The 57,671-nt window shown below is 29.2% G+C and carries 56 protein-coding genes and 2 other annotated features (1 of these 58 running past the window's edge); of the genes, 12 read left to right on the top strand and 44 right to left on the bottom strand.

Annotated elements, in window-relative coordinates; all coding sequences use genetic code 11:
* Both hisC and leuA read right to left on the bottom strand, forming a co-directional pair.
* Positions 1–814 carry the 5' portion of a histidinol-phosphate transaminase gene (gene hisC, locus CLCHR_RS10405; RefSeq protein ID WP_079439650.1) on the bottom strand. The gene continues 251 nt to the left of window position 1, outside the view, so the window shows 814 of its 1,065 coding nt (coding positions 1–814); it begins with the start codon at positions 812–814; its stop codon lies beyond the left edge, outside the window.
* A 248-nt stretch (positions 815–1,062) separates the two neighbouring features.
* Entirely contained in the window at positions 1,063–2,733 is a 1,671-nt protein-coding gene (gene leuA / locus CLCHR_RS10400; RefSeq protein ID WP_079439649.1) for a 2-isopropylmalate synthase, read from the bottom strand.
* Between the two features lie 322 nt (positions 2,734–3,055).
* Here leuA and CLCHR_RS10395 point away from each other — a divergent pair, with 322 nt between their 5' ends.
* Complete coding sequence (locus CLCHR_RS10395) at positions 3,056–3,679, top strand: manganese efflux pump (protein WP_079439648.1); 624 nt, start codon at positions 3,056–3,058, stop codon at positions 3,677–3,679.
* 105 nt (positions 3,680–3,784) lie between these two features.
* Here the strand turns inward: CLCHR_RS10395 and CLCHR_RS10390 are convergent, their stop codons facing one another.
* The 12 genes from CLCHR_RS10390 to CLCHR_RS10335 form a co-directional block, all read right to left on the bottom strand.
* Positions 3,785–5,272 carry an ABC transporter permease gene (locus tag CLCHR_RS10390; protein WP_079439647.1) on the bottom strand — a complete coding sequence of 496 codons (1,488 nt, stop codon included), beginning with the start codon at positions 5,270–5,272 and terminating at the stop codon, positions 3,785–3,787.
* A complete protein-coding gene (locus tag CLCHR_RS10385) occupies positions 5,263–6,000 on the bottom strand; it encodes an ABC transporter ATP-binding protein (RefSeq protein ID WP_079439646.1) in 738 nt (245 codons plus the stop codon). Before CLCHR_RS10385 ends, CLCHR_RS10390 begins: the two co-directional genes overlap by 10 nt.
* Positions 6,001–6,012: 12 nt before the next feature.
* Positions 6,013–7,500: an HlyD family secretion protein gene (locus CLCHR_RS10380; protein ID WP_079439645.1), complete on the bottom strand. Its 1,488-nt coding sequence runs from the start codon at positions 7,498–7,500 to the stop codon at positions 6,013–6,015.
* A 1-nt stretch (position 7,501) separates the two neighbouring features.
* The gene (locus CLCHR_RS10375; protein WP_079439644.1) at positions 7,502–8,656 is read right to left on the bottom strand and encodes a TolC family protein; all 1,155 of its coding nucleotides are present in this window, start codon (positions 8,654–8,656) and stop codon (positions 7,502–7,504) included.
* Between the two features lie 206 nt (positions 8,657–8,862).
* Positions 8,863–9,561, bottom strand: coding sequence for a response regulator transcription factor (locus CLCHR_RS10370; RefSeq protein WP_079439643.1), 699 nt, complete (start codon positions 9,559–9,561; stop codon positions 8,863–8,865).
* Between the two features lie 100 nt (positions 9,562–9,661).
* Positions 9,662–11,131, bottom strand: coding sequence for a sensor histidine kinase (locus CLCHR_RS10365; protein WP_079439642.1), 1,470 nt, complete (start codon positions 11,129–11,131; stop codon positions 9,662–9,664).
* The gene (locus tag CLCHR_RS10360) at positions 11,128–11,457 is read right to left on the bottom strand and encodes a hypothetical protein (RefSeq protein ID WP_079439641.1); all 330 of its coding nucleotides are present in this window, start codon (positions 11,455–11,457) and stop codon (positions 11,128–11,130) included. Before CLCHR_RS10360 ends, CLCHR_RS10365 begins: the two co-directional genes overlap by 4 nt.
* 129 nt (positions 11,458–11,586) lie before the next feature.
* The gene (locus CLCHR_RS10355) at positions 11,587–12,444 is read right to left on the bottom strand and encodes a pseudouridine synthase (protein ID WP_079439640.1); all 858 of its coding nucleotides are present in this window, start codon (positions 12,442–12,444) and stop codon (positions 11,587–11,589) included.
* A 41-nt stretch (positions 12,445–12,485) separates the two neighbouring features.
* Positions 12,486–13,241, bottom strand: a complete 756-nt coding sequence (locus CLCHR_RS10350; RefSeq protein WP_079439639.1) for a YdcF family protein — start codon at positions 13,239–13,241, stop codon at positions 12,486–12,488.
* Positions 13,242–13,363: 122 nt separating this feature from the next.
* On the bottom strand, positions 13,364–14,248 hold the full coding sequence (gene hslO, locus CLCHR_RS10345; RefSeq protein ID WP_079439638.1) for an Hsp33 family molecular chaperone HslO: 885 nt from the start codon (positions 14,246–14,248) through the stop codon (positions 13,364–13,366).
* A 25-nt stretch (positions 14,249–14,273) separates the two neighbouring features.
* The gene (locus CLCHR_RS10340) at positions 14,274–15,011 is read right to left on the bottom strand and encodes a class I SAM-dependent DNA methyltransferase (protein WP_079439637.1); all 738 of its coding nucleotides are present in this window, start codon (positions 15,009–15,011) and stop codon (positions 14,274–14,276) included.
* A gap of 94 nt (positions 15,012–15,105) precedes the next feature.
* Positions 15,106–15,330 carry an alpha/beta-type small acid-soluble spore protein gene (locus CLCHR_RS10335; RefSeq protein ID WP_079439636.1) on the bottom strand — a complete coding sequence of 75 codons (225 nt, stop codon included), beginning with the start codon at positions 15,328–15,330 and terminating at the stop codon, positions 15,106–15,108.
* Positions 15,331–15,760: 430 nt separating this feature from the next.
* Between CLCHR_RS10335 and CLCHR_RS10330 the strand changes: the two genes are divergently transcribed.
* The 3 genes from CLCHR_RS10330 to dapB are packed head-to-tail and all read left to right on the top strand — an operon-like array spanning position 15,761 to position 18,426.
* Entirely contained in the window at positions 15,761–16,753 is a 993-nt protein-coding gene (locus CLCHR_RS10330) for an aspartate-semialdehyde dehydrogenase (protein ID WP_079439635.1), read from the top strand.
* 29 nt (positions 16,754–16,782) lie between these two features.
* On the top strand, positions 16,783–17,661 hold the full coding sequence (dapA, locus tag CLCHR_RS10325) for a 4-hydroxy-tetrahydrodipicolinate synthase (RefSeq protein WP_079439634.1): 879 nt from the start codon (positions 16,783–16,785) through the stop codon (positions 17,659–17,661).
* Positions 17,662–17,670: 9 nt separating this feature from the next.
* Positions 17,671–18,426: a 4-hydroxy-tetrahydrodipicolinate reductase gene (gene dapB / locus CLCHR_RS10320; RefSeq protein ID WP_079439633.1), complete on the top strand. Its 756-nt coding sequence runs from the start codon at positions 17,671–17,673 to the stop codon at positions 18,424–18,426.
* Between the two features lie 221 nt (positions 18,427–18,647).
* Here the strand turns inward: dapB and CLCHR_RS10315 are convergent, their stop codons facing one another.
* Entirely contained in the window at positions 18,648–18,983 is a 336-nt protein-coding gene (locus CLCHR_RS10315; RefSeq protein ID WP_079439632.1) for a DUF6054 family protein, read from the bottom strand.
* Positions 18,984–19,272: 289 nt separating this feature from the next.
* Between CLCHR_RS10315 and CLCHR_RS10310 the strand changes: the two genes are divergently transcribed.
* On the top strand, positions 19,273–19,653 hold the full coding sequence (locus CLCHR_RS10310; protein ID WP_079439631.1) for an RrF2 family transcriptional regulator: 381 nt from the start codon (positions 19,273–19,275) through the stop codon (positions 19,651–19,653).
* A gap of 165 nt (positions 19,654–19,818) precedes the next feature.
* Entirely contained in the window at positions 19,819–20,448 is a 630-nt protein-coding gene (locus CLCHR_RS10305) for a class I SAM-dependent methyltransferase (protein WP_079439630.1), read from the top strand.
* A 319-nt stretch (positions 20,449–20,767) separates the two neighbouring features.
* Here the strand turns inward: CLCHR_RS10305 and CLCHR_RS10300 are convergent, their stop codons facing one another.
* The 4 genes from CLCHR_RS10300 to CLCHR_RS10285 all read right to left on the bottom strand — a co-directional run bounded on the left by CLCHR_RS10300 (position 20,768) and on the right by CLCHR_RS10285 (position 25,870).
* Positions 20,768–21,736, bottom strand: coding sequence for an alpha/beta fold hydrolase (locus CLCHR_RS10300; RefSeq protein WP_079439629.1), 969 nt, complete (start codon positions 21,734–21,736; stop codon positions 20,768–20,770).
* 49 nt (positions 21,737–21,785) lie between these two features.
* Entirely contained in the window at positions 21,786–22,220 is a 435-nt protein-coding gene (locus CLCHR_RS10295) for an alpha/beta fold hydrolase (RefSeq protein ID WP_079439628.1), read from the bottom strand.
* A gap of 92 nt (positions 22,221–22,312) precedes the next feature.
* Positions 22,313–24,220 carry a threonine--tRNA ligase gene (thrS, locus tag CLCHR_RS10290; RefSeq protein ID WP_079439627.1) on the bottom strand — a complete coding sequence of 636 codons (1,908 nt, stop codon included), beginning with the start codon at positions 24,218–24,220 and terminating at the stop codon, positions 22,313–22,315.
* Positions 24,221–24,307: 87 nt separating this feature from the next.
* Positions 24,308–24,540: a binding site (T-box leader), on the bottom strand.
* 337 nt (positions 24,541–24,877) lie between these two features.
* Positions 24,878–25,870 carry a hypothetical protein gene (locus CLCHR_RS10285; protein WP_079439626.1) on the bottom strand — a complete coding sequence of 331 codons (993 nt, stop codon included), beginning with the start codon at positions 25,868–25,870 and terminating at the stop codon, positions 24,878–24,880.
* Between the two features lie 338 nt (positions 25,871–26,208).
* Between CLCHR_RS10285 and CLCHR_RS10280 the strand changes: the two genes are divergently transcribed.
* The gene (locus tag CLCHR_RS10280; RefSeq protein WP_079439625.1) at positions 26,209–27,048 is read left to right on the top strand and encodes a nitroreductase family protein; all 840 of its coding nucleotides are present in this window, start codon (positions 26,209–26,211) and stop codon (positions 27,046–27,048) included.
* Positions 27,049–27,239: 191 nt separating this feature from the next.
* Here the strand turns inward: CLCHR_RS10280 and CLCHR_RS25185 are convergent, their stop codons facing one another.
* The 4 genes from CLCHR_RS25185 to CLCHR_RS10265 form a co-directional block, all read right to left on the bottom strand.
* Positions 27,240–27,527 (bottom strand): hypothetical protein, encoded by a 288-nt coding sequence (locus CLCHR_RS25185; RefSeq protein ID WP_242966012.1) that lies wholly within the window; start codon positions 27,525–27,527, stop codon positions 27,240–27,242.
* The gene (locus CLCHR_RS25180) at positions 27,494–27,808 is read right to left on the bottom strand and encodes a TetR/AcrR family transcriptional regulator (protein ID WP_242966011.1); all 315 of its coding nucleotides are present in this window, start codon (positions 27,806–27,808) and stop codon (positions 27,494–27,496) included. The genes CLCHR_RS25185 and CLCHR_RS25180 overlap by 34 nt, the downstream gene beginning before the upstream one ends.
* Before the next feature lie 249 nt (positions 27,809–28,057).
* Positions 28,058–28,375 carry a pyrimidine/purine nucleoside phosphorylase gene (gene ppnP / locus CLCHR_RS10270; protein ID WP_079439624.1) on the bottom strand — a complete coding sequence of 106 codons (318 nt, stop codon included), beginning with the start codon at positions 28,373–28,375 and terminating at the stop codon, positions 28,058–28,060.
* 80 nt (positions 28,376–28,455) lie between these two features.
* Positions 28,456–29,601, bottom strand: coding sequence for a pyridoxal phosphate-dependent aminotransferase (locus CLCHR_RS10265; RefSeq protein ID WP_079439623.1), 1,146 nt, complete (start codon positions 29,599–29,601; stop codon positions 28,456–28,458).
* A 158-nt stretch (positions 29,602–29,759) separates the two neighbouring features.
* On the opposite strand from CLCHR_RS10265, the gene dapD reads away from it, so the two are divergent.
* Positions 29,760–30,470, top strand: coding sequence for a 2,3,4,5-tetrahydropyridine-2,6-dicarboxylate N-acetyltransferase (gene dapD, locus CLCHR_RS10260; protein ID WP_079439622.1), 711 nt, complete (start codon positions 29,760–29,762; stop codon positions 30,468–30,470).
* A gap of 143 nt (positions 30,471–30,613) precedes the next feature.
* Here dapD and CLCHR_RS10255 read toward each other — a convergent pair whose 3' ends face one another.
* Together CLCHR_RS10255 and CLCHR_RS10250 are read right to left on the bottom strand one after the other, a co-directional pair.
* Positions 30,614–31,264, bottom strand: coding sequence for a single-stranded DNA-binding protein (locus tag CLCHR_RS10255; protein WP_079439621.1), 651 nt, complete (start codon positions 31,262–31,264; stop codon positions 30,614–30,616).
* Positions 31,265–31,496: 232 nt separating this feature from the next.
* Positions 31,497–32,261, bottom strand: a complete 765-nt coding sequence (locus tag CLCHR_RS10250; RefSeq protein WP_079439620.1) for a polysaccharide deacetylase family protein — start codon at positions 32,259–32,261, stop codon at positions 31,497–31,499.
* Positions 32,262–32,432: 171 nt separating this feature from the next.
* Here CLCHR_RS10250 and CLCHR_RS10245 point away from each other — a divergent pair, with 171 nt between their 5' ends.
* Positions 32,433–32,957, top strand: coding sequence for a DUF4364 family protein (locus CLCHR_RS10245; protein WP_079439619.1), 525 nt, complete (start codon positions 32,433–32,435; stop codon positions 32,955–32,957).
* Here CLCHR_RS10245 and CLCHR_RS10240 read toward each other — a convergent pair.
* Entirely contained in the window at positions 32,943–33,854 is a 912-nt protein-coding gene (locus CLCHR_RS10240) for a YncE family protein (protein WP_079439618.1), read from the bottom strand. The two genes, CLCHR_RS10245 and CLCHR_RS10240, sit on opposite strands and share 15 nt — an antisense overlap.
* Before the next feature lie 178 nt (positions 33,855–34,032).
* Here CLCHR_RS10240 and CLCHR_RS10235 point away from each other — a divergent pair, with 178 nt between their 5' ends.
* Positions 34,033–34,284 (top strand): TIGR03905 family TSCPD domain-containing protein, encoded by a 252-nt coding sequence (locus tag CLCHR_RS10235; protein ID WP_079439617.1) that lies wholly within the window; start codon positions 34,033–34,035, stop codon positions 34,282–34,284.
* Positions 34,285–34,510: 226 nt separating this feature from the next.
* On the opposite strand, the gene CLCHR_RS10230 is transcribed toward CLCHR_RS10235, so the two are convergent.
* From CLCHR_RS10230 to CLCHR_RS10205, 6 genes are all read right to left on the bottom strand, one after another.
* Positions 34,511–36,493, bottom strand: coding sequence for an HIRAN domain-containing protein (locus tag CLCHR_RS10230; protein ID WP_079439616.1), 1,983 nt, complete (start codon positions 36,491–36,493; stop codon positions 34,511–34,513).
* 68 nt (positions 36,494–36,561) lie between these two features.
* Entirely contained in the window at positions 36,562–37,869 is a 1,308-nt protein-coding gene (locus CLCHR_RS10225) for a bifunctional folylpolyglutamate synthase/dihydrofolate synthase (RefSeq protein WP_079439615.1), read from the bottom strand.
* Positions 37,870–38,063: 194 nt separating this feature from the next.
* Positions 38,064–38,903 carry a TerC/Alx family metal homeostasis membrane protein gene (locus CLCHR_RS10220; RefSeq protein WP_079439614.1) on the bottom strand — a complete coding sequence of 280 codons (840 nt, stop codon included), beginning with the start codon at positions 38,901–38,903 and terminating at the stop codon, positions 38,064–38,066.
* A 207-nt stretch (positions 38,904–39,110) separates the two neighbouring features.
* Positions 39,111–41,756: a valine--tRNA ligase gene (locus tag CLCHR_RS10215; protein WP_079439613.1), complete on the bottom strand. Its 2,646-nt coding sequence runs from the start codon at positions 41,754–41,756 to the stop codon at positions 39,111–39,113.
* 243 nt (positions 41,757–41,999) lie between these two features.
* Positions 42,000–42,298 (bottom strand) — a binding site (T-box leader).
* 109 nt (positions 42,299–42,407) lie between these two features.
* Positions 42,408–43,886, bottom strand: coding sequence for an Lsa family ABC-F type ribosomal protection protein (locus CLCHR_RS10210; protein ID WP_079439612.1), 1,479 nt, complete (start codon positions 43,884–43,886; stop codon positions 42,408–42,410).
* Positions 43,887–44,364: 478 nt separating this feature from the next.
* Complete coding sequence (locus CLCHR_RS10205) at positions 44,365–45,555, bottom strand: MalY/PatB family protein (RefSeq protein WP_079439611.1); 1,191 nt, start codon at positions 45,553–45,555, stop codon at positions 44,365–44,367.
* Positions 45,556–45,721: 166 nt separating this feature from the next.
* Here CLCHR_RS10205 and gloA2 point away from each other — a divergent pair, with 166 nt between their 5' ends.
* A complete protein-coding gene (gene gloA2, locus CLCHR_RS10200; RefSeq protein ID WP_079439610.1) occupies positions 45,722–46,102 on the top strand; it encodes an SMU1112c/YaeR family gloxylase I-like metalloprotein in 381 nt (126 codons plus the stop codon).
* A 109-nt stretch (positions 46,103–46,211) separates the two neighbouring features.
* Here the strand turns inward: gloA2 and CLCHR_RS10195 are convergent, their stop codons facing one another.
* The 11 genes from CLCHR_RS10195 to mntA all read right to left on the bottom strand — a co-directional run bounded on the left by CLCHR_RS10195 (position 46,212) and on the right by mntA (position 56,582).
* Positions 46,212–46,589: a phage holin family protein gene (locus tag CLCHR_RS10195; RefSeq protein WP_079439609.1), complete on the bottom strand. Its 378-nt coding sequence runs from the start codon at positions 46,587–46,589 to the stop codon at positions 46,212–46,214.
* Between the two features lie 99 nt (positions 46,590–46,688).
* A complete protein-coding gene (locus CLCHR_RS10190; protein WP_079439608.1) occupies positions 46,689–47,534 on the bottom strand; it encodes a metallophosphoesterase in 846 nt (281 codons plus the stop codon).
* A 175-nt stretch (positions 47,535–47,709) separates the two neighbouring features.
* Positions 47,710–48,909 (bottom strand): Mbeg1-like protein, encoded by a 1,200-nt coding sequence (locus CLCHR_RS10185; RefSeq protein WP_079439607.1) that lies wholly within the window; start codon positions 48,907–48,909, stop codon positions 47,710–47,712.
* Between the two features lie 263 nt (positions 48,910–49,172).
* Positions 49,173–50,171 carry an inorganic phosphate transporter gene (locus CLCHR_RS10180; protein ID WP_079439606.1) on the bottom strand — a complete coding sequence of 333 codons (999 nt, stop codon included), beginning with the start codon at positions 50,169–50,171 and terminating at the stop codon, positions 49,173–49,175.
* Positions 50,164–50,790 carry a DUF47 domain-containing protein gene (locus tag CLCHR_RS10175; protein ID WP_079439605.1) on the bottom strand — a complete coding sequence of 209 codons (627 nt, stop codon included), beginning with the start codon at positions 50,788–50,790 and terminating at the stop codon, positions 50,164–50,166. Before CLCHR_RS10175 ends, CLCHR_RS10180 begins: the two co-directional genes overlap by 8 nt.
* Before the next feature lie 543 nt (positions 50,791–51,333).
* Complete coding sequence (locus CLCHR_RS10170; protein ID WP_079439604.1) at positions 51,334–53,274, bottom strand: [FeFe] hydrogenase, group A; 1,941 nt, start codon at positions 53,272–53,274, stop codon at positions 51,334–51,336.
* 260 nt (positions 53,275–53,534) lie between these two features.
* Positions 53,535–54,197 (bottom strand): HAD family hydrolase, encoded by a 663-nt coding sequence (locus tag CLCHR_RS10165; protein WP_079439603.1) that lies wholly within the window; start codon positions 54,195–54,197, stop codon positions 53,535–53,537.
* Between the two features lie 143 nt (positions 54,198–54,340).
* Positions 54,341–55,012, bottom strand: coding sequence for a nitrite/sulfite reductase domain-containing protein (locus tag CLCHR_RS10160; protein WP_079439602.1), 672 nt, complete (start codon positions 55,010–55,012; stop codon positions 54,341–54,343).
* Between the two features lie 333 nt (positions 55,013–55,345).
* A complete protein-coding gene (locus tag CLCHR_RS10155) occupies positions 55,346–55,528 on the bottom strand; it encodes a DUF1858 domain-containing protein (protein ID WP_079439601.1) in 183 nt (60 codons plus the stop codon).
* A 206-nt stretch (positions 55,529–55,734) separates the two neighbouring features.
* Entirely contained in the window at positions 55,735–56,166 is a 432-nt protein-coding gene (locus CLCHR_RS10150; RefSeq protein WP_079439600.1) for a HepT-like ribonuclease domain-containing protein, read from the bottom strand.
* Positions 56,163–56,582: a type VII toxin-antitoxin system MntA family adenylyltransferase antitoxin gene (mntA, locus tag CLCHR_RS10145; RefSeq protein ID WP_079439599.1), complete on the bottom strand. Its 420-nt coding sequence runs from the start codon at positions 56,580–56,582 to the stop codon at positions 56,163–56,165. The genes CLCHR_RS10150 and mntA overlap by 4 nt, the downstream gene beginning before the upstream one ends.
* Positions 56,583–56,695: 113 nt before the next feature.
* Between mntA and CLCHR_RS25650 the strand changes: the two genes are divergently transcribed.
* A complete protein-coding gene (locus tag CLCHR_RS25650) occupies positions 56,696–56,794 on the top strand; it encodes a Spo0E family sporulation regulatory protein-aspartic acid phosphatase (RefSeq protein WP_079439666.1) in 99 nt (32 codons plus the stop codon).
* Between the two features lie 143 nt (positions 56,795–56,937).
* Here the strand turns inward: CLCHR_RS25650 and CLCHR_RS10135 are convergent, their stop codons facing one another.
* Positions 56,938–57,417: a rubrerythrin family protein gene (locus CLCHR_RS10135; protein WP_079439598.1), complete on the bottom strand. Its 480-nt coding sequence runs from the start codon at positions 57,415–57,417 to the stop codon at positions 56,938–56,940.
* Between the last annotated feature and the right edge of the window lie 254 nt (positions 57,418–57,671).

The following is a 57,671-nucleotide window of genomic DNA, read 5'->3' as shown; positions in this document are numbered from 1 at the left end:
TATTTATTATTTTCTTTGTTATTTCTTTAAAATATTCATTATCTTGAATTGCAGCTTTTGCACCTGCAAGTGCTACTCTATCAATCGTATATGAATTTATACTATTTTTAACTCTGTTTAATCCTTCAATTAAATCTTTATGCCCCAATGCAAATCCAACTCTAAGACCTGCTAGTGATCGTGATTTAGATAAAGTTTGAATAACTAAAAGATTTTCATAATCTTTTATAAACTTAACCATTGATTCTCCGCCAAAATCTACATACGCTTCGTCTATTATAACAACACTATCTTTGTTTGCTTCGACTAATTTTTTTAGTTCCTCTACAGCAATATATTTTCCTGTTGGTGCATTAGGATTTGGTATTATAACTCCACCATTTGGCTTTTTTAAAACATCTAGCGGTATATCAAAATTATCATCCAATTTTACTAACTCGTAATTTAAATCAAAAAGCTCTGCATAAACTACATAAAAAGAATAGCTTATATCAGGAAATAGGATTTTTCTATCCTTTGAAAAATAGGTCATAAATGTAAATGCTAGAACTTCATCGGATCCATTTCCAATAAATATTTGATCTTTATCCAAATCATAATAATTTGCTATTTCATTTATAAGATCACTACAAGTTGGATCTGGATAAAGTTTCAAGTCATCATTAACAGCAATTTTCATGGCCTCTATAACTTTATCAGATGGTGGGTATGGATTTTCATTTGTATTTAATTTTATGTACTTTTTATCCTTAGGCTGTTCCCCAGGCACATAAGGTTCTATTTCTTTAACTTTATCATTCCAATATTTACTCATTCACTTGCCCCCTAGTATAATTTGCTTTTTAGTATATTATACCTTAAATTTATTATATCTTCTATTCCTTAACTACTTTAAATATTATTTTCAATAATAAAAAGTATTACAACTGCCATGAATTTAATATTTATTTATGATATAAATATAGAATTCTTTAGATCTACATAAAAAATAACTGTCAACATGTTCCTGAACATACTTGACAGTTATTTTTTATACTGTAATTATTTATATCTCATAATAAATTACTTAGAATATAGACGATTAATTGCACTTATCATTGATTTAATTGATGCTCTGGTAATATTACTATCAACACCAACCCCAAAAGTCTTTATTCCTATATCGTTTCTTTCCATGTATACATAAGCTGCTGCTTTCGCTTCAGAACCAGTACTTAATGCATGCTCAGTATAATCAATAATTCTAACATTAATTAGGCTGCTGCCAGATAATGCTGATTTGAATGCATCAATTGGTCCATTTCCGATACCTTCTAACTCTTTAGATAGTCCATTATATACTATTGTAACATTAACTCTAGTATCTCCATTACTATTCTCATCAGAAATATCAGAAATTGTACACTTAACCAATTTGAAAGGTATTTCTAAATTTAAATATTCCCTTTCAAAAGCTTCCATAACTTCTACTGGAGATACTTCTCCTTTTCCCTCTGATATCCTTTGGATTATATCTGCAAATTCTTTCTGCATTGTTTTTGGAAGCTTAAATCCATAGCAATGATCCATAACAAATGCAATTCCACCTTTACCTGATTGACTGTTAATTCTAACTAAAGCTTCATATTCCCTACCTAGATCACTTGGATCAATTGGTAAATACGGTACTTGCCATATCTTATCATGTCTTTCTTCATATCTCTTCATACCTTTATTAATAGCATCTTGATGAGAACCTGAAAATGCCGTAAACACAAGATTTCCTGCATAAGGGTGTCTAACATGAACTGGTATTTTAACACACCTTTCATAAACTTCTATTATCTCATCAATATTTTCAAGGTTTAACTCAGGATTTACTCCATGAGAAAACATATTATATGCAATAGTTAAGATATCTACATTTCCTGTTCTTTCACCATTACCAAACAATGTTCCTTCAACTCTGTCAGCACCAGCGAGCATTGCAAGCTCTGCATCTCCAACTCCTGTTCCTCTATCGTTATGTGGATGAACACTTACAATAACTCTTTCTCTATCCTTAAAGTTTCTACACATCCATTCTATTTGATCTGCATATACGTTTGGAGTATCCATTTGCACTGTCGATGGAAGATTAATAATTACTTTGTTTTCCTTACTTGCTCCCCATGTATCCAAAACTGCATCACAAATCTCTGCTGCATATTCAACTTCTGTTCCTGTAAAACTTTCAGGAGAATATTCAAGTAATATTTCACCTTTAAAATCACTTGCATATTCTTTTACTAGTTTAGTTCCTTCTACTGCAATCTCTTTTATCTCATCCTTACTCATATTAAATACAACATCCCTTTGTAGTACTGACGTTGAATTATATATATGAACAATGGCTTTCTTAACATCCTTCAAAGCCTCAAAAGTTCTCTGTATTAGGTGCGGTCTAGCTTGTGTTAATACTTGTATAACAACATCATCTGGAATGTGTTTTTCATCAACTAGCTTTCTTAAAAAGTCATATTCTATTTGCGACGCTGAAGGAAATCCAATTTCGATTTCTTTAAATCCAAGTTTGACAAGAAGGTTAAAAAATTCTACTTTTTCCTCAACAGTCATAGGATTTATAAGTGATTGATTTCCATCCCTTAAATCAACGCTACACCAAATAGGTGCCTTTATAATTTCATTATCTGGCCATTTTCTGTCCTTTAATTTTATTGTTTCAAATCTTTTGTATTTTTTATAATTTAACATTTTTATATGCCCCCCAAATATATTTATTATAAATTTAGCTCCCAACTTATTTTAATTCAGATACAATATATCAAATATATCTCCGCCTTCATAATAAATACAATTTACTTATCTACTCTGCTTATTAACCCCAACCAAATTATCTCTTTATCTTTTTAAACATTAAAAGTATTTTACCACACGACTTATTATATGTAAATATTTCAAGCTATTTTCAAATAAACACTTAATTTTTTTGATATTTTCTTATAAAATTATCAATTTTTAACCTTTTTCATGTTCTTCGAATATAATATATTAAAATAATTTTTAGGAGTTCCATATGATTTTTTTATCACCATTTTTATTCTCTATTTCTTCTAATACTGACAATTTATCTGTAGCTTTATCTTATGGAATCAAAAAAATAAATTTGCCTAAATCAAGTATGATTTTGCTTTCAATCCTGACATCAATTAGTACATTTATTTCAATGTATATTGGTAGATTAATTCAACCTTTATTTGGTTTTCGATTAGATAATATATTTGGAGGAGTTCTTTTAAGTTTTATAGGCGTATCTTTCATTGTTGAATACATTAAAATCGTGCAAAATCGCTCTGGATATGATATTTCTTACTTCTATCAAAGTCCTTTTGAATATAAAAATATATTAGATAATCCTATAATTATTGATTCAGATAAATCTAATCATATTGATATTAAAAAATGTATACGTCTTTCTTTAGCTATTGCAATCAATAATTTTTGCACCTCTTTTGCTGCAAGTATTACTGGCATTAATATCCCTCTTAGCGTATTTTTCTACTTCACGATATCAATATTGATGATTTATTTAGGCTACTATTACAATAATACAAGTTTAGGCAAATACTTAAAAAATCATGCATATTTAATTTCTGGAATAATATTAATTGTTTTGGGAATATATGAATCAATTATATAGTTAAAATAAGTCATAGATAGATCAAAAATTTTAATCTATCTATGACTTATATAATTATCTAAGTTTATTTAGATAAAAGTACTACTTAAATTATTAATTTATTTATTATTCATATCTTAGTGCTTCAATTGGATCAAGTTCCGCTGCTTTCTTTGCAGGATAGTATCCAAAGAAAACACCAATAAACATTGAAAACGAGAAACTAATTAAGATAACTACAGGTGACACCGTTGTTGCATATCCCATAGTTTTTGAAGCTAGAGTTCCCGCTCCTAAACCAAGCAATATTCCTAATATACCACCAATGGAACATATTATAATAGATTCAACAATAAATTGCATTTTTATATGGCCGCTTTTTGCTCCAAGCGCTTTTCTAGTTCCTATTTCTCTTGTCCTTTCAGTAACAGATACAAGCATTATATTCATTACACCAATTCCACCGACTACAAGTGAAATTCCTGCAATAGCAGATATAGCCAAAGCAACTGTCGTCATCATTGATGTCATAGATTCAAGCATACTTTCCATATTACTTGCTTGAGCTTCAAACTTTGGATTCTTCACATAAAGCTTTGATAAATAATCAGATACCTCACTTGTAAATGTTTGAACATCAACACCATCCTTAGCTTTTATTTGGAATGTCTGATAATTTTTATTTGTTGATGTTTTCTTCGTAACAGTTACTGGAACATATAACTCAGTAGTTAGATTATCATCAGATGAAGTTCTATTACCACCTTGGGCTTTATATTTATAAACGCCAATAATTGTATATGTGTGAATTGCATTTGATGTATATACTTTTATGTTCTGGTTTATTGGATCTACATTGCTTCCAAAGATTTTTGTAACCAATTTATCAGAAACAACTGCTACATCTTTTGCTCCATCAATATCATTTTGTGAAATATATCTTCCTTCTGAAATTTCTATATTTTTAACATCTTTATATCCAATATTAGTACCTATTGTACTTATATTTGAATATGTTGTATCATTTTTCACTTTTCCAGAACTACCGTTTTCAGACACACTTAGAGAACTAATCTTATCACTAAAATTTTCTTCTAATTCATTTATCTGTTGCATAGTCATTAGATCTGTATCCTTTGTACTACTGCTTGACTTTCCTTGTCTACCAGAACCGCCAGGCATGCCACCGCCACTTGCTGCTCTCATGGCACCGCCTGCTGGTATACCACCACCACCTTGTGGTGCACCTCCGCCAGTCTGTCCGCCTTGTCGACTGCTTTGGTTTCCATTTTGTCCATTCTTTGAGTTATTACCACTTGTATTATTTGAGTTTGTTTCATTATTTTTATTATTACCTGTACTGCTATTCTTATTATTTGTACCGTTATAAGTTGAATTACTTGTTGAACTTCTTTCTTGGACATTAACCGTAATATTAGTAGCACCCATTGACGCCATATTACTTGTCAAAGAAGATGTCATAGCATTTCCCACCGAAACAACACCTATTACTGATGCTATTCCTATTATTATACCGAGCATTGTAAGTAATGCTCGCATTTTATTAGCTCTAAGGCCTGCTACTGCAAGCAATATATTCTCCTTTATAAACATAACTCTTCCTCTTCTCGGAATCTTCTATAATATTTTTTATTTTCTTCTTCTGCTACTATGTTACCATCTTTTAGAGTAATAATTCTTTGAGTCTCATCTGCAAGTTCGTTATTGTGGGTTATTAGTACTATTGTTTTTCCCTCTTTTTCATGAATTTTATGAAATAGATCCATAACCATCCTTCCCGTTGCAGAGTCAAGTGCTCCTGTTGGCTCATCTGCAAGTATTATGCTCGGATCATTAACAAGAGCTCTGGCAATCGCTACTCTTTGTTTTTGTCCACCTGAAAGTTCATTAGGTTGATGAGACATTCTATCTTTCATTCCAACAAGTTCCAGTAATTGTTCTGCACGCTCTTTTCTCTCTTTTTTGCCCATTCCAGAATAGAGCATTGGTAATTCAACATTTTTCAAAGCCGAACTTCTCGGTATTAAATTATAAGTTTGAAATACAAATCCTATTTGCTTATTTCTAACTTCTGATAATCCATTGTCTGATATTTCATCAATATTTGTTCCATCTAATACATAATTACCTGAGGTTGCTCTATCAAGTGCACCAATAATATTCATCAAAGTACTTTTACCAGACCCTGATGTTCCAATAATAGACACAAATTCGCCTTCCTGTACTGTAATATCAATACCTTTTAATATATTTAATTCATTAGGAGTTCCGACGTAAAAGCTTTTCTTAATATTTTTCATTTCAATTATATTTTTCCCCACAAAACTCACCTCCTATTTATTTGTTTTTCGATTATACCCTTCTGTATTAATTGTTATAATGTCACCAACATGGTAAGATGCTGGATCAGTAAGTATAAACATTCCATCCGAAAGATCTGAACCATCAATTTCAACATTAGTAGCTGATTCTATACCTTTTGTAACTGATATTTCTTTAACAACATATTGTTTGTCTTGTTGTACTGCTACATATACTACATCTTGTCCTTTACTCTTTGTTACAGCTCCATATGGTACTGAATATACATCTTCCTTTTCATCTGTGATAATATTTACTACAGAATTCATACCAACTTTAACCTTATCGTTATGATCAGTTAATTGCACTTTGACATTAAATGATACATCGCTACTTGTCGAATTACTTGTTGTACTTGTAGATGTACTTGATTTGCCGCCACTTGTACTGGTACTGCTTGTACTTGCACTTGCAGTACTAGAAACAGGTTCTACACTAACAACTTTTCCAGCGATAATATCACTTCCTGACGCATCTGTTGTTATTTCAACTCTTTGCCCAACTTTAACTTTTGCTACATCTGTTTCATCAACGCTTGCATTTACTATTAAATTGTCTAGATTCTGTATTACAAATAATGCTCCTGAAGCTTGTACTCCAACTACAGAATTAACATTAGTTACAGTTCCATCAACAGTCGCAACTACTTGAGCATCTTGTAATTTCTTTTTCTTATCTTCATATGAAAGTCTACTACTTTTATCATTAGCACTTGCTTGAGCAGATTCATATGATGTTTTAGCCTCAGCTAATGATTGTTCAGAATTAACCTTTGCAGCTTCTAATGCTACGGAAGCTTTATCGTAAGCACCTTTAGCATTTTCATAATTAGTTTGTGCCGTATTTAAATCTTCTTTTGAAATTTCACCATTCTGAAACATTACCTTATCATATTCATAAGTTCTGCTTTTACTCTCCATATCAAGTTTTGCGCTATCAACAGATTTTTCTGCATTTATAACATCACTTTGTAAATTATTATCATGTAAATATTTTAGGTTTTCATATTTCTGCTTTGCACTAGCTAGTGATAATTGATTTTTTTGTTCATTTGCAGCAAGAGTTTGTTCAGATTCAGAAAGCTGTTCTTGTAAAGTAGACGTATCTATTGTTGCAAGAACATCGCCTTTTTTTACAACATCACCAATTTCAACGTTAATTGAAGAAACATTATATTCTAAATTTGAATAAATATTTGTAGAGTCTCCACTTTTTATCGCCCCTGATGAACCAATTGATGATGATATATTAGTTTTTTTAAGCACCATATATTTAACATTGCTTTGGTTTGTATTTGTTTTAGCAAACTTGACCTTATATATGGTAACACCTAATATTATCACTAGCACTAATGAGATAATACTTATAATATTTTTTTTAGTAAGGAACCTTTTCTTCATTATTCCTTTTTCTTGTATTTCATTATTTCCTAAACTTTTCTTATCAAATAATAACTTCAATTTAGTAACCCTCTTTCATTTCAATATACTTTAGATACTTTAGATAGCATTCATTTCTCTTATTAATAAAATCTGCATTATCATTATCTAAAGTTAATTTAGCAGCATCCATATCATTTTTTGAAACAAAACCATAATCATATTTTGTTTGAGTTATTTCATATTCTACTTGCTTTTGATTAATTACATCATAGCTGCTTTTCACTGAATTATATGAAGTTATAAGATCATTATATTTTGATTTAAAACCTGTTTCTGTATCATTGATCAGTTTTTTTAGTTCCATATTTGCATTGTCAACTTGATAATCGTAAACATCAGTATCGTCATCTTTATCATCTAAATCACTAATTTCATCATTTTGCACTTGTATTTCAATATTATTATCAAGCATTTTTTTCAAATCATCTTCATAATTTATCTTTGATATAACTTGAAAGTCTTGAGTTATATCTGTATTAAATATCACTTTTTCTTCTGGACTAATTCCTAAAGTATTGCACAGTTTAATTCTATCAAGCTCTACAGTATCCTTTGACGAAGCCGCATCATTAGTAGATGTGTTTCCTTGTAATAGAGAAGTGTATTTATTTTTCGATATAAATCCACTGTCATATTGAATTTTATATATCTGATCTTTTCTTTCATTTTGGTTTTTGGTCTCTTCTAATATGTTTTTTTGGGATAAGTCATATAAATAAGTAATATATGCTTGTTGGGCTGAGTAAACTTGATCTTCTACACCCTTATCATAATTATTCCTAGCTGTCTTTAAGTCATTTTTATATGATTCATATTTATCCTTATATGAATCATACTCATCCTTAGCCTTTTTATAGGCTACAGTATCGTCATTACCATTAACATCCTTATAATCTTCTTGTTTAGGCTCAGTCTTTGATGTATAGCTAGATTTAGCATCATCATAATTTTCTTTAGCAATTTTCAGCTTATTATCTAGAATCTTAATATCCAAATTATTTTCTGTCATAATATCCCTTATATTTTCTAAAGATACTTTAATAGTGCTGTCGTCTAATGTTTCTGCTGAACTGGTGTTAGCTGAATCAGCATATACCTTCTGTGTATTGAATGCTGAAATGCAACTTGATGCTATCAAAGTCATTATTAGAAAACTAATCAATGTTTTTTTCAATCTTGTCTCCTCCTCAATTTGTCATTATAAAATTTTGAATTATAATTTATTCCATTATAGTTGAAAATTCTAACTTTCACGTAACACATATCTAAACAAAGTATAAACCTATGTTAAATTTATGTTAAATTTGTTTAAAAAAATACTTATAACTAGCTTTAGCGAAACTTCAAGCCATCTAGTCATAAGCATAATTATCAAATTGTTTATATGTTGAATCTGTATCCAGCTCCCCAGACTGTTTCTATATATTCAGGGTTACTACTGTCTAATTCAATTTTTTCTCTTATTCTATTAATATGCACAGTAACTGTAGAGCTATCTCCTAGAGATTCTTCTCCCCAAATTCTATCTAATAAAGTATCCTTTGAAAATACAATATTGGGATTTGAAGCTAAAAAAACTAATAACTCAAATTCTTTATTTGCAAATTTAACTTCTTCCTCCCCAACATAGACTCTTCTCGCTTTCAATAGTATCTTAATTCTTCCAATTATAATTGAGCTTTTATCATTATCATTACTCTTTTCAACTGTTGTTAAACGTTCATACCTTGAAATATGAGCGTTAACTCTTGCAACAAGCTCGCTAGGACTAAAAGGCTTTACTATATAATCATCTGCTCCAATTCCAAGTCCCTGTATCTTGTAAATTTCTTCTTTTTTTGCAGTAACTAATAATATTGGAATCTCCTTAACTTCCCTTATTTCTTGGCAAATCTTAAAACCATCTTTACCAGGCAGCATAACATCAAGGAGAATTAAGTCAAATTCTTTATTTAATGCAAGCTCTAATCCTTTATATCCATCTTGAGCTATCTCTGTTTTAAACCCTGTTATTTCAAGATAATCTCTTTCTAATTCTGCTATGCTTTCATCATCTTCTATAATTAATATTGTTTTCACTATAATCACTCCAATTATCCCTTTTATAAAGTCATAAATTTCCAATCATTACTTAATTCAAAATTGTGATATACGCTATATAATAAAATTGGCTTAAAAATTAATTATTCGAGCCAATTTTATTATAATTTTTAGGAAGTGTTATTTTGATAGTTAGTCCCTGCATGTTATATGCTGATATTTCACCATCATGTGCTTCAACAATGTGCTTTGCAATAGCTAGTCCCAGTCCACTTCCTTCATTGGGTTTTGTACGAGAAACATCCCCTCTATAAAAACTTGTAAATAGCTTTACAAGCTCCTCCTCCTGAACGCCTCTACCATTATCACTAATTTCTATTACAACAAAATCTTCTTTCTCACAAAGTCTAATTCTAATAAAAGCTTTATTTTCCGCTTTATATTTCATACTATTATCCAATATATTAAGGAGAACCCTATTCATTTCTTTTTGATCAAGTTTTACCATAATTGAATTATTACAATTACTTTCAAATATAATTTCTACATCTTTGCCGTAAAATTCATTTTTTGCACATTCGTAAAAATTTAAAAGATAATTTTTAATACTTATAATATCAAACTTAAATGGGAATCTTCCTGTATCTAATTTTGAAAATAGAAATAAACTATCTACTAGTGCATCCATATCACAAGCTTTAGTATAAATAGTATTTAGATATTTTCTTTGCCTTTCAGGAGTATTTGCTACTCCATCTCGTAATCCTTCCACATACCCCTTTATAGCTGTTAATGGAGTACGCAAATCATGAGAGATTCCTACTACTAACTGCTTCCTGTTCTCTTCATATTTGAGCTGCATTTCAATTGAATCTTTTAAACGTAATCTCATTTCATCAAAATCACTGCATACTTGTTTAAATTCATCATCACCACCATAATACATTTCAAAATCAAGATTTCCATTCTTAATTTGTTCAGCCCCATAGCTTAAAAGTTCAAGAGGCACTACTAACTTTTTATAAAGTTTACTAGATAAAATGGCATTTGTCACAGTAACAACAATAAAAGATATAATAAAAACTATTACTATATAACTAATTACAAACATAGACATTTCATTTTTCATGTCAAATTTTAAAGGTTTGTAAGAAGAATTAATAGCAATTATATTTACGATTTTATTATCCTTCTTAAAGCTATTTTTAACTAAAGATGTTGTATTCATCTCTAAAACTAAAGAATGGGATTGAAAAAGTATATCATCTCCAATTATTGAAATAGCTTCTTTATCTTTATCCGTGATATTTGAGGATATTATTTCTCCGTCATAAGTTATTATCAAATTATATCCTCTTGGTTTAAGAAATTTTTGTAAATCTTCAGGTAACTGTGCAAAATCATCTTTATCTTTAAAATTTTTCATATCCGGTCTCAAATTCCCTTGGATCAGATATGCATTAGGGTCTCGTTCTCTCTCACTTGCAAATTTATTTTCATAAGCCTTTGAAAATGGCACGCTCATTATTAAAGCGATGATAAGAACAATCACCACTGGAATTATCAGCATAAGTATATTCGATATTGTAAGCCTTTTTTTTATTCTCATAAAAATTCCTCAATCAACTTTTTGCTTACAACTAAGCTTGATAAATCGATTTTACTTGGATTCTCAAGCAAAGAGTATTCCTTTATCCATATATTCCCACCAACTATTTTGTTTTCTTGAATTACTTCTGTCGGATTTTCATCATAGACTTCCTCTAAATCCTTGCTTTTTGTAAGAACAACAATTCTTCTACATGGTTCTTCGGACTCATCATATATATTAAAAAAACTATTGTATGAATCAAAACTTTTAACTGAAGTTACAATCTTTAAAAACAAATTATATTTTCCTGCTGCATCTTTTGCGTTAATATAAACTTTATCCATTATTCTTCTCTCCCAATTCATTAATATGTTAAATTATCTCATAGGGTAGTATTGATTTCAATATGGATAATTCTATTATCTAGTATTTAAATAGTTATATTTTTCAAATGTTAACAAAGTTATTATTTGCTACTTAATTTCTTCTAAATTAATATTTAATTTTCTTTTTAAATCTTCTATTTCATCTTTACTAAGATATCTCCACTCTCCAACGTCTATATTCTCAATATTTATATTAAGAATTCTGATTCTCTCTAATTTTGTTACTTTAAATCCAAAAGCTCCACACATCTTCCTTATTTGTCTGTTTAGTCCTTGAGTTAATATTATTTTAAATGAATTACTACTTATTCTGTTAACTTTACATTCTCTTGTTCTAATAAAATCTTTTTTGTTTTTTACATTTATATCTTTTAAATTAACTGCATTTATATTCCCCAAATCATCTCTAGATAGTAACGTATTTTTATTAAATTCATCTTTACAAACCCCTAGATTATCACTTATTCTTCTAATTCCCGAACTTACATTACTTAAAATATCAACCCCTTGAGATAATTCAGCAATAAATTCATCATTAAAGTCTCTATCCACCTCAACTATATATTCTTTTTCATGCATGTTCTCACATTCTAGAAGTTCATTAGCAAGTTCACCATCATTCGTTAAAATAATAAGTCCTTGAGAATCTTTATCTAATCTGCCAACCGGAAATATATATTGTGGATATTTCATGAAATGAATTATATTATCTTTATCGTTATTTTCAGCTGTACAAGTTATTCCAACTGGCTTATTTAGTGCGATATACACCTTTTCTTTCATTAGGATAGGCCTGTCATCAAGCAAGATTTCATCTGCATCTTCTACCCATTGGCCTAAAACACATAATTTCCCATTTACCTTAACTCGTTTTTCTTCAATTAATTTATTCGTTTCCTTTCTTGAGCAAATTCCGTAATTACTAAATAATTTATTAATTCTCATTTTATAAGTTTATCCTCTCAATATGAATTACTCATTTATCATTAATCAAATAATATGCTTTTAACTATAGCAAATGCTTCCCTAGTATAAGTTATAGGGATTAAATACCAAACAGTTGAACTTGAATAGTTACTATAATATACAAATCCATTTTTTCTAGCTAAGATACTACTTCTCAATGCATGAAAATCAGTTGTAATAATCTTAACATTTATTTGATCCATGTTTTTTTTACTGTAACCTTCTATTTTTTCTTTTGAATACTTGAAATTTTCATTTGTATCTCTAGATTTATCTTCAATTATTATTTTTGACTTGTCTACTCCTTTTTCCTGCAAATACTTACTCATAGCATGGGATTCTGGTATATTTTCATCCGAACCTCTTCCACCGGATAATACTATAATTGCACTGTTATTATCTTTTAAATAATCCAATGCTGCATCTAACCTGCCTTTAAGTATTGTGCTTGGAGTTGTTTTATTAGCTAGCCCTGCACCCAATACAATAATATAATCTGATTTTCTATCATCATTCTTAGGATAAGTAATTATTGCAGCCTCTATTCCCAAAAAGAATATTAAACCAATGTACATAAGAATCTTTGCAATTTTTAAATACTTACTCCAAAAGATGCTATTTTGATTTTTTATTCTAAGAAAATGAAATAAAATCAATAAAATACCTAAGATTAAAATTGGGAAACTAAATGCGACTTTTGCATCACTAATAAGGTTAATAATAATTATGTATGAAATCAGAAATACACCTAATACTGCATCCAAATATTTTTTCATTGTTGCCTCCTGCTTAGAAATCGTTATACATACATTCATAAATAAATATGTACATTAAAATAGGGAATAAGTTAGCATTTGAACCATACAATCTTATTCCCTATTAATATGTTTATATTTTTTTATTTTTTACTATTATTTAATAATTCCCCTATTTCTTCATTGGTGAATTCATATTTTGTGTTACAGAAATTACAAACAATTTCTTCTGTCTTTTTATCATCATATATTTCTTGAAGGGTTTCTTTTCCTATGGAAATTAATGCTTTTTCTACTCTGTCTTTTGAACAATCGCATTTATACTCTGGATTAATTGAATCTAAAATTTTTAGATCCATATCTTCAAAAATATATTCTAATACTTCTTCAATAGACTTTCCTTCACTAATTAGTGAAGTTATTGGAGGAATTTCTTCTAATCTATATGTAATTACGTCTGCAAGAAGTTCATCTGCTCCTGGCATCATCTGCACAATAAATCCACCTGCTGCTTTTATAGATAAATCCCTATCAACTAATACACCAAGAGATACTGCAGATGGTGTTTGTTCTGATACAGTAAAATAATATGCAAAATCCTCAGCAATTTCTCCTGTTTGTATTGGCACTTGTCCTATATAAGGATCCTTAAGACCTAAATCTTTTATTACATATAAAAGACCATCAGTTCCAACAGCCCCTCCAACGTCCAATTTTCCTTTATCATTAAGAGGTCTATCAATATACGGATTACCTATAAAACCTTTTACAGATGCATCATTGTGACCTGTAACAGTTATTCCATTCACTTCACCATTTCCATTTATTTTTAATGTAATAACCTCTTTATCATTTTTCAGAGTAGTTCCCATTAGTGCTCCAGCCGTTAACATTCTTCCAAAAGCGGCCGCAGCTACCGGTGTACACTCATGTAATTTACTTCCCTCATTTACCAATTCAGTTGTAATTCCTGCAATTATTCTAACCATTCCATTTTTAGCAGTTGCCCTAACTATTTTATCTTGCATTGTTATTTCATCTCCTATTTATATATTATTTGCTTAAGACATAAAGTATTCTTTCACTATTTTCTTTAACTTCATTATTAGAGTATCCTTCAAATTTAGAAAGGACTTTAAATTTACACTCTTTCAAAATTTGCTCGATATAATGTTCAGTATATGCTCTTTCAAAATGTTCTTCTTCGAATTTTTCATATAAACCTGTTTCATTCCTAACAAAAAATGTTAAAAACATGTTTAATATATCTTCTTCAAAAGAATTCTCCCATGTATAAAAAATTTCTTCTGAACTATATGTATATATATTATTTCCAAGAACTGTAGATAATTTATAATATGAATTAACATCAAAAATAAACAATCCATTATCTTTTAAATGTTCATATACATTAGAAAAGTAGCTAAATAACTCTTCATCTTCAGTTATATAATTTGTGCTGTCAAGAACAGATGTTATAAGATCAAATTTCTTATTTAAATTTAACTCGCACATATCCTGACATATTACTTTAGCTTTAATCTTATTTCGTTTAAATTTATCAAAAGCTATGTTTAGCATATCATTTGATAAATCTACTGCATATATATTCTTAAAGAATTTAGCTACATTTATTGCAACATTACCTGTTCCACATGCTAAATCTAAATAGTCTTCAAAATATAAATTATTTTCATTGCACAATTCTATAATCTTTTCTGCAACTTTTTCATAATTAATATCTTCATATATTAATTCATCATATATATTTGCAAACTCTTTATATGCCATATAATTTATCACACCCTTAATAAAGTATACTAATTCATCTAGTATATTATATCGTAATTATTTACTTAGTCAAATTAGCCACTCTTTCCAGGTTTTATTTTGTATTCTTTTTCTTTCTTTTGGCCATAATTCCACCTATCCTTCCTGTTTCCACAGAGGATAAACCTCCCCATCCTTCACTTTTAACTTTATCAGTTAATCCTAGTTCCTCAGCTATTTCATATTTGATTTTTTCTCTCATCTTTTCATCTGCTGTTAACTCTTTATTAGCTTTAATTTTTGCTTTTATTATTTTTTTTACAGATTTGTTATTACTCATATTCAATCCCTACCATTCTTAGTAATTTTTATGCTTCTACAACTTTTTAGTTAATCTTTTGTTTTAAATAACATTTTCTCTTCACTAACTCAAACTTATCAGCTTAACTTAAAATTCACTTTAAGAGTCAAACTATATTAATTTATTATTTCCCTATGCTTTGGTACTATTCTTAATAAAAAGATTTCCTTTAAAATTTCTATATTTTAATTATTTTTAATTACAGATTCGGTATTACTATTCAATTTTATGGTATAAATATGCACAATCATGTGCTATTGACACCCATTTTGCCAATTAGTGGCATATTATTCAATTTTGAATAGTTTTTTTCAACTTATTTTGCTCATTCACTTGATATTTATTCAATATTTAACTATAGTATTTGTATATATAAAAATTATTATAAATAAATTTAGGAGGGATTATTGTGTATAATGTTGCAATAGTTGGGGCTACTGGAAATGTAGGAAGAAAGTTTTTAGAAATCTTAGAAGAAAGAAATTTTCCAGTAAATAATTTATATCTTTTCGCATCAAAAAGATCAGAAGGAATTACTTTACCATTTAAAGGAAAGGACTATGTGGTTGAAGAAACTTGTGAAAAGAATATAAAAAATAAAAAAATAGATTATGCACTATTTTCAGCAGGTGGAGAGGCTAGTAAAGTATTTGCACCTATTTTTGCACAGTATGGGGCTGTAGTAATTGATAATAGTAGTACTTGGAGAATGGATCCTGAGGTACCACTTGTAGTGCCTGAAGTTAATCCAGAAGATATTAAGCTTCATAAAGGAATAATTGCAAATCCAAATTGTTCAACAATTCAAGCAATGCCTATAATGAAAGCATTAAATGATAAATACGGAATTAAGAGAATAGTTTATTCTACATATCAAGCTGTATCTGGTGCTGGTGTCCAAGGTATCAAGGATTTAGAAGATGGCGTTAAAGGAATTGCACCTAAGAAATTCCCTTACCCAATAGCTGGTAATGTATTACCTCATATAGATGTTTTCTTAGAAGATGGCTATACTAAAGAAGAAGAAAAAATGATTAAAGAAACAAGAAAAATACTTCATGAGCCAAATTTAAGAGTAACTGCGACAACTGCTAGAGTTGCTGTACTTAATGCTCACAGTGAAAGTATCAATGTTGAACTTAATTCAGAATTTGATATAAAAGATATCTTTGAATTATTAGGAAACACTCAAGGTGTAACTGTATATGATAATGTTAAGGAATTAAAATATCCAACAGCTCTTGAAATGTCTGGTAAAGATGATGTTTACGTTGGAAGAATCAGAAGAGACTTCAGTGTAGATAACGGATTAAACTTATGGGTTGTTGCTGATAACATAAGAAAAGGAGCAGCTCTTAACGCTATTCAAATCGCAGAAATAATGATTAAAGACAACAAATAGTTTGTAGTAATTAAGTTGGAGGAATCTAAATGTCAATATTTCAAGGCTCAGCTGTAGCTATAGTTACCCCATTTGATGAAAATGGGGTCAATTATGAAAAACTAAGATCACTATTAGAATGGCACGTTCAAGAAGGAACTGATGCTATTGTAATTTGTGGTACTACAGGTGAAGCAACTACAATGACAGAAAAAGAGAAAAAAGAAACTATTAAATTTACAGTTGATGTAATAAATAAGAGGATACCTGTAATCGCAGGTACTGGATCGAATAACACTTCTTCTGCCATATCTATGAGCGAATATGCAGAAAGTGTTGGAGTTTCAGGACTTCTTGTTATTACTCCATATTATAATAAAACATCTCAAAATGGTTTAATAAAGCATTTTAAATCTATAAATGATGCAGTGAAAACTCCTATCGTACTATACAATGTACCAAGTAGGACAGGAGTTAATATTACTCCAGCTACTCTAGTTAAACTTGCTGAATTAAGTAATGTTGTTGCAATAAAAGAAGCTAGTGGAAACATTAGTCAAGTTGCACAAATGAAAGCATTATGCAGAGATACCATAGATATTTATTCTGGGAATGATGATCAAATCATTCCAATAATGTCTCTTGGTGGAATAGGAGTGATATCTGTTTTAGCTAATATAATGCCAAAAAAAGTTCATGATATAGCTTTAAATTGTTTAAATGGTAATTTTAAAAAAGCTTTGGATATTCAATTAGATACTTTATCTTTAGCTAATACTTTGTTTATAGAACCAAATCCAATCCCAGTTAAAACAGCCATGAATCTTATAGGACTAGATGTTGGTCCTTTAAGACTTCCTCTTTGTGAGATGGAACATCACAATGAAGAAATACTAAAAGCTGCTTTGATAGATAATAAATTGATGTAAGGTGATAAGATGATTAAAATAGTATTAAATGGTTGCTCAGGTAAAATGGGTAAGATGATTACAGAGTGCGCTGATAAATTTAAGAACTTAGAGATAGTTGCTGGAATTGATAAATTCCAAACTAATGCTCCGTATCCTATTCTTGAAAGCGTTCAAGATTTAAACATCGAATATGATGTTTTATTAGATTTTTCAAGAGCCGATGCTCTTCATAGTCTTTTAGAAATAACAGAAAAAACTAACAAACCATTAGTAATATGTTCAACTGGTTTTACACAAGAAGATTTAGCCCTAATAGATGAAAAGAGTAATACTCTTAAGCTATTTAGATCAGGCAACATGTCTTTTGGTATTAATTTAATTAATTCTCTTTTAAAGAAAGTAACTCCTCTACTCTATGGAAACTATGATATAGAAATAATAGAAAAGCATCATAATCAAAAAGTGGATGCTCCAAGTGGAACTGCAATTATGCTTGCTGATTCCATAAAAAACTCTATAGAAGATACAACAAAGTATATCTATGGAAGAGAAGGAAATTCCAAAAGAGAAGAAAATGAAATTGGTATACATGCAGTTAGAGGCGGCGGTATCATTGGAGACCACGATGTTATTTTTGCCGGAACTGGTGAAGTAATAGAATTAACTCATAAAGCAATTTCAAGAGAAGTTTTTGCAGTTGGTGCTCTAAAAGCATGTGAATATATGGCTTCTGTGACTAATCCAGGTTTATATGACATGAATGACGTTATAGGAATTGAATAAATTAGTTACTAACCAAAACAAATAACTGTATTCTTGTTTCTAGGAATTTAGATGGCTGATTCAATAATAATGACCATCTAAATTCCACTGAAACACACTACTCAATATATCACTTATTTTTAGTATCTAAGTATTTACATACCATCTCTGTCTATTATTAAATATTCTAATCTGCTATTTATTTTTACTACGAAGATTGTGACTGAATTGTTTAATACGTATTATACCATTCGTTCTACACTTTTTTCTACTATAGCCACCATATCACTTTCAGCTCCGAGACTGAAGTTAAAAAGAATACCTTGTCCTCCTCCAGAACCAATTGCAGAAACAAAAATATCCCTACCGTTCCCTACTACCGTTAGGCTTAGACTTGCTCTATTGCCATTTCTCATAAAATATTTATCATATACCCTAACTGCTACATTGGTATCTCCAGAAGTGTAGTTGCTTTTATCCACTAAATTCATAGTTATTCCACTACCAGCAATATCATTTTCTAAACGATAAAGTACTTTCTCAAATTGACCGCTAATAGTCTTTTCATACTTTGCCATAATGACTCCTCCATAATATTAGTTTAATATTTTACTACCATAATTAATTATAGCATATTTTAAAATATCACATTACTCAACTTTCAAAGAACATTTTTATAATTTACTGCACAAAATCTTCATTTCATGCACATTATCAGATCAATTGGTATATTTTAACAACGTTTAATAGATTATCATATGAAGTATATTTCCTTATCGCTAATAAGTATTGACTAAAAATATGAATAAGTGTATTATAGATAAATACAGTCTGTAATATCTTATTAATAGTACATGGAGGATTAGTATGAAATATACCAAAGCTACTAATTATGCATTACATATAGTTGCATATATGATTAAGTATGATAAAAGAGATAATTTAAGTTTGCAGCCTTTGGCAACCCATTTAAATATTGCGCCGAGTTATTTGTCAAAGATTCTAACACAGTTAGTAAAAGCTGATATAATTCAATCTACTCCTGGTGCAAATGGTGGTTATGTTTTACGTAAAAGCAAAGAAGATATTTCACTTTTAGATGTAATTAGGGCAACAGAAGGAAGTAGCCCTATGTTTACGTGTGAAATGGATGAAAATCATGAATGCAAAATCCAAAAAGCAATGGAAGAAGCAGAGAATATGATGGAAACTTATCTTAAAAATAAGAAACTATTTGAAATTATATAAAAACACCTTAATTTCATAAGTGTTCTTATACTTTAATTATAGATAAATACACTCTGTAATGTATTTGATTGAAGTATTTATATTTTGATTATAAATAGTTTATTACTAATGTTTAATCTAAAATATGATTTATACTAATAATAAAATTATAAAGGAGATGTTTATATGTCAGAATTCTGGGAAAAAAGTTTTGCAGAAAAACAAGCAATGTGGGGCTTTGAGCCATCAAGCACTGCAATTATAGTAGCAGATTACTTTGCTCAAAATAATCTAAAGGATATCTTAATACCAGGTATTGGATATGGAAGAAATGTAAAACCATTTATTGATAATAACATGGAGGTTACAGGAATCGAAATTTCTCAAACGGCAATTAATATAGCAAGGCAAAATGGAATTAATAATAAAATTTATCATGGATCAGTATCAGATATGCCTTTTGAAAATAAACTCTATGATGGTGTAGTTAGCTTTGCACTTATTCATTTGTTAAATGAATATGAAAGAAAAAAGTTTATTAATGATTGCTATAACCATTTAAAACCAGGTGGATATATGATTTTTACGGCTGTTTCAGAAAAAGCTCCAATGTATGGTAATGGTACGAAGCTTGCTGAAAATTATTATGAAACAACATATGGGGTAAAACTGTTTTTCTATAATTCTAAGTCAATACAGAAAGAGTTTGGAAATTATGGTCTTGTAGATTTTGTAGAGATTGATGACATATATAAGGATAATCCAGATAAACCTCCAGTAAACTTTTTAATGATAAAATGCAGAAAAAAGATATAAAGCTGATAAAGTTCTGAGATAAAATCATAGAATATAGATAAAACCTATTATAGGATAATCATATAAGAAAATAAAAAAATAGAACAAATGTTGTTCTATTTTTTTATTCTAAATCTATCCGCTAAATTATAATTTATCTTTAAATTAATCCTTATAACATATTTTTAAAACATCATACTACTCAATTCTCAAAGAACAAGCTTTATTTACCGTTCCCAATCTCAGCTTCACATTATTAGCCTAATTAGAATCATTACAACATGTCCAATTATATAAATAACGAGAAGTCATCTCTTACTTGTACAACTGATAATTGTATTTATTCAGCTATAAGTCCCTTTATTTTTTCGACTATATAATCAGTATTAGTCCAATGAATATAATGACTAGAATTATGCAATGTTTCCTGAGAACTATAGTTTGACCAATTTAATAGTTGTTGCTGAGTTTCTTCCCAACTTTCTCCACTATCGGAGGATATCATAACTAATGGAATATTATAAAGATGCCCATTCTCCACTACTTCCCTAGCATTTTCATTTATATTTTTAATATATTCTAAATTGCTTGTATTGCCCAGATATTTATAATACATAGCTATATCTATCTTCTTTATATCACCTGACAGCGCATTATAACGTAAATTCTCACCAAGCAAAGGGAGTTTAATGCCTAAATTTCCAAGTGCTCTTGCGATTCCTATTACTCTTAATCCAGCACTAAATCGATTTAATATATATGATTTTATCTCAGAGTCATTTGCATAAAATTCTGGACTTCCTCCATCTAGCAAAACAATTCCTTTAACTTCAGCAGGGTATTTTTGTGCAAAGCTGATTACTTCCAAAGAAGCCAACGAATGTCCCACTAATATATAAGGTGATGATTGTCCTGATTTTTCAAGCAGTTCATGTAGCTCCTCAGTTAATACATCGATTGTTCTAGGTACATCAGTTTTTTCACTCCATCCAAATCCTGCCTTGTCAAAACTTATCGTTCTTACATACGGCTGCAGTTTCATTTGTATTCCATAAAAATCCGTAAACGAACTTGGTGTTCCAGATCCTGCTACAAAAACAACTGTATTGCTACCACTTCCTGTAGAATGTATATACATATTATGATTGTTAATATCAAATACTTCTCCATGAGGTGATAGTATATTTGTTTCTTTTTCAACCATTATTCTCTGCCAGACCGCTCCAATTAAGAGAATCATTATGATAAAGATGATAACTTTTTTTATTCTTAATTTTCTTTTACTTATACTTTTTTCAACTCCATCCATATTGTTCTCCTTTGATAAAAATTGAACTATAACATTTGTTAATTGTTTTTCATATCTTATTTGAAATATTCAACAATAAATCGCAGAACTTATCATTTTCGGTATGCTGAGGAAAATGCGCTGAATTCTCAAACCAAATAAATTCTTTATATGGAGCTTCTAATATCTCATAGTATTTTCTTACCAAAACTGATGGGGTAGTATAATCATATCTTCCAGCACAAAAATAAACCGGGATATCTAATTTTCTTACATCGTTAAATAAATTGAACTCATTATTTGTTCCCCATAATTTTTCTGCTGAAAGCTTATTTCCAAACGCATATTTTATTGCATCTAATCCATTGGATTCAGGTGAGAGTAATGATCCTTTAATTACATCATTTATCACATTAACATCATGTTTAAATGGAGAGTATTTCTTTATAATATTTTCCTGCTTTAATGTAGAATTTATAACATCTCTATATGGTGGACTCCCCATACTTTCTAAATCATTTAATGCACTATTATCTAGAAATCTTTATTTCGATTGTAAAATTTCCATTACACATATATTTATTCACCCTATCTACATTAAAGCTCTTTGTTTGTCACTTCCTCATGAATTCTTTGTATTAGTTCTTCTAATTCTAAAATTCCTTCATCACCATTTTTTCTGCTTCGCATAGATATTTTATTCTCAGCTTCTTCCTTTTCTCCAACAACTACGATATAAGGAATTCTTTCATTTCTAGCTTCTCTTATTTTGTAACCTATCTTCTCACTTCTAAAATCTATTTCAACTCTTATTCCAGCTGCACTTAATTCATTCTTAACTTTTACTGAATAATCGCTGTATTTATCTGATATAGGTAATACTTTAACCTGTACTGGTGAAAGCCATGTTGGAAACTTGCCAGCAAAATGTTCTATTAGTATTCCAATAAACCTTTCTATACTTCCAAATACAACTCTATGAATTACTATTGGCCTATGCTTTTCTCCATCACTTCCAATGTACTCTAATTCGAATCTTTGAGGAAGTTGAAAATCTAATTGAATTGTTCCACACTGCCATGTTCTTCCTATACTATCTTCAAGATGGAAATCTATCTTAGGTCCATAAAAAGCTCCATCACCTTCATTTATTTTGTAATCCAAATTTAATTCGTCTAAAGCACCTTTTAATGAACTCTCAGCAAGTTCCCAATCTTCATCACTTCCCATTGAATCTTCTGGTCTTGTAGAAAGTTCAAGATTATATTTAAATCCGAACTTTGAATATACCTTATCAATAAGGTCTATAACGCCTTTAATTTCTGATTTAATTTGACTTGGAAGCATAAATATATGAGCATCATCTTGTGTAAATGCTCTTACTCTCATAAGTCCATGCAATGCCCCTGAAAGTTCATGTCTATGCACTCTTCCAAGCTCACCAACTCTCATTGGGAAATCTCTATATGAGTGAGGCTCAGATTTATATATAAGCATTCCACCTGGACAGTTCATTGGCTTTAGAGCAAATTCTTCTTCATCAATCATTGAAGTATACATATTTTCTTTATAATGATACCAATGGCCTGAAGTTTCCCATAACTTTTTATTAAGCATTATTGGTGTTTCTATTTCTACATAACCTGCTGCATAATGAAGATCTCTCCAAAAATCAATTAAAGTATTTTTTATGACTACTCCTTTAGGAAGCATAAATGGAAACCCTGGTCCTTCATCTGCAAAAGTGAATAATTTTAATTCTTTTCCTAATTTTCTATGATCTCTCTTTTTAGCTTCTTCTAAATTATGCAGATGAGTTTCTAATAAAGTTTTATTTGAAAATGCCACTCCATATACCCTTTGAAGCATCTTATTTTTTTCATTTCCTCTCCAATACGCACCTGCAACACTTATTAATTTAAAAGCTTTTACATATTTTGTAGAAGGAATATGAGGCCCTCTGCAAAGGTCAGTATAATCTCCCTGTTTATATAAAGTTATTTTTTCACCTTCTGGAAGATCTGAGATTAACTCTACTTTATATCTTTCTCCTTTTTCCTCCATTAGCCTTATTGCTTCTTCTCTTGAAACATCCATTCTCTCAAAACTTAAATTTTCACTTATTATTTTGTTCATTTCTGCTTCTATTTTAACTAAGTCTTCTGCTGTTAAAGAATTTTCCATATCAAAATCATAATAAAAACCATTTTCTATTGATGGGCCTATAGCAAGTGTTGCATTTTTATAAAGTCTTTTTACTGCTTGAGCCATAATATGAGAAGTAGAATGTCTTATTACTTCAATTGCTTTTTCATCATCATATGTTAAAATATTCACCTCATCATTATCTTTTAGTTTGGAGCTTAAATCCACTATGGTTCCATTTACTTCCCCCACTATAGCAGCTTTAACTAAATTTTTGCTGATTAATCCTGCAAGGTCATAAATGCTAGAGTCTTCAGGAATTTCTTTTATTGATCCATCTTTAAGTCTTATATTTATCATAACTTTTTACCTCCTTTTTTCTAAACCAATTTGCGTTTCTATATAAATATTCTTAATTTTTTGTACAAAAAAAGCACTCCTCCCAAGCCTTGGGACGAATGCATAATATCCGTGGTTCCACCCAAATTGAATTTATAATAACTCAATTCATCTCTATAATTTTTAACGATTTTCACCGATGGCATTTCACAAAATTTTGCTAATAAGCCATAGCTCCAGGGTAGTTTTTCTTATAGTCATATTTAGGAATGCTTACAATCGGTGACACTCCCTCCCTGAAAACTGTAGTCTATAATACTTTTCCCTTTCATTGCCCATCTAATATTTATTTTTTAAAAGTTACGTGCACTTTACTCTTATTAAGAATAAATATTACCACTTTTTTATCCTTTTGTAAATATCTTTATTTTATTTCAATTTCATGGGCCCGTTATCTTTTATTTCTGTAATTTTTTAATTTGTTCTTTAGGCCAATAAATTATATATGCAGCCATTTATCATTATTCCACTAAATTTATCGTTATCCCTTGGTAAATCATAATGCGACTGCCAATATAAAACTATTATATTTTTAAAGAAGATAATTGTTATTAATCACTGCATCAAAAAATTATATTAGGCAGATTATAGACATAATCCCACTTCAAAATTATTTTTTCATATACCTAATTCTTGTATTAATCTTTTAAATGTATCATAAGCTAGTTTTGGTGAATAATCATCACGCATAATTCCGTATTGATGGAAAAGGTCTTCTTTAGAACTATCTGCATCTCTAAGCCCGAAGAGTTCATAATGAGAAATATTAAGTTCATTTCGTAGATTATAGACTGTGCTAATAATTGTTTCAAGAGCCTCAGTTTGACGCTCATAAGTTCTTTCTATGTTCGCAACGGGATTCTTTCCTGTAGGCCATCCGTTTTCTGTAACTCGTATAGGGACTGAAGTAGGTATCCCTGCTGTAATAAGATTTTTTTCTCTTAAATTGCGGAGTATTTTTTCTACAGCTAAAGGTATCTCATTTAAATCTAGAGGTTTATCTTCAAATACGTCTACATAAAAGTTGTGTCCAACAAAATCAACTGAATCACTAAATTTCTTTCCTCCAACCTTTGCGAGATTTTCCCAAAAAATATCTATCGCTGCAGGACCTTCAGGTACAGATCCAAATCCAATTCTTATTGGCAAATTTCTTTTTTGTGCTTCTTTTTTTGCTGTAATTACTCCTTTTACTAGTGCAGCTATTATATAAGGTTTTGAGCCTTCCATAAACGACAAATTAGGTTCATTTGTGATTTGAATTGAAGCTAAATACGAACCATATCTGTCAATAACTTTTCTAATAAATCCAAGCCAATTCTCAAACTCTATTTCAATTTCTTTCTGCTGAGTCCAATCCCCACACCCTATAACCAAATCTCCTAATAAACCATTATCACGATAATAGTCAGCATTGGATAACATTTTTGATTCCCATTCCTTTGTATAAATCAAATAACTTCTAGTAAATAACTTTTTAGATTCGGCTCGAAGATCTCTGAGAGCAATTTCAATTTTTTCGTAATTATCTTCAGGCCCGACAGCCAAACCAAAAGGCGTACCTGCCAAACTTAGTGGATAAATTCCAAATATTAATCCTGATAAAATCATATAAGTCACCTCTTCTTTTCTATTTTCAATATAAATTATATACTCATCACTATAGTTTCCATCAATGATTAATTTATTTATAACTTTCTATTTTATCTTATTGTCTTATAACTACTGTTATTATTCAAAATACTGCGGCACCAGTAATTTTATAACTATAATATAAATCATAAATGTCACAGATTTCAAATCACAAAGAATAGATTTTTATAATAAGTTACAAATTTAATAACTTGTAATCAGATATGTCCTATGATACAATAAAGCTACAAATTACAAAAAGTAATTTTTGTAACCAAATGAATTACATAACCATCATAAGAGGAGGAAATATAAATATGGAAAAGATTAGAGATTTAATACAGGTTGATCTAACTAAGTGTACTATGTGTGGTAGTTGTTCCAAAGTCTGTCCAACTGGTGTTATAGGTATAGACGAAAATGGACCGAAAGTAGTAGGACAATTTTGTATTTCGTGTGGTCACTGTGTGGCTGTTTGTCACTGTGCAGCATTTGATAATATAAAAACCCCTTTAGCAAATCAAGTAGCACTAGAAAAAACACCGGTTCTTGACGAAGATACTGCTGCACGCTTTCTTCGCAGCAGACGTTCTATTAGAGAGTTTCAAAATAAACCAATTCCTAGAGAAAAGATTGAAAAGCTTTTAGATATGGCAAGATTTGCGCCAACAAGTGGTAATTCACAAGGTATTTCTTATCATGTCATCGATAATGTGGACACGCTCCGTAAAATCACATCAGTTGCTATTGATTGGTTGGAAGAGGCATTGAAAAATCCACCTTATGCCGGCTCACCATATGAGGCACCATTTTCTGCGCATGTAACCCACTATCGTGAAACTGGTGAGGATGTTGTATTACGTAATGCTCCTTGTTTAGTAATACCAATAGTTAATAAAAATGCTTCACCAACTGCTCATGACAGCACGCTCTTTTCACTAGCTTATACTGAGCTTTACGCGACTTCAATGGGGCTTGGAACTTGCATTACCGGATTTTTTGACGCTTGTGCTGCTTCTGGCTATAAACCATTGCTTGACATTTTGAATTTGCCAGAAGATATGAAAGTTACAGGAGGATTGATGGTTGGTTTTCCGAAGTACACGTATAAACGTTTAGTAGATAGAAATCCATTGAAAGTTACTTGGGGGAAATAATACAAGCTACATTGCTTTATAATTTTATATATATGTTACAATGCACAATGATCAATCTAATTAAAATTCTTACAGAATTTTTCACATTAATAACGAAGAGTTATTTTTGCACAATATATATTTTTACTGTGATTTAGATAATTATATACGAAATGGCCGACTTATTGTCGGCCATTTCTTGTGTAAAGTATTTATTTATTAGAATTCTTGAGTCCCTTTATTAGAAGATTTACAACGGATTTTATGTTTTGTTTTCGGTCAGGATCTTCGAATGAGTTTGGATGAATAAAAACTCTGGTTGCAAGATATACAGCTTTCGCCTCTTGATAAGGAGATCCTGTAAAAAATATACCTTCTGTAATTCCTTGTACGATAATCTTCTCAATACTATTAATACCCTCTTCTATGCCCTTTTCTATTACCTCCATTGAGCTCTTAGCTAGTTTTATATAATTTGCAAACATTTCTGGCTCATTAATGGCACTGCGATGTTTAGCTTCAACAAAGCTTTCGAGTAATTTACTAAGTTTAACACTTCTTTTAATGTATCATTTGACGGAGCATGCAAATGCGTAAGCCAACGCTCGGTAACAGCATTCAATAAAGCTGTTTTTCCATTATAATATCTATAAATAGCAGCGTGGCTTACTTTTAATGATTTTGCCACGTCAGTGATATTCGCTTTATCTGGTCCGAAACGGCGAATTACTTCTTCTGTTGCATTAAGGATCATTTCTTTATCTAACGATATTTTTTCCAAATTTATCACCCCCTGCTATTTCCTATAAATATTTACATATGTTTATATTTTTCTTTTTACATAGTTTTCTATAAAAATAAATTTTTAAATATATATTCATTTAAAAATTTATTTCTATAAACAAAGTTACATATAAATGTTTAAACCTATTTTAATTTGTAAATATACTTAAAGAAAAATATGAAAGCACCCGCTAAAATGAGCAGATGCTTTCATTTCCATATCTGTACAATTATTTTTTAACCTTAATTATTCTTTAATATAAGAGCAACAGTAATCTGCTACTTCTTTTATTACTAAACTAAATTTAGAATTGGCTGGTACTGTAAAAGTATCGCCTTCTTTATATGTAACAAATTTATCTGAGTCAGGTAATTTGACATCCATTGATCCACCAAGAATCTCCATGATTTCTTTATCACCGGTGCCAAATTCATAATCCCCTGGTAACATTATACCTAAAGTTTTTCTTTCACCATCTTCAAATATAATTGTTCTGCTAGTTACCTTTCCTTCAAAATATACATTTGCTTTTTTAACTGCTGTCACGTTTTTAAATTCACTCATTTTTATGCCCCCTGTTTATTGTATTTATATTTAAAATATCTTTAAGGATAAAATATTTTATTAACGTAAAGATATTCTAATTAACAACATTTGAATTTCGTTTTTAAAAAATTTTCTAACCTATCAAATGCTTCCTTAAGAATTTCATCACTATAACAATATGATATTCTCATATAGCCTTCTCCTAATTCTCCAAAAGCTGTTCCAGGTACACAAGCCAGTTTCCCTTCATTTAATAATTTTTCACAGAATTCCTCTGATGACATATTAAACTTCTTTATTGATGGAAAAATGTAAAACGCTCCTTTTGGTTCTGCAACTTCTAAATTAAGTGCCTTTAGCCTACTCATGCAATAATCTTTTCTTCTTTCAAAAGTTTTTCGCATCTCTTCAACATCATCCAAAGATTTTTGCAGACCTTCTAATACTCCATATTGAGCTATTGATGGAGCGCATGAAACGCCATATTGATGAACCTTCATAATTTCTTTCATATACTTTTCCGGACATGCTACATAACCAATTCTAAGGCCTGTCATCGAAAATATTTTAGAAAACCCGCTTACATAAATGACCTTATCTTTTATCTCCTTATCTTGTGCTACAGAATAGTATTCATCAAAAATAATAGCTGAGTACATTTCATCAGTAACTACTATAATATCCTTTTCCTTAATAAGCTCTATAAGAGAATCTCTTTCCTCTTTAGACAAAATTGCTCCTGTAGGGTTTGAAGGAAAAGATAGCATTAAGACTTTTATATTTTCCGTTTCTAGCTTATTTCTAATTGCATCTATATCTAAACTAAAATCATCTTTTAACGGATAAGTTATGATATCCCCTTTTATCATTATAGAAATATTTTCATAAGCAGGATACGCAGGTCCTGGCAATAATATTTTATCTCCTTGATTCATTATAGCAAATAATACTGAATATAAACCTTCACTGCCACCAACTGTTATACATATTTCATCTTTATCATAATCTATATCAAAGTTCTTTAAATATCTGCATATTTCTTCTCTAAGTTCATCTACACCTGCATTTGATGTATAAACTGTCTTATTTGTATTTATAGCATTAATCATCGCTTCTGATATGTGCTTTGGCACCGGAAAGTCAGGCTGACCAATAGTAAGTGAAATTGCACCCTCTACCTTTTTAACCTTTTCAGCAAATCTCCTTATTCCGGAAATCTGAATTTTTTCAACTTGTTTATTCATAATTAATAAGCCCCCTATTATTTGCAATATACACTTATTTTACAACAATACCTAAGTTGTTTCAAACTATTTGTATTTTTTTGATTATTACTCTTTTAATTGGGTTAAATCTTTATTATAATAAGGATGATTGCGAAAATAATGGAAAGGGTGATATAATGTCATATAATTTAACAGATCCTTATGAAATTGCAAGATTTATTAAGGAATCAAAAAAATCAACTCCAGTAAAAGTTTATGTAAATGGAGATTTGAGCAATGCTGAAATGAATGATGTAGAATGGTATGGTTCTAACGGATTTTATATACTAATGGGAGAATCTGATTCTATAACTAAAATAGTATTAGATAATAAACATCTTATTAAACACTTTAGAATAGAAAATGATAGAAGAAATTCTGCTATTCCAATGCTAGATTTACTTGAAGTAGATGCTAGAATTGAACCAGGCGCTATTATCAGAGATAAGGTTACTATCGGTAAGAATGCTGTTATTATGATGGGAGCAGTAATTAATATTGGTGCTGAAATTGGCGATGGAACTATGGTTGATATGAATGCTGTAGTTGGAGCTCGTGGACAATTAGGTAAAAACGTTCATTTAGGTGCTGGCGCTGTTGTTGCTGGTGTTTTAGAACCACCAAGTAAAGATCCTTGCATGATAGGTGATAATGCTTTAATTGGAGCAAATGCAGTAATTCTTGAAGGAGTTAAAATAGGTGCAGGTAGTGTTGTTGCTGCTGGTTCAGTAGTTACTCAAGATGTTCCTGCTAATGTTGTTGTTGCTGGTTCACCTGCTAAAATAATTAAAGAAGTAGATGATAAGACAAAAGATAAAACTCAGATTTTGGATGACTTAAGAAAATAAAATTTATCAATTTGACTTACATACAAAAATACTAACAGCAAAAAAGGTTTCAATAAGTTTTATCTTATTGGAACCTTTAACTTTATCTTTAATTTTAAAATAATAATGTAATAAATAATCTTAAATATTAATATTTCTTAAGATTAAACTGCACCTTCTTCTCCGGTGATTTCTTCTTTATGTGCTCTTTCCATTTTGGAGATTGACACTTCGTATGCAACCTTTTTAACAACTTCACTATCTGATACCTTTTTTTGATATTCTCTGCTTTGAAGTCTTCCCCAAACTTTAATATTATCCCCAACATTTAAAGTTTGACAGAATCTTGAGTTTCTTCCCCATGCAATTGTTGGAATATAATCTGATTTGTTATATGCTCTATTTACAGCTAATAGCACATCAGCAATTTCACGGCCAAAAGGTGTTGTTCTATAAATAGGTTCCTTACAAATATATCCATCTAAGAAGATTTCATTAGGATTTTTACTTCTCTCTAAGCATGGTTCAATATTTCTCGCAAATACAGTAAGTATAAGTTTATTAGATCCATCTATAAATTTATTATAAGATCTAAGTTGTCCTTCTACAATTACGTCAGTACCCACTTCTAATTTTACATCGCTTAATAATCTTTCTGAAACAGTAATATTTAATGTATCCACTGAATCACTTAATCTCATTACATCTAAATCAAAAGTGTAGAACCCCTCCCCATACATTTCATGGCTAAACTCTAATCCAGATGTTACCTTGCCCTCAAGGTAAATTTTGTTATTTAACATTAAATTATCCATTGTAATCCCTCTCTCCATCGGAAATTATTTTATTTTGTGTAATATATGCTCCCATTAGCATATATTACCATTATAATACAGAAACTAGTTATTTTTCAATAAATATTAATTTTTTTTATCCTATTACTAACTGCCTCTAATAAATCACCATCTTAAATATAGTGGTAAGTGGCACTAAGTTCCTGGATATTGCGCCTAGCGGGTATAAGTCCAACTAAGATTCAGCTCTAGCCTAATCAAGTTTCACTTTATGTTGAATCCCTTGATTGTCCACTGTATAGTTATCAGAATAAATCATTTCACCTACACTTTTAAATTCATAACCTTTATCTTTTAATTCTTTTATAATCCTATCTAAATTTTCAGGGGTATTTTTTGCATTATGAAATAGAACAATTGAACCTGGCTTAACACCTTTAATTACCCTGTTATACTCCGTTTCAGCTGATAACTCCTTCCAATCAACAGAATCAACATTCCATTGGATAGCCATATATCCTAAGTTTCTCACCTTAGCAAAAGCATCTTTATTGTAATCCCCACTTGGGAATCTAAATAATTTAGGTCTTTCGCCTGTATATTTCTCAATAATATCATTAGTTTTATCTATTTCTGTCTTCATCCTATCTACCCCTATTTTTATAAAACTAGGATGAATATAACTATGATTGCCTATTTCATGCCCCCCTTCTTTTATTGCTTTTAATTTATTTATATTATCTTCACTGGTATTAACCCATCCTCCCATTATGAAGAATGTTCCTTTTACATTATATTTTTTTAATATGTCTAATATTACATTAACATTATCTTTTTCAACCCAATTTATATCAAATGTCAAGCTAACTACCTTCTCATCAGTGTCAACACAATAAATAGGTGACTCCTCTTGAGTTTTTGCCATGACATGTGTATCTTTATTGATTCCAATTGATATAAAAACCAAAAAAATAATTAATATTATATCAATTCCTATTCTCTTCTTCTTCCATACCACTTTCCTAACCCCTTTAACTTTATATTTCTTATATAAACTATTTTATTCAGATTTTACTCATTTATACCACTACATAGATTTACATTTATAAATTATCTTTGACTTTTTTATTCACTTAAAAATTTTTTGTGTTATAATAAAAATATATTTTCAGAGGTTATGGAGGTAATTATGTACGAAAGTTCATCAGAATTAGCAGAAAATAAATTACTTATGTTATATGTTTTAAAGTCGATAAAAAATCCAATATCAAATAATCAGCTTACTGAAATAATTCTTGAAAATAACTTTATCAATTATTTTACATTTCAACAATATTTATCTGAGCTTGAAGAATCAAATTTCGTAGAATATCATGAAGTTAACGATAAGAAATTATTGATATTAACAAAAAAAGGAGATAATGTTCTCTCTTTGTTTAAAGACAGAATATCCCCTTCAAAAATTTCAATAACAAATGAGTATATTAAAGAAAAAATAGAATCAATTAAAAGAGAACTAACTATACATGCAGATTATACTCTTGGTTCCAATGATAGCTTTATAGTCGACTTAAAAGCAATTGAAAACGAATCTTTATTAATGGAATTAAAATTGTCAGTTCCTTCAAAAAATCAAGCCACTTTAATTTGCAATAGGTGGAAGGAAAATCCTTCAGATATCTATACTAATATAATTAATTTACTTATTAGTTAATTGTGATAGTATACTATCATGCGACAAAGTCATACTATTAGGTTCAGACCCTATAGGTATGGCTTTTACATTTTTACTCTTGAGATTTATTATATTCAATAGTCCATTTAGATAGTCTCCTACGAATAAATTATCTCCATCTTTAACAATACCCCTTGGCATTCCTCCAACAATTAATCTATTTTCTTCTTTTAGATCAACTAAATTAACAATACTAATAGACCCACCACATAAATTTGAAACATAAAGATAATTTCCTTCCTCGAATAAATCTACTGGTGAGAATCCTACTGTAACTTTATTAATTAATTCTAAAGTTTTCAATTCTATAATACCTATACTTCCGTTTTTATCGTGACCAAGATAACTCATGCATACATATAAGTATTTCCTATTTTTTGATATGTTTATTTTTATTGGTGTACTCTCTACTCGGATTCTTTTTATTTCTTTATTATTTATATAATCAATTACAGAAATGCTGTCATCCCCCATATTACTAACAAAAATAATACTTTTTTCTTTAATTAATGTAACATTATGTGGAAACCTACCTGTAGGAATCTCGAAATTAACTCTTTCATTCATTAAATCATATGTTATGAGCGAATTTGATTCTCCACATGAAACATATGCTATATCATCATTGGCAGCTACATCATTTGGGTGAGCACCTATATATAGATTATTTTCTTCTTTGAACGCATTATAATCAACTAATGAAATGCTATTATTATAGTTGTTAGCTACCAAGATTTTATCTTTATATAGTGATAATCCATGAGGACCAAATGGACTTTCACCAATAGATAAAACCATACTTTGAGTTTTTAAATTCTCAGTATTTATCTTGTTTAAACTATCTGAACCAGTGCTACATAAAATAAGATAACTCATTCCATTTTCCTCCTTATAAGATAATCACTCTGTTACCTCTAATATATTCTAGAAGTACATTATTGGCACAACTAATTAATTGTAATCTCTTTATTTCTTGACAGATTTCTTGTATAATAAAGCAAACTCGACTCATAGTATACAAGTCGTGCAAAAAAATAATAAAGGAGTGTTTCTAATGTTTTCATATAAGACATCAGGTGTTTGTTCAAGTACAATTAATCTTGAAATTAAAAATAATATTGTTGAGGATGTAGAATTTATCGGCGGATGTTCAGGGAATCTTCTAGGTATAGGCCATCTAGTAAAGGGTATGCCAGTTGATGACGTGATCGAAAAATTAAAAGGAATTGATTGTAGGAACAGAGGTACATCTTGTCCTGATCAGTTATCTAAAGCTCTATTGTCTTGGAAAGAAAAAAGTATATAAATAAACTATCTAATAATTTATTTATAAAAAAGGTTGTAACAATTGTTTAGCCCTATAATTCTTAGGACTAAACAATTTGGTACAACCTCTTTTAATAATATAATTATAGTTATACTTTCAATAAATGCCATACCAGAACTAAGCAACATACTTTTGTTCCAGTCGAGATATTTTTCAAAGTTTAAGTTTAAGTCTTAATTAGTTTATCTATATAAAAATATACACTCTATTGTAGATAGTATTCTCTCTCTCCTGATAACAGCGATAAGGTATTTGTCACCTCTTCTATAACATCTTTGTAGCTCAAATAAATATTAATATTTATATTATTATAATCTTCACTTAGTTCATTTATTTTTCCATATAAATATTTCCCTTTATCCATGAGATTTTTCATTATAGTACTATTATCTCTAGGAACATACCCTATAACATACCCTTCTGTAGTTATAACCTGTATATCATTTTGATCATGCTGATTATTATATTCTCTAGTTAAATGGAAATAAACAATATCCTCTTCAAGTAATTTATTATAAATTTCACTCATATCCACATATATAGTTCCAGCAATATTTAAATTAATTAAATATATATCTTTAACATGAATATCTATGTGCATATTTTCATTTACCCCAACATATCTCTTTTCTTTTTCACTACTTTCAATTAACAGTGAATTAAGAGATCTTCTTACATGTGCAACCATCTCTGAGCTGATTGCATCGTTTATAATTTCTTCATCATCAGAATCAAATTCACTTCTAAATCTTTGAAGATTTACTGCAGCCTGTATTCTTGTTTCAATTAACGGCGACCTTAATGCTTGAAGATTTAATTCCTTATACTTTTCTGGAAATTCTTCGTATTGCGAATATTTTATTATAATAAATACACATATCTGGGCTATATCATCATAAGCCAAAGTCTCTATTTTTAATTCATCCTGTCCTCTGAAAATTTGATCCATAGGCAATTTTTGTAGTGCTAAGTCAAATGCACATTTTTTTATTGCTTTACTTCCAACTGAAAATGCATATTTATATAATAATGCATTCGTACAATCTCTTTTTAAGATTATTTCATATTCCCTTTTTTTCAACCTGTATTTTGTCTTTTCAGCACAACTGATTAGGACACTGCTTTCTATTTCTATATTTGATACTTCGCTTGCTATTATTTCATGCCATATATTTTTCTTACAAATTCTTTTACATTTTTCAATTATACTTTTATAATCATTATTAAATTTATAGGAAATAGCTTCTTTTTTATTTTTATATTCGTCAATAATTATTGCTTCAATAGAATAAAGAATTGAAATCACAGCATATAATGAATATATTTTCCCATTAATACTATCAATAATATCTAGAAGTTTATTACAAACTTTTATTGAATTTTTTATATCATCTATCCCATAATCAGATAACAAAACACTAAATGATTTTGAGAAAATATCTAATTTTTCTTTATTTAATCCAATATCCTCTAAGTATTTTATTAAATCTAGTGATAACATAGTATATGATAGCAGTTCAGATACTCCTACATTATTTTCACATCCATATTCTATCAGCCATTTTCTAATCTCATCGTTTGTTGGACTAAGGTTCATCACACAAAATACTTTTCCATATCCTCTAGATATTTTTGATATCTGAAATACTTTATCATTACATTCGCCCATATATTCATAAGCATAAATTACATAAAAAAGATAATCGTTATGAATAGAAAAAACGCTTAGTATACTCTCAATATTTTCAATATTACAAACTGTGGAGAGTACTATGGCAAGTTTTATTTCTTCACCATTGCTGCTATTTTTAAGAATTTTACTTATGACTTCTCTCATTTTATCTAAAAGGCCTTCGTTACTATATATTGAGGCCCTAAAAAGCTTAACCAAACTTTCATAATAGTTTATAATTGGATTCAAAGTAATAAAGCCATTTATATTTACAATTTTTTCTTCAAAATTAAGATCATTATATAAAATATCTAGTAGTTCATTTGCCAACCTATTTTTTTCAAAAATTTCCAGAGGACGTATTTTATTAGTAATACTTTTATACTCTCTTATGCCAGCTATTTCGAAGTCTTGATAGCTATATAGTATACCAGGATTTCTATCATGAAACTCTTTTAAATCATAATAGATTGAATTCTTATTCAAAACAAGATCATATACATTTTTCTTAACCATATAACGCTCATTACTCCTTTTCTCTAAATAAATTCAAATTTTATTCTTAAAAATTAATTACATCAGTTTTATATTAATTTTGAAGTTATTATTCTTCTCATATCTCCAATCATATATAAAGATCCACTTATTAAGATCAAGTCTTGTTCTCCTGCTTCTTTAAGTACAATAGAAAATGCCTCTTCATAGTTCTCAATCGCAATAGTATTAGGATTATAATTTAATATCTCTTTTTTTAAATCTTCACTAAGTTCTGCTCTTTCACTATGAGGTGTTAGTGCATAAACTTTCTCTGCAATCGGGGTTATTACCTCTATCATCTCTTTAACTTGCTTATCAGCTAAAATTCCTAACAGTAAATATATTTTATTGAATTTAAAATATTTACTAATATTTTTTCTAAGTGCTTTAATTCCATCTATATTATGCGCTCCGTCAATTACAATCGAAGGCTTTTTACTTAGTACTTCAAGTCGTCCTATCCATTTAACATCTTCAAGTGATTTTTCAATTATATTTCTATCTATTTCTATTTTTTCTTCATCACATAATACTTCTATGGTATTTATAGCTACTGCTAAATTTAATATTTGATGTTCACCAAGTAGTGGAAAATTAATATTATAAGTATTTCTTTCTGTTTCAACTTCCACAATTTGATTGAAATCTTCATAATTTATATCTATTAACTTTCCACTTTCTTTAATAACATTAAACACTTTAGAGTTTTTTTCCCTCGCTACTCTAGAAACTACTTCTTCTACTTCTTGTTCTTGAGGATATAGTATTACAGGCTTATTCTCTTTAATTATTCCAGCCTTTTCTTTGGCTATATCCTTTAAATTATTCCCTAATATATTTGTATGATCAAAACTTATTGAGGTTATTACAGATACTATCGGAGTTAATACATTAGTTGAATCGAGACGACCACCAAGACCTACCTCAATTACACCATAATCAACTTCTTCTTTATAAAAATGTAAAAACATAAGTGCAGTAATTATTTCAAATTCTGTTGGATGCTCATAACCTTCTTCAACAACTTTATCTATAGCTCTTTTAACTTCTTCTAATAATTTTACTAAGACACTTTTATTAATATTCTCTCCATTAATCTGAATTCTTTCCTCAAATTCTTGTAAATAAGGTGATGTATACATTCCGACCTTATATCCAAACCCTCTAAGCATTTTGCTTATCATTGCAGTTGTAGATCCTTTACCATTAGTTCCTGCTATATGTATTAGCTTTAGTTTTTTTTGGGGATTTCCAAGTAATTCAAGAATTCTCAAGGTTCTTTCTAGTCCATAATTCGAACCAAACCTTCCAACACTTGTTATGTAATTCATTGCTTCATTATACGTCATACTCATTTCTATTACCTCTTCGTCTTTTCTATACTGTTTTAAATCAAGTTTATACAATTATTATGTATTACTTTACATTATATATCAATTATAGGTAAAAAACTAATAATAAAAAATTTAAGTAGGAACTCTAAGATAAAGCTCCCACCTAATTTTTAATTATGAACGCTGATATTATTCTTTTTATATAATTATAGTATTTAAGATCGATTCTTAAGTTTACTAATCTCTCCACACACTAAAGATACTAGAATGCTACTTAATAAAATTGATATTATTATCAATACGGAATTCGTAACTGAAATCTCAATTTCCCAAAATAGTAGTAGAAGCTTTAATCCTGTAAACATTAAAATGCATCCAACTCCATATTTCATAAACTTAAACATATTATTCATTCTTTCTAATATATAGTACATGCTTCTTAGTCCTAATATAGCAAAAATATTAGATGTGTAAACTATAAAAGTATCTGTAGTTATTGAAAAGATAGCTGGTATTGAATCTATTGCAAATATAATATCTGAAAACTCTATTATTAATAGTACTACAAGTAGAGGGGTTGCATGAAGAGTTCTATTTTGCTTTACGAAAAATTTGTTCCCATGTAAAGTATTTGTTATTGGAATTACTTTCCTCAAAATTTTCACAGCAAAGTTATCGTGAAATTGTATGTTTTCATCTTCTCTTATAAATATTTTTATCCCACTAAGTAATAATATTATACCAAATACAGAAAGCAAGAAGCTAAATTTACTAACAATTGCTACACCAAGTAAAATAAATAACAGCCTTAATACCATTGCTCCGATAACACCATATAGCAGTACCCGTTCTTGATATTCTGGTCTTATCCTAAAGCTTGAAAATATCATTAAAAATAAAAATAAATTATCTAAACTTAACGACATTTCTACTATGTAACCCCCAAAATATTCAATAGCAGATTTCTCACCTCGTGTATAATATACAATAATATTAAATAATATAGATAAGGATATCCAAAAAATCAAGTTAACTAAGTGCTTTTTATCTTTCAATTTTAAACCCTCCACATAATATTTATAAATTATATATATTAATTTTTATTCTGTTATATCCGTAATAATTATAAATTTAAAAATTATTTTTTTTTGTGAATCTTAGGCTGATATTAATGGATAAGTGTTGTATTTGTTTAATGTTTAAACAAATAACAAAAAAAGATACCGCCAAATATAATATTTGGCAATACCTCTAATTATCTCTTAATCTAAAGCTTTTATTCTTGCTTCAACAGCTTCTAACATTTCTACATATTTTACTCTCTTTTCTTTTTCTGCATCTATTACTGCTGCTGGTGCTTTTGCAACAAATCCTTGATTTCCTAGCTTTTTATCTATTCTATCAATTTCGCCTTCTAATTTCTTTAACTCTTTATTTAATCTATCTAATTCTTTTTCTTTATCAACTAAGTCAAGTAACGGCATAAATAATTCTCCACCCTTAACAACTAGAGATACAGCATTTGCTGGAACATTAGCTTTGTCCGCTATAAATTCAACTTCTGAAGCTGACGCTAATTTTTCAATATATGCAGAACCTGCATTAAATGCTTTCTTAGCATCTTCTGCTATATAGCAGATTACTTTAGCTTTTCTTGAAGGTGGTACATTCATTTCAGCTCTTACATTTCTTAAGCCTTTTATAGCTTCAATTACAAAAGCCATATCATTTTCAGCTTCTTTATTAACTAACGCTTCATCAAATACAGGCCAAGCTGAAGTTGTTATTGTTTCTTCATCACTTAAGTGAGTGAATATTTCTTCTGTTATAAATGGCATAGCTGGGTGTAATAATTTTAATCCTGTAATTAAAACAGTGTTTAATACATTATAAACTATTCCCTTAGCTTTTTCATCATCACCATAGAATACTGGCTTAACAAGTTCTATATACCAATCACAGAATTCAGTCCACATGAAATCATAAACCTTCTGCATTGCAATTCCAAGTTCATATTTTTCCATATTTTCTGTAACTTCTTTAATTAAAGTATTCATCTCTGATAATATCCACTTATCTGCTAAAGAATATTCCTTGCAGTCTTTGTATTTGTTCATTACATCCTTATCAAGATTCATCATGACAAATCTTGAAGCATTCCAAATTTTATTAGCAAAGTTTCTTGAAGATTCAACTCTTTCTGGATAATATCTCATGTCATTACCAGGAGCATTACCAGTTGCTATCATAAATCTTAAGGCATCAGCTCCATAAGTGTCTATAACTTCTAATGGATCAACACCATTTCCTAAAGATTTACTCATTTTTCTTCCTTGTGAATCTCTTATAAGACCATGAATAAGAACAGTATCAAATGGAGTTTCACCCATACAATGAATTCCTGAGAATATCATTCTTGCAACCCAGAAGAATATAATATCATGCCCAGTAACTAGTGTACTTGTTGGATAGAAATATTCTAAGTCTTCTGTATTATTTGGCCAGCCAAGTGTTGAAAATGGCCATAATGCAGAAGAAAACCATGTATCAAGAACATCATTATCTTGCTTTAAATTAGTACTTCCACATTTTGTACATGCTTTTGGTGCATCCTCAAGTACCATCATTTCACCGCAATCTTGACAGTAATAAACAGGAATTCTATGTCCCCACCATAATTGTCTTGATATACACCAATCTTGAATGTTTTCCATCCAATTGTAATATATCTTATCAAATCTTTCAGGAACAAACTTAGTTTTTCCATTCTTAACTACTTCTATCGCTGGCTTAGCCAGATCTTCCATCTTAACATACCATTGCTTAGATATTATTGGTTCTACAGTAGTTCCACATCTATCGTGTGTACCAACGTTATGAGCATGATCTTTAACCTTAACTAAAAGTCCTAACTCTTCTAAATCTTTAACAATAGCTTTTCTCGCTTCATATCTATCTAATCCTTGGTATTTTCCACCAAAGTGATTTATGATACCTTGATCATCCATAACTCTTATAATTTCAAGGTTATGTCTTTTTCCAACTTCAAAGTCATTAGGATCATGTGCAGGAGTCATTTTAACAGCACCAGTTCCAAATTCTAAATCAACATAGTCATCTCCAACTATAGGAATTTCTCTATTTACTAATGGTAATATTACTGTTTTACCAATAAGATGCTTATATCTTTCATCATTAGGATTTACAGCTACACCGCTATCTCCAAGTAATGTTTCAGGTCTTGTTGTAGCAATTTCAAGGAAACCACTGCCATCAGCTAATGGGTAGTTAATGTGCCAGAAGTGCCCTGCTTGTTCCTCATATTCAATTTCTGCATCTGATAACGCAGTTTGACAATGAGTACACCAGTTAGTAATTCTATTTCCTTGATAAATTAAGCCTTCATTATATAACTTAACAAATACATGCTTTACAGCTGCACTAAGATTTTCATCCATTGTAAATGCTTCCCTTGTAAAGTCAGCTGATACCCCAAGTCTTTTAACTTGATTTCTTATGGTAGCTCTATACTTATCGCTCCATTCCCAAACTTTTTCAAGGAATGCTTCTCTTCCCATTTCTTTTTTATCGTAGCCTTGTTCAGCTAGCATGTTTGCAACCCTAACTTCAGTTGCAATAGATGCATGGTCTTCACCTGGCAGCCATAATGCTGCATAACCTTGCATTCTCTTAAATCTTATAAGCATATCTTGAAGCGTGTCATCAAAGGCATGCCCTAAGTGAAGCTGACCTGTTATATTTGGTGGTGGCATAACTATTGTATATGGCTTTTTACTTTTATCAACTACTGGTGTAAAATAGCCTTTTTCTTCCCAATTCTTATAAATCCTATCTTCAAATTCTTTAGGATCATAGGTTGTTGATATATTTTTCATTTCTTCTGACATTTTCATTCCTCCAAACTTAGTTCAGTTAACATTTGTAAAAATATCTCCAAGGAGTTTAAATTAAACTTTCCTTTTTAGGTTTATTAATTTTACTTTTGAAATATGGAAACCCGACTCACATTCATTCGCTGGGGGCTTTCGAATAACCAAATCAAAGCTGCCCATAAGGAAAGTTCGAAGAATAAAATACAAAATTTTGATTCTCACTTTCGAATTCTCAATGCAAAAAAAGCCTTCGTCACAAAAAAGGACGAAAGCTCGCGGTACCACCTTTATTTCCACAAAAACAATTATAACATGTCTTAATGGACTCTTAATTCAAATAACGATTCAGATAAACCGTCTTTAGCTACTACTATTTCACTAAAGAAGCTCAAAAGCTACCTTCAAAATTTCTTGCATAAGGGTTTTCAGCTACTCCCTCTCTCTTGCTAGTCTTTTCTAAATCTATGATTTAGCTAAAGAACTGTACTCCTCAATTTTATTTTCTGAGTTTCCTTTAATGCCTTAAAATTTTTACTCCTCTTTTTCAATGCTTTTATATATTAATTTACTTATCATGATATATTATTGTATAAATTTTGTCAATAATAGTTTTTAGATAAATTCTATTATATAATTTATTTACTATTTTATCCGTAAACAGACCAGCTAAAACTCAAAGGACTTTGTTGCAACATTTTTGCAAAATTCGCTGTCATGCTCCACAAATAATAATGTCGGTGAATATTCAAGCAGTAACTGTTCTATCTGCATACGAGAGATAATATCAATAAAATTAAGCGGTTCATCCCAAATATGCAAATGAACTTTCTCACAAAGACTTTTTGCGATTAACACTTTCTTCTTTTGACCCCCACTAAAAGATGACATATCTTTTTCAAATTGAATTCTTGTAAAATCAAGTTTCCTTAAAATTGCTTTAAAAAGACTTTCATCAATATTGTTTTCAAAAGCGTAATCAGTTAAGTTGCCTTTAAGATGCGATGTATCTTGCGATACATACGATATTTTAAGCTCACTTCCTTTTCTGAAAGTACCTGTATATTTTATATCTTCACCACAAATAAGCTTGATAATACTTGACTTGCCTGAACCATTTTTACCTTTAATTGAAATCCTATCCCCTTGCTCAATATTAAAACTAACATCTTTGCAAACAAGGATATTACCATAATAAATTGAAATATTTTCTAGTTCCGCAAGTTTATTTTTATGATAAGCAAGTTGGGAAATTTTTAGGCTGTCGGAGCTTTCAATATTTTTAAGAAGCTTAGACTTCTCTTCAATAGAAGCTTGCTGCCTGTTTTCGATTGACTTGGAACGTTTCATCATTTTAGCAGCCTTGTGACCAACATAACCTTTATCAATCTTAGAGCCTGAATTTGTTGTTCCTTTTTTTGATTTTTCCACTTCATTTGACCAACTGTTTGTTCTCTTGGCAGACTCCGATAAACGATTAATATCTCTTTTAAGTTTTTCATTTTCTGCTAGCTCATATCCATCCTGCCTTTTTTTATTTTCCCACCAACTTGAAAAATTACCTTTTTGTATTTCTATATTTGTCTTATTTATAGAAAGAACATGATCAATGCAATTGTCCAAAAAATATCTATCATGGGAAATCAGAATAAAACCTTTCTTTTTTCTCAAATAATTACTAAGTTTTTTTCTAGCATCAGCATCCAAATGATTTGTGGGTTCATCAATAAGTAGGAATGAATTCTCCTTCAAAAACATAGCAGCAAGCATAGCTTTAGTCTGCTCTCCTTTTGATAGTGTATAAAATTGTCTATATAGAACATCATCGTCTACATCCAATAAGGATAATTCCTTAATTATTTCCCAATCCATTGAATTTGGACTGATTTCTTTTATTATATCTATAGTGAGATTTTCTTGTTCCTGTACCTCATAAGGAAAATATTCAAAAGTTACATTAGCTGAAATATTTCCCCTATATTCATACTTTCCAAGTAAAAGGTTAAGAAATGTAGTTTTTCCTCGTCCATTTCTTCCGGTAAATCCCAATTTCCAATCTGTATCGATTTGAAAACTAACATTTTCAAAAATAGTATCGTAACTGCCTTCATAGGAGAAGGTCAGGTTTGTAACATTTATTAAAGACATATTTTTGTCCTCCTTTGTAATTAATTAATATTTAAGGTAACAAAGTCGGAACAATAGGTGACTTATCTTACTCCATATAAAGGTCACCTGAAGTTTCCGGCTCTATATGGAGCTTATCATGCGCTAGCGACGTATCTGTATTTTCCATTATATAACAATCCTCCCTATTTCCCTTATTTGTAAAAAAATAAAAGCCGTAAGATATTATCATTCTTACAGCTCATAAATATACATAGTTAAACTAATCATCATAGTATAACATAAGATATACATTAAGAGAAAAAATAATAACTTTCTTGCATAAGTACACACAAAATAAACAGAACACATCCATTTATCTTTTTGTTATATTGCACTTTAAAAACTAGCAAGAAAATCTAATCATCATTTCACCTCAAATTTCAAATTTATTATATTGTATCACTAGGCATCAAAAAAATCAATACTGATTGAATTATCTAATTTTAACCTACCTAGTTTATCTATAGCATTTTTTCACTGCCTCAAGCAACCTATATAAAGCTCCTTGAAGTATTTTGGTCGGGCACGCTAAATTAATTCTCTCAAAACCTCTTCCTTCATCACCAAATATATAACCTTCATCTAAAAACAACATAGCCTCTGCTGTCATAAACTTTTCTAATGCCTTATGGTCTTTCTCTAAAACCCTAAAATCTATCCATTGAAGATATGTTCCCTCTAAATTTATTACTTTAACTTCTGGGATATTCAGCTTCATAAAGTTTTCCACTAATGCTTTATTTGTATTTAATACCTGTATTAATTCATTTAGCCATTCTTCACATTGGTTATAGGCTATTTCACATGCCTTATATCCAAAAATATTTAAGCCTGAATTTCCAATGACTGCTCTACGCTCACTTAAGATCCTATCTCTTATTTTCTTGTTAGGAATAATTATATTTGAAGTTTGAAGGCCTGCTAAATTAAAAGTTTTACTTGGTGCAGTGCAAATAACTGAATTCTGTTCAAATTCTTCTGAAATATTGGCAAAAACTGTATGTCTATATTCAGGCATTATTAAATCAAAGTGAATCTCATCTGACACAATAAGCACATTATTATCTAAACATATTTTTCCTATTTTAATTAGTTCTTCTCCTCTCCAAACTCTACCAACAGGATTGTGAGGATTACATAAAATCATCAATTTTGTACTTTCTAATTTTGCCTTTTCTTCGAGATCCTTAAAATTAATTTCATAATGATCCTCACAAAGAATTAATTCGCTTTTTACTATTCTTCTATTGTTAGCTGAAATTGATTTATAAAAAGGATAATACACCGGGGTCATTACAAGTACACCATCTTCCTCCTTCGTCAGCGCCCTAACTATTGTATATAAGGCAGGAACTACTCCTGAAAATTCAGTAATCCATTCCTTTTTAATTTTCCAATGGTGTCTTCTTTCCATCCAACTAGAAACTGCATCGTAATAATCTTCCGTAGCTTCGGTGTATCCGAAAACACTAGAATCCATGTATCTTTTTAATCCTTCTATTATTTCTGGCGGATTTTTAAACTCCATATCTGCTACAGAAAATGGTATTATATTCTTACTAGTATCAACATTATATTTTTCCATCAAGTTCCACTTACTCGAACCCACGTTTTTTCTAGAAACTAAAGTTTCAAAATCATATTTCATTAATATTCCCTCCTTGCATATTATATTACTTTCTTAATAAATAATTATCAACAATTCATATTGAGTTTTTTATAAAAAATCTTCTTAAAATGATATATAATATCTAATGATAGATTTTTTAATTGAAATCATGAACTTTTATACTATGTTAAAAAGGAGAAATATTATGAACTTAGATTCCATGCACCACATTGCTATTATTGCATCAAATTATGAAGTTTCAAAAAACTTTTATGTAAACATTCTTGGTCTAGAAGTTATACGTGAAAATTATAGGGAAGAGAGAGATTCCTATAAACTAGATTTAAAATTAGGTCATAGTGAAATAGAGCTTTTTTCTATGCCTAAGGCTCCTAAAAGACCATCTTATCCTGAAGCTTGTGGCCTAAGACATTTGGCTTTTCACATAGATAATATTGAAGATGCTATAGCTGAATTAAATGCTAATGGCATTCCTACCGAACCTATTAGAATTGATGAATACACTGGCAGAAAATTTACTTTCTTCAGTGATCCAGATGGTTTACCATTAGAACTTCACGAGTAATTTATTAATACCTATATTATTATAAGTTCTAGTATTATTGAATTTAAAATGTTATTTCAACGCAAAAAATTATAGGGATGCTTACTCAGCCATCCCTATAATTTATTTATTACATTACTTTACCTGGTAATATTGCATCTAATATACCAATTGCTAAAGCTGCTAATATTGCACCTAATATTGATACGCTCATAGCTGGAACGAAAAATTGAGTTAAATATAATATTATAGCTGCTATTAAAAATCCCTTTATGCCTCTACCAAAGGGTGATGCACTTGCTCCCATAAATCGTTCTACTATATAATCTAATACACTAATTACGATTGCAGCTAATATATATGACCATATTCCATTAATACTAAAACCTGGTGTAAAGAATGATGTTATTCCTAAAATAACTATTGTTAATACCAATCTTCCTATCCAGCCTAAGATACTTGTACTTCCAGATGACTCTCTTTTTGAATGTTCATTATCATTTGCCATAAATAACTACCTCCTTAAAAATCAATTTTTTATGGGTGTATAGTTATTGTTCCCATTCTCAAAAAATATATAACTTTTTTATAAGAAACGGTTAAATAATTATGAATTCAGTAAAGTTATGCTTACTATTTCCGGCATATTGCACACTCTTACTCCAGGTTTACTATGTCCAATCCCTTTGCTTACAATGAGCTTTTTCTTATTTATTTCATAAAGACCACCACTGTATTTCGGGAAAAACTTCCTTTCCGGCGAAAGTACACCGCCAATAAAAGGTATCCTTATCATTCCACCATGAACGTGGCCTGCTAATATTAGATCAACATTATGTTTAGAATATGTCTCGAAAAATAATGGATTATGTGTTAATAAAATGTTATATTCATCCATATTACACCTGTTCAGTACTGCATCAACAACTGTTGTTATATTAGTAGGTCTATTTCTAACTTTATAAAATTCAAGTGGTATATCTAATCCATAAATATTTATTACTTTGTTCCTTCTTGATATAATTACTTTACTATTATTGTTGATAACATTGACATTAGATAGATTTAATTCATTTATTATTAAATCCAAATCATCTTTTTTTAATTTTTTTTCATGATTTCCTATGATATAATAAATTTTATACCTTTGACTAAGCTTTCTAACTAATTCTAAAAATTGGTTAAATTTCGTATCATATTTATTAACCATATCTCCAGTCATCACAATAATATCTGGATTTTCAATACTAATTTTTTTAATTACCATTGTATTTTCTTTATTGAAAACATAATTGTGAAAATCCGACAAATGAATTATCTTGAATTCATTGAATTCCTTTGGAATCTTTTCACTCCTAATATTATATTTTGTTACCTTTAAAAGCTTATTATCTAAGTATACTGCCGATGATAATAAAGAAAAACCCAACAATATCGATAAATGTTTAATCATAAAATTTCCTCACTATTTATGTATATTTTATATATTACAATCTGATATAAAATTCTATAATCTTATACTTTACTTTATTATACACATACTTTTTATAGAAAAGTATATATATAATATTCTTCACAAAAACGGACATAAAAATAACCTAACAATTTTGTTAGGTCTTTATAAATTATTATATTTCCTTTTCAAGCCTCTCTGTTAACTCATGAATCGCTTTTGAAAGTTTATCAATTAAATTAATTTGAGTCTTATCAATTAATTTTAATTTTATTATTTTACTTTCTCCAATAGCAATTATTTTATTGATAATATCTTTGATAACATCTTTTGATTTAGTTTCCTCAGCTAATATTAAATCGCTCCAAAATAGCAATGGTAAAATTAGTACTTCAGCTATAACAAAACTAATACTGAATATTTCTTTATACTCTACAGAACTCTCATAACACTCCATCAGCAAATACTTACCCATTTCCTGAAATATATTACCACCATTCTCATCCCGGCACAAAACCATTTCTACTATATCTATAACTCTATCAACAACAAGTTTGCTTACATCTTTGGGTAAATCTGAAATTATATATGTGGAAAATTTATTTATTATATTTGATATTATTGCTTCATCAGTTTCAGGTCTTAATCCTCCAGTTGGGTCAAGTAATATATGAGCCTTATGGTAATCAAAAGGATTTGTTTGTATTAGTGTTTTTAAATAATGACATTCATTCGAAATATTATTAAATAAACAACTGACATAATCATATTTAGCATTTATAGAAATTATTTTCTCTTCATTTCTCGAAATATCAAACGAATATTTATTTATAAACTCATTTGAAAATCCTTGTCCATTTATTGAAATACATTTGGTTACTTTAGGAGATAATACCGCTGTGTATTGAGCTTTATTCCCGCCTTTCGAATGACCTGTAACAGTAATTTTTTCGTAATTAAGACCATTTATAAAATTAAGGGCATCAATCTGCTCTTTAGTCTCATATTCATAAGCACCTTGACCATTATCTTCCCATTCTTCTGTTGTAGCTGTGCCCCTAAATACTACTATGGCATTATTTTCTTGATCCACTAAACAAACATACTTCATTCCATTTTTATAGTATTCATCAACATTTTTTATTCTTAAATCAATTAACCTTTGATTACTTAAAATCTTTTCTAGTACAAATAACCAGTCACTTTTAAGCATTTTAATTGTACACTCTCCAATTTCATCCATCAAATAATTATAATTTCCATTCCTTATTAAATCTTTAACTATATCAATAAGTTTTTCATCCTCATAAGCATTCCATTCTAAGTTAATTAAAATATCTAGAAGTATTAACTCTTCAAAATATGAATTATACATGCTTCCTCCACTAAATTAATGCGGTAACTCATTTTATAAGTTATTCACGTACATTGTAAAAAGTCCCTAAATCAAATAATTTTCATACGGAAATCACATAGACAATTAGTTATTTTATATGACTAATTGTCAACCTCATAAATATGTTTTTGATTATACTCTGATTACATGGTGTAAAAATAATCAAAAGATAAAACCTGTAGACAATTTATTGTCTACAGGTTTTATCTTTTGATTATATAATAACTAAAATAAGTATTTAATTACATAAATATTTTCATTATATATATGATTATCGCCGAAAGAACTGCTGTTATTGGTATTGTTAAAATCCAAGCCCAAACTATATTTTGAGCAACTCCCCATTTAACTGACTTAATTCTCTTAGATGCACCCACTCCCATAACTGTTGTTGATATTATGTGGGTTGTGCTTACTGGAGCATGGAATAAAGTTGCTAAGAATATTACTGCCGCACCACCTGTTTGGGCTGTAAACCCATTTACTGGTGTTAATTTCGCCATTCCACTTCCCATAGTTTTGATAATTTTTTTTCCTCCTGCAGCTGTCCCTAACGCCATAGCTAAAGCGCATGCTATTATAACCCAAGTTGGAACATTAAATGAACTTATAAATCCTCCACTTAATAATGCCATTGTTATCATTCCCATGGACTTTTGAGCATCATTTCCACCATGCTCAAATGCCATAAATGCACCAGCAACAACTTGAAGTTTTAAAAACAATTTATTTATAAATTGGATTTTAAATGGTTTTAAAATCCAGTTCAAAGCTATCATTAATATATATCCGGCAGCAAAACCTATAACTGGAGCAATAAATATCCACATAATTACACTATTAAAAAGATTATACCAATTTACCACGTTAAAACTTCCAGTATAGGCAATTCCTCCACCAACAAGTGCTCCTATTAATGCATGAGAAGAACTACTTGGTATACCAAAATACCATGTGATTAAGTTCCATATAATTGCTGATATTAACATCCCAAGTATAACCCATTGCTTAATATTTGATTGATCTACAATATTTGCACCTACAGTTTTAGCAACTGCTGTTCCACTAAATGCACCCATAAAATTAAATATAGCACATAGTATTATAGCAGCTTTTGGAGTAAGTGCTCTTGTTGTAATAGATGTAGCAACTGCTACAGCTGTATCATGAAATCCATTTATAAAATCAAATGCCAGTACCATTATTACTATTAATACTGTTATGGTCATAGTGCTAAGCATTTTTAATGACAACTCCCTCTATAATATTTGCTATTTTCTCACATTTATCAATGGTGTTTTCTAGTATTTGATATATTTCTTTCCATTTTATAATTTCAATTGGATCTTTTTCATTTCTAAATAAATCACCCACTGTTGTTCTAAATAAACGATCCACTTCACTTTCTATTTGATTTATTGTAATAATTTTTTCACTTATAGAATTTTTACCTCCTATTAAGTGAAGCTCACTAATTAGTTCTACAATTAGCTTTGTACATTTAATTATCATATCTGCAAGATATTTAGATGCATCTGTACTTTCTGTAACATTAAACATTACAAATCTATGTATTGTTGAATTAATTAAATCTAATATATCATCCAATCTTTTACTTAATAAATACATATCTTCTCTATCAAATGGAGTAATAAATGAATCATTTAGCTCTTTAACCATAGTATTTACTAATCTGTCTCCATTATGTTCTAATTCTTCAATCTTACTTACATTAAGATCAATATTAGTAGATAATGAATCTAAACTTTTTCTTAAAACCGATGCAGCCTCATCAACGTTTTGAGCTGCTTCTATAAACATTTTATAGAACTTATCTTCTTTTGGATTTAAATTAAACATACTATCACATCTCCCTGTAAAATATAAAATTCGACATATTTATTGAAAATTACAATCCTGTACCAGTATATTCTATTTTAAAATAAATTTAAACTATTTTTAATAAAACTTAACCTAAATTTAATATTAAAACGTTTTTATCATGACACCAACTTTATTTAGTTGAAAATATTGGTTATATAATTAGGTAAAATGGTAAATATTATTGGATATAATACCTATGTTATGCCTCCAGTATTAAACGCCATTTAAAATAAAGATTAATAGTAATCAAATAGATAAAGTCATTTTCTAATGCAATTTGATATAGCCTTTTAATAAGCTTAGTATTAACAATTATTAACATAAGTATAACATATTATTAACTAATTTAATAAAACTTTATCCATCATTATAATATTTAAAATATATAATTTAATAAAATATTAAATTTATACTTTACATTTTATTTATATAACTATTAATCACATAAATATCTTATAATTTTTCAACAAAAACCCCCTGAATTTGCATCCAGGGAGTTCACTTCTTTACTTATGTCCTTTATTCATTATTTTTCTTAATTCTTGGAAAATAAGTTGTATGAAGTAATTCATGAGCTTTATGACTTAATGGATGATTTAAATATTTATCATAAATAGCAAGCACCTCTGGATTTTCATTAGATCTTCTAAGAGTCTTAGATCTATCTATATCATTTAGCCCTTCTGCTCTTTTTTGTAATGCTGCTTGTTTATTTCCCTTTATTTTAGGTTGACCGCCTCCACCTACGCATCCACCTACACAGGCCATAATTTCTATTGCATGGAAGAATTCTTCACCTGATCTTATTTTATCAAGCATTTTAGCAGCTTCTCTAAGACCATGTGCAACCCCGATTCTAAGCTTTATATCTCCTGCTTCAAGCTCGCAAACTCTGAAACCATCCCATCCTCTAAGTCCTTCGAATTCTATATTGTCAAATCTTTTACCAGTCATTTTTTCTAGTGCCGTTCTTGTAGCCGCTTCAATTACTCCACCAGTTCTTCCAAAAATGATACCAGCACCTGTATATTCACCCATGACTGTATCTATTTCTTCATCTTCAATATTCTTCAAATCTATTGCCGAATTTTCAAAGATTTTAATAAGTTCTCTGGTTGTAATAACATAATCAACGTCATAATTCATATCAACTGAAAATTCTGATCTTGATGCTTCATATTTCTTTGCTATACAAGGCATTATTGCAACAGATGTTACCTCATCACGTGAAAGTCCTTTTTCCTTTGCCCATATTTCTTTAGCTACTATAGCAAACATCTCCATTGGTGACTTTGCAGAAGATGGTACATCTAGCATATCTCCATAATTCTGTTCTATAAATTTTATCCATGAAGGACAACATGATGTAAGAATTGGAAGTTTTACATTTTCATCTCCAGCTAAATGTTTTTCAAGTCTTTCTTGAAGTTCCGCTGCTTCTTCCATTATAGTTAAATCTGCGCCCCAGCTAGTGTCAAATACATAATCTACACCTAGTTTTCTAAGACCTGCAGCTATCTTTTTCTCTACATTTTCTCCTGGTTCAAACCCAAATGCTTCACCTATTGCAACTCTAACTGCTGGTGCCATTTGAGTAATAACTATTTTATTTGGTGTAGCTAAATCTCTAAGGAATAACATAGTATTATCACCAGCTGTAATAGCATCAACTGGACATGCCGATACACACGCTCCACAATGAGTACATCTGTTGTAATCTATATTATGTTGCTTCTTTAATTCCCCATCTATACAATCTACAGGACATGCTCTTTTACAAGCCCCACATCCAATACATTTTTTTGTAATCGTTAACTTGATAAGATGATTACATTGTGAAGTATAACATTTCTTTTCTTCAATATGTTCTTCTATTTCGTGGTAAAACTTTTCAATTATCTCTTCCATTATATTGTGTTTTTGATGCATTTTACTTTTTACAGTTACCGCAAGATTTCTTAAGATATAAATCTCACGCATATTTGATACGCCTTTGCTTATTCTATTTAAAATATTAAACATTTCTGTTATATCATCTTTAACTATTTCATAATTCTTATAAGAACCATCCTTGATTTTGGCTAATAAGTACTCAATATAGAATTTTTCAAACTGGATTATACAATCTTCTTGTGATAATATAATTATTGTTCTAGCAATATTTTCATAAAATAATCCAAAATCAAATTCTTTATCTAAGCTATCTTCTGTTAAAAATCCACCGAAAGGTAACCCAATTTGAGCCGCCTTAAAATTACTCTTATTAATAAGGCCTCCACATTGCTCTATTATATCATTAAGTGTAGCTCCCTCTGGAACTTCAATTATTCCAGGTTTATTAACTTTTCCGCAGATAGCTATCTTTCTACCATCTGATAATTCTTTTAGTTCTTCTGGGCTAAAAACAGAAAAAACAGAACCTAGTGCACTTTGTATAAAAGATGTTTTCTTATCTCCCATAATATTCACTCCTTAATTTTCTTACGTTATTTTCAAAATTTTGCTTTATACATCTATATATATTATTAAATATTGAAAAAGTGATTTTATATAGATTTTTAAATCGTGTATCCTATAGCAATATTAATTATATTTTCTGCCACTATAATTGTAAAGTTATATTTTATATTTTATCATTTATTGCAATATTTAATCACTAATATGATAATTATAAGTTTTGGCAAAGAATAAAAAAAAAATCCTATATATATTTTAAATAGTTAAATTTCTAAATTATTAAAATATTCTTGAATCTCTAATAAATTTTTGAAGCTCTTATAGCAGTAATTTAGTATTTCCTCATCCGCTTTCTTTAAATCCTCTACATGAATACCTGTCATTTTCGCATTAAATGCTGCTTTTATACCTGCTGGTGAATCTTCTATAACAAGACACTTTCCTGGATCTACACTAAGCTTTTGAGCTGCTTTCAAGAATATTTCCGGATTTGGTTTGCCAAATTTTATATCATCTCCACAGACTATATCATCAAAAATATCTATCATATCCGCCATTTTTAATTGCCTTGCTACTCTATCTCTTTTTGCAGCGGTTGCAAGTGCAATTTTATAATTCTTTTGTTTAAAGTAGTTTAAAATTTCTTTTGCTCCTTGTTTTGTTGGTACTAATCCATTTTTTATAACTTTTTCTAACTTTTTATCTTTTTCTATATACATCTCTCCTATAGGTAGGTCTTCGCCGTATATTTCCAGAAATGTTTTTATTACATTTTCACGACCTGTCCCCATAACTGAAATGTAGACATCTAAAGTCATTGTATATCCATATTTCTCAAATACCTTTGTCCAAATATCTAAATATACATTCTCTGTATCAAATATAACTCCATCCATATCAAACAATACTGCATCAATTTTCTTCATTTTTCTCTCCTTAATTCAGGCTCAGCCCCTCTCTAACTGTATTTTTTTCTGAGCCAATAAGTATTATTACTATATAACATAATAGAAAATAAGTTAGTTGATATAAAAAAATATCTTCTAACTTATTTCGCTAGTTAAACATTCTATTCTTTTGCTGAATCTTCTATCCCTTTTAAAACTTCATGTTTAAATTTTTCTAGTCCAATTCTATCGATGAAAAATCCAAGTTTTTCTCCATCTTCCGCATTTCCTTTATAATAATCAAAAATACTATCTACTAAATTCAGAGTTTGTTTTTCATTTATATCTACTGCTATAATATCTGACATCCTTGGATTATATCCACCAGATCCGCCAGCAGTTACTATAAATCCAGTCTTATCAGCTATAACTCCAACATCTTTACTATAAACACTACCACATGCATTTCTACAACCTGCTACTCCTATTTTAGTTCTGCATGGCACCTCCATCCATTGGTATTTTTTAGAAAGCTTCATTCCAGTACCAATTGTATTAAATTTTGATCTTTTACAATATCCAGCGGGACACATTTCAACATTCTTAACTGAATTTTGTGTTCTAACTGCTGGCTCCATACCAAGCTCTTTCCATATGATAAGCAAATCTTCTTGCTTCAAATTAGTAATTAATATACGTTGTCCAGAAGTAATTTTTAATACTCCATCATATTTTTTTGCCACATCAACAATTTTTTGCATTATATCTGTTGTTATAAATCCACCTGGAATATGAGGTGTAATTCCAAATGTTCTTTTTCCGTCTCTAATTTTCTGTAAATTCCCAAAGCTCATCTTCTGTCCTCCTACTATTTACGCTATTTTCCAATGCCTATAAATATAACTGTACAAATTTCACAATCTAATTTGCATTCTTTTATCAATATTAGTTATTATAACATGATTTAATATAAATAATAAGTGATTCTCGATGTAACCTATAATTAGGTTTATATTAACTCATGAAACTAATTAATATTTTTATATCTACTTATTAAAAAAAGGATATTCTTTTTAGAATCATTGTTAAGAATAAAAATTGCAGTCATATTCTTTAACATTGAATCAAAAGAGTATCCTTTAATTTGGCTATTTTCTATAAAAATATGTTACGTTCCTTTGTATGTTTTACTTATTTAATGCTGCTAATAATTCATCAAGGTTTAATCCATGAACCATTGCCGCATCTTCAAGACTTTCAGCTTGTGCTGATGGGCATCCAACACATCCCATTCCAAAGCTCATTAAAATTTGTGGTGCATCCTCTTTCATTTGTATTATTTGAGCTAATGTCATATCTCTAGTTATCATAATAATTCCTCCTAATATCTTTCATTATATTTACTATTTTAAATCTCTTTCTTAAGTACATTATACTTTTTTATTTCATCATGGTATGTAACAAGTGTTACTATCTTATATAATTACTTCAGCTATTATCTTTATATTAACTAGATAACCTCTAAAAATTTCAAACATTATAAAAAAAGATGCCTCTAATAGACACCTTTTCCTTACTATTTATAATCTAAATATTTCTTTGCTATCGTAAATATTTTCTCAAAATTTTCCTTGTGTTCAACAATATGTTCATACAATTCTTCATGAGTTGGTTCTTTATATCTATGAGAAATTCTATTTCTAAGTAATCTGGATTTCTCCAAAAAAGAAAATAATTGACCATCTATAATATGTTCATCATTTAATATCACTAAACTATCGTATAATGAAATTCCTATTTTATATTTTTTTATTTCCTTTAAAATTAAAGAACACAGCTCTTCAAGTATCGTATGAAAACTTACAAATAACTGCCTTAAACTTGACTTAGCAAGCTTTATCATAATTTTATTATCTTTGTTATTGCTTAATATAGACACACATTCTTCTATATCAGAAGTACATTCTTGTAGGTCTTCAATTATTTTCATAAGTCTTTCTTGATTCATGATAGCACATCCTTCTTCCTAAAATATATGAAATTTTCATTTTCTCTATATATCCTGTCTAGTTTTTCTTCAAATTTTTGTAGACAACAGTTATTATCATCTGTATAAATTATTTTACCCTCATTTAAAATTCCTATTTTAAGAAACAAATCTAAGTTTTCACTTCTCAAATCTATTACATCTATTTCCCTGTTCAGTAGGCTTTCTAAATACATTTCAAGCTCTAAAATAGGTCCTAGTTCTATCTTATTATCCCCTATTATTGCGATATCCACATCTGATTCTTCATTGAAATCATCAGTGTTTATGCTCCCAAAAGTGATTACGCTGCTTAAGTTGTACTTATTAAAAAAATCACCTACTTCTTTAGATCCAAGAATTGAATTTATTTTCTCCTTTGGATATATACTTTTCATATATTCACCTACTTATATATTATGTTTAACATTTATATTATTTAGTATTATCATTTTATACTATTCTATAAATAAAAACTAAGTTTAAACAATTATTTTATTTCTTATTTTAAATAATAACAAACTCTAAAGAAAAAATAAATAGTAGTGAATTGCTTGAAGTCAGTCAGATATTAGATGAACTTATAAATGCATATATAAAATTAACATAACATTTTAAGTATCAAAATAATTATTTCCCAATTATTTAAAATTATATTAGATAAAAAAAGCCTAAATAGCAAATGAAACTATTTAAAGCTCTTTAGGTTTAATAATCTAATTATCAATAAATTTATAATCACTATTATCGAAATTATTTTTTGTGAACTACTAATTGTTCAAACATTTTCTCATGTTTTTCTTCTTCTTTTATAATTCTAGACATAACTTTATAAATATTATTATTAATATCATCTAACTTTTCTAATAAGCGTCCTTGAACATCAATAAGAAGACTTATAATGTTCTTTTTCAATTCAACGATATATTCAATTAAATCTTGAACATTATCGATTTTAGGAACTAAAAGATGTGACCTAAATTCATAAATAAGTTTTGATACCTTATCATATAAATAAAAATCAATAACTTCATTAAGATCGCCTTGTAATTCTTCTTTCAACCTTTCATAATAACCAATATGCGCTTGTTCTTCTTTTTCAATAGCTCTAGCAATTATTCCAACTACTTTAGGCTTATTCTCAAACATACATTGTATTTCTTTATATATTTTTAATATATCTCTTTCTATATCAATTATTTTTTGTATTAAGTCAGAAATCATGTAATTCATTTATATCCTCCCAGGCTACAACACATAATATGTCTATTATACTATACTTTTCTGCTCAATATTATTGTATAACATTTACATATAACTGTATATATGGGAAAAAGTGTTTTTATGCATTTTGGTAACTTTTTAATTAGGTTATTTTAATATATTATGCAATAAAACCTACAACTCTAATCTTTCTTATATATTTAATTTAAACTTTTGTATTTTTTCTAGAATATTTCTAAAATTAACTCTGGATATTTCTATAG

Source organism: Clostridium chromiireducens (assembly GCF_002029255.1).
Lineage (GTDB): Bacteria > Bacillota > Clostridia > Clostridiales > Clostridiaceae > Clostridium > Clostridium chromiireducens.
The sequence above is the reverse complement of the archived record's forward strand: the minus strand, read 5'-3'. Positions and strand labels throughout refer to the sequence as shown.

Bases quoted from the DNA above. Each gene is read 5' to 3' on its own strand.
- leuA (WP_079439649.1), bottom strand. From the start codon at position 2,733: ATGTTAAATTATAAAAAATACAAAAGATTTGAAACAATAAAATTAAAG.
- CLCHR_RS10395 (WP_079439648.1), top strand. From the start codon at position 3,056: ATGATTTTTTTATCACCATTTTTATTCTCTATTTCTTCTAATACTGAC.
- CLCHR_RS10390 (WP_079439647.1), bottom strand. From the start codon at position 5,272: ATGTTTATAAAGGAGAATATATTGCTTGCAGTAGCAGGCCTTAGAGCT.
- CLCHR_RS10365 (WP_079439642.1), bottom strand. From the start codon at position 11,131: ATGAGAATAAAAAAAAGGCTTACAATATCGAATATACTTATGCTGATA.
- CLCHR_RS10360 (WP_079439641.1), bottom strand. From the start codon at position 11,457: ATGGATAAAGTTTATATTAACGCAAAAGATGCAGCAGGAAAATATAAT.
- CLCHR_RS10355 (WP_079439640.1), bottom strand. From the start codon at position 12,444: ATGAGAATTAATAAATTATTTAGTAATTACGGAATTTGCTCAAGAAAG.
- CLCHR_RS10350 (WP_079439639.1), bottom strand. From the start codon at position 13,241: ATGAAAAAATATTTGGATGCAGTATTAGGTGTATTTCTGATTTCATAC.
- hslO (WP_079439638.1), bottom strand. From the start codon at position 14,248: ATGCAAGATAAAATAGTTAGGGCAACTGCTAAAAATGGAATGGTTAGA.
- CLCHR_RS10340 (WP_079439637.1), bottom strand. From the start codon at position 15,011: ATGGCATATAAAGAGTTTGCAAATATATATGATGAATTAATATATGAA.
- CLCHR_RS10335 (WP_079439636.1), bottom strand. From the start codon at position 15,330: ATGAGTAATAACAAATCTGTAAAAAAAATAATAAAAGCAAAAATTAAA.
- dapA (WP_079439634.1), top strand. From the start codon at position 16,783: ATGTCAATATTTCAAGGCTCAGCTGTAGCTATAGTTACCCCATTTGAT.
- dapB (WP_079439633.1), top strand. From the start codon at position 17,671: ATGATTAAAATAGTATTAAATGGTTGCTCAGGTAAAATGGGTAAGATG.
- CLCHR_RS10315 (WP_079439632.1), bottom strand. From the start codon at position 18,983: ATGGCAAAGTATGAAAAGACTATTAGCGGTCAATTTGAGAAAGTACTT.
- CLCHR_RS10310 (WP_079439631.1), top strand. From the start codon at position 19,273: ATGAAATATACCAAAGCTACTAATTATGCATTACATATAGTTGCATAT.
- CLCHR_RS10305 (WP_079439630.1), top strand. From the start codon at position 19,819: ATGTCAGAATTCTGGGAAAAAAGTTTTGCAGAAAAACAAGCAATGTGG.
- CLCHR_RS10300 (WP_079439629.1), bottom strand. From the start codon at position 21,736: ATGGATGGAGTTGAAAAAAGTATAAGTAAAAGAAAATTAAGAATAAAA.
- CLCHR_RS10295 (WP_079439628.1), bottom strand. From the start codon at position 22,220: ATGGGGAGTCCACCATATAGAGATGTTATAAATTCTACATTAAAGCAG.
- thrS (WP_079439627.1), bottom strand. From the start codon at position 24,220: ATGATAAATATAAGACTTAAAGATGGATCAATAAAAGAAATTCCTGAA.
- CLCHR_RS10285 (WP_079439626.1), bottom strand. From the start codon at position 25,870: ATGATTTTATCAGGATTAATATTTGGAATTTATCCACTAAGTTTGGCA.
- CLCHR_RS10280 (WP_079439625.1), top strand. From the start codon at position 26,209: ATGGAAAAGATTAGAGATTTAATACAGGTTGATCTAACTAAGTGTACT.
- ppnP (WP_079439624.1), bottom strand. From the start codon at position 28,375: ATGAGTGAATTTAAAAACGTGACAGCAGTTAAAAAAGCAAATGTATAT.
- CLCHR_RS10265 (WP_079439623.1), bottom strand. From the start codon at position 29,601: ATGAATAAACAAGTTGAAAAAATTCAGATTTCCGGAATAAGGAGATTT.
- dapD (WP_079439622.1), top strand. From the start codon at position 29,760: ATGTCATATAATTTAACAGATCCTTATGAAATTGCAAGATTTATTAAG.
- CLCHR_RS10255 (WP_079439621.1), bottom strand. From the start codon at position 31,264: ATGGATAATTTAATGTTAAATAACAAAATTTACCTTGAGGGCAAGGTA.
- CLCHR_RS10245 (WP_079439619.1), top strand. From the start codon at position 32,433: ATGTACGAAAGTTCATCAGAATTAGCAGAAAATAAATTACTTATGTTA.
- CLCHR_RS10240 (WP_079439618.1), bottom strand. From the start codon at position 33,854: ATGAGTTATCTTATTTTATGTAGCACTGGTTCAGATAGTTTAAACAAG.
- CLCHR_RS10235 (WP_079439617.1), top strand. From the start codon at position 34,033: ATGTTTTCATATAAGACATCAGGTGTTTGTTCAAGTACAATTAATCTT.
- CLCHR_RS10230 (WP_079439616.1), bottom strand. From the start codon at position 36,493: ATGGTTAAGAAAAATGTATATGATCTTGTTTTGAATAAGAATTCAATC.
- CLCHR_RS10225 (WP_079439615.1), bottom strand. From the start codon at position 37,869: ATGAGTATGACGTATAATGAAGCAATGAATTACATAACAAGTGTTGGA.
- CLCHR_RS10215 (WP_079439613.1), bottom strand. From the start codon at position 41,756: ATGTCAGAAGAAATGAAAAATATATCAACAACCTATGATCCTAAAGAA.
- CLCHR_RS10210 (WP_079439612.1), bottom strand. From the start codon at position 43,886: ATGTCTTTAATAAATGTTACAAACCTGACCTTCTCCTATGAAGGCAGT.
- CLCHR_RS10205 (WP_079439611.1), bottom strand. From the start codon at position 45,555: ATGAAATATGATTTTGAAACTTTAGTTTCTAGAAAAAACGTGGGTTCG.
- gloA2 (WP_079439610.1), top strand. From the start codon at position 45,722: ATGAACTTAGATTCCATGCACCACATTGCTATTATTGCATCAAATTAT.
- CLCHR_RS10195 (WP_079439609.1), bottom strand. From the start codon at position 46,589: ATGGCAAATGATAATGAACATTCAAAAAGAGAGTCATCTGGAAGTACA.
- CLCHR_RS10190 (WP_079439608.1), bottom strand. From the start codon at position 47,534: ATGATTAAACATTTATCGATATTGTTGGGTTTTTCTTTATTATCATCG.
- CLCHR_RS10185 (WP_079439607.1), bottom strand. From the start codon at position 48,909: ATGTATAATTCATATTTTGAAGAGTTAATACTTCTAGATATTTTAATT.
- CLCHR_RS10180 (WP_079439606.1), bottom strand. From the start codon at position 50,171: ATGCTTAGCACTATGACCATAACAGTATTAATAGTAATAATGGTACTG.
- CLCHR_RS10175 (WP_079439605.1), bottom strand. From the start codon at position 50,790: ATGTTTAATTTAAATCCAAAAGAAGATAAGTTCTATAAAATGTTTATA.
- CLCHR_RS10170 (WP_079439604.1), bottom strand. From the start codon at position 53,274: ATGGGAGATAAGAAAACATCTTTTATACAAAGTGCACTAGGTTCTGTT.
- CLCHR_RS10165 (WP_079439603.1), bottom strand. From the start codon at position 54,197: ATGAAGAAAATTGATGCAGTATTGTTTGATATGGATGGAGTTATATTT.
- CLCHR_RS10160 (WP_079439602.1), bottom strand. From the start codon at position 55,012: ATGAGCTTTGGGAATTTACAGAAAATTAGAGACGGAAAAAGAACATTT.
- CLCHR_RS10155 (WP_079439601.1), bottom strand. From the start codon at position 55,528: ATGATAACTAGAGATATGACATTAGCTCAAATAATACAAATGAAAGAG.
- CLCHR_RS10150 (WP_079439600.1), bottom strand. From the start codon at position 56,166: ATGAATCAAGAAAGACTTATGAAAATAATTGAAGACCTACAAGAATGT.
- mntA (WP_079439599.1), bottom strand. From the start codon at position 56,582: ATGAAAAGTATATATCCAAAGGAGAAAATAAATTCAATTCTTGGATCT.
- CLCHR_RS10135 (WP_079439598.1), bottom strand. From the start codon at position 57,417: ATGAATTACATGATTTCTGACTTAATACAAAAAATAATTGATATAGAA.